39 protein-coding genes are annotated in these 43,566 nt (G+C 39.8%); 15 read left to right on the forward strand and 24 right to left on the reverse strand.

What is annotated here, in order from left to right; genetic code table 11:
- Positions 1 to 171: 171 nt before the first annotated feature.
- From ACE1CC_RS18010 to metH, 3 genes are all read left to right on the forward strand, one after another.
- Positions 172 to 384, forward strand: a complete 213-nt coding sequence (locus ACE1CC_RS18010; RefSeq protein WP_413271810.1) for a type II toxin-antitoxin system RelE family toxin — start codon at positions 172 to 174, stop codon at positions 382 to 384.
- 348 nt (positions 385 to 732) lie between these two features.
- Entirely contained in the window at positions 733 to 2,874 is a 2,142-nt protein-coding gene (locus ACE1CC_RS18015; RefSeq protein ID WP_413271811.1) for a methyltransferase domain-containing protein, read from the forward strand.
- A 173-nt stretch (positions 2,875 to 3,047) separates the two neighbouring features.
- On the forward strand, positions 3,048 to 6,632 hold the full coding sequence (metH, locus tag ACE1CC_RS18020) for a methionine synthase (RefSeq protein ID WP_413271812.1): 3,585 nt from the start codon (positions 3,048 to 3,050) through the stop codon (positions 6,630 to 6,632).
- Positions 6,633 to 6,718: 86 nt separating this feature from the next.
- Here metH and ACE1CC_RS18025 read toward each other — a convergent pair whose 3' ends face one another.
- Positions 6,719 to 7,096, reverse strand: a complete 378-nt coding sequence (locus tag ACE1CC_RS18025; RefSeq protein ID WP_413271813.1) for a hypothetical protein — start codon at positions 7,094 to 7,096, stop codon at positions 6,719 to 6,721.
- A 227-nt stretch (positions 7,097 to 7,323) separates the two neighbouring features.
- Between ACE1CC_RS18025 and ACE1CC_RS18030 the strand changes: the two genes are divergently transcribed.
- The gene (locus ACE1CC_RS18030) at positions 7,324 to 7,782 is read left to right on the forward strand and encodes a YbhB/YbcL family Raf kinase inhibitor-like protein (protein WP_413271814.1); all 459 of its coding nucleotides are present in this window, start codon (positions 7,324 to 7,326) and stop codon (positions 7,780 to 7,782) included.
- Between the two features lie 143 nt (positions 7,783 to 7,925).
- Complete coding sequence (locus ACE1CC_RS18035) at positions 7,926 to 8,222, forward strand: hypothetical protein (RefSeq protein ID WP_413271815.1); 297 nt, start codon at positions 7,926 to 7,928, stop codon at positions 8,220 to 8,222.
- A 191-nt stretch (positions 8,223 to 8,413) separates the two neighbouring features.
- On the opposite strand, the gene ACE1CC_RS18040 is transcribed toward ACE1CC_RS18035, so the two are convergent.
- From ACE1CC_RS18040 to ACE1CC_RS18050, 3 genes are all read right to left on the reverse strand, one after another.
- A complete protein-coding gene (locus ACE1CC_RS18040; protein WP_413271816.1) occupies positions 8,414 to 8,605 on the reverse strand; it encodes a hypothetical protein in 192 nt (63 codons plus the stop codon).
- Positions 8,606 to 8,699: 94 nt separating this feature from the next.
- Positions 8,700 to 8,891 (reverse strand): hypothetical protein, encoded by a 192-nt coding sequence (locus ACE1CC_RS18045; protein ID WP_413271817.1) that lies wholly within the window; start codon positions 8,889 to 8,891, stop codon positions 8,700 to 8,702.
- A gap of 14 nt (positions 8,892 to 8,905) precedes the next feature.
- Positions 8,906 to 9,439, reverse strand: coding sequence for a poly(ADP-ribose) polymerase family protein (locus tag ACE1CC_RS18050; RefSeq protein ID WP_413271818.1), 534 nt, complete (start codon positions 9,437 to 9,439; stop codon positions 8,906 to 8,908).
- Between the two features lie 301 nt (positions 9,440 to 9,740).
- Between ACE1CC_RS18050 and ACE1CC_RS18055 the strand changes: the two genes are divergently transcribed.
- Complete coding sequence (locus tag ACE1CC_RS18055) at positions 9,741 to 10,295, forward strand: hypothetical protein (protein ID WP_413271819.1); 555 nt, start codon at positions 9,741 to 9,743, stop codon at positions 10,293 to 10,295.
- A 281-nt stretch (positions 10,296 to 10,576) separates the two neighbouring features.
- Here ACE1CC_RS18055 and ACE1CC_RS18060 read toward each other — a convergent pair whose 3' ends face one another.
- From ACE1CC_RS18060 to ACE1CC_RS18075, 4 genes are all read right to left on the reverse strand, one after another.
- Positions 10,577 to 10,915 (reverse strand): XisI protein, encoded by a 339-nt coding sequence (locus ACE1CC_RS18060; RefSeq protein ID WP_413271820.1) that lies wholly within the window; start codon positions 10,913 to 10,915, stop codon positions 10,577 to 10,579.
- On the reverse strand, positions 10,903 to 11,319 hold the full coding sequence (locus ACE1CC_RS18065) for a XisH family protein (protein WP_413271821.1): 417 nt from the start codon (positions 11,317 to 11,319) through the stop codon (positions 10,903 to 10,905). The genes ACE1CC_RS18060 and ACE1CC_RS18065 overlap by 13 nt, the downstream gene beginning before the upstream one ends.
- A gap of 78 nt (positions 11,320 to 11,397) precedes the next feature.
- Positions 11,398 to 12,093, reverse strand: a complete 696-nt coding sequence (locus ACE1CC_RS18070) for a Uma2 family endonuclease (RefSeq protein WP_413271822.1) — start codon at positions 12,091 to 12,093, stop codon at positions 11,398 to 11,400.
- 32 nt (positions 12,094 to 12,125) lie between these two features.
- Positions 12,126 to 13,325 carry a CapA family protein gene (locus ACE1CC_RS18075; RefSeq protein ID WP_413271823.1) on the reverse strand — a complete coding sequence of 400 codons (1,200 nt, stop codon included), beginning with the start codon at positions 13,323 to 13,325 and terminating at the stop codon, positions 12,126 to 12,128.
- A 272-nt stretch (positions 13,326 to 13,597) separates the two neighbouring features.
- Here ACE1CC_RS18075 and ACE1CC_RS18080 point away from each other — a divergent pair, with 272 nt between their 5' ends.
- Positions 13,598 to 14,638, forward strand: coding sequence for an agmatinase family protein (locus ACE1CC_RS18080; RefSeq protein WP_413271824.1), 1,041 nt, complete (start codon positions 13,598 to 13,600; stop codon positions 14,636 to 14,638).
- 50 nt (positions 14,639 to 14,688) lie between these two features.
- Here the strand turns inward: ACE1CC_RS18080 and ACE1CC_RS18085 are convergent, their stop codons facing one another.
- The 3 genes from ACE1CC_RS18085 to ACE1CC_RS18095 form a co-directional block, all read right to left on the reverse strand.
- Complete coding sequence (locus ACE1CC_RS18085; RefSeq protein WP_413271825.1) at positions 14,689 to 18,711, reverse strand: multicopper oxidase domain-containing protein; 4,023 nt, start codon at positions 18,709 to 18,711, stop codon at positions 14,689 to 14,691.
- Between the two features lie 433 nt (positions 18,712 to 19,144).
- A complete protein-coding gene (locus ACE1CC_RS18090; RefSeq protein ID WP_413271826.1) occupies positions 19,145 to 20,359 on the reverse strand; it encodes an RNA-guided endonuclease InsQ/TnpB family protein in 1,215 nt (404 codons plus the stop codon).
- A 76-nt stretch (positions 20,360 to 20,435) separates the two neighbouring features.
- Complete coding sequence (locus ACE1CC_RS18095; RefSeq protein WP_413271827.1) at positions 20,436 to 21,044, reverse strand: DUF2808 domain-containing protein; 609 nt, start codon at positions 21,042 to 21,044, stop codon at positions 20,436 to 20,438.
- A 171-nt stretch (positions 21,045 to 21,215) separates the two neighbouring features.
- On the opposite strand from ACE1CC_RS18095, the gene ACE1CC_RS18100 reads away from it, so the two are divergent.
- Complete coding sequence (locus ACE1CC_RS18100; protein WP_413271828.1) at positions 21,216 to 21,713, forward strand: hypothetical protein; 498 nt, start codon at positions 21,216 to 21,218, stop codon at positions 21,711 to 21,713.
- 72 nt (positions 21,714 to 21,785) lie between these two features.
- Here the strand turns inward: ACE1CC_RS18100 and ACE1CC_RS18105 are convergent, their stop codons facing one another.
- The 4 genes from ACE1CC_RS18105 to ACE1CC_RS18120 form a co-directional block, all read right to left on the reverse strand.
- Positions 21,786 to 22,079 carry a TMEM165/GDT1 family protein gene (locus ACE1CC_RS18105; protein ID WP_413271848.1) on the reverse strand — a complete coding sequence of 98 codons (294 nt, stop codon included), beginning with the start codon at positions 22,077 to 22,079 and terminating at the stop codon, positions 21,786 to 21,788.
- A gap of 132 nt (positions 22,080 to 22,211) precedes the next feature.
- Positions 22,212 to 22,646, reverse strand: coding sequence for a TMEM165/GDT1 family protein (locus ACE1CC_RS18110; protein WP_413271829.1), 435 nt, complete (start codon positions 22,644 to 22,646; stop codon positions 22,212 to 22,214).
- Between the two features lie 74 nt (positions 22,647 to 22,720).
- On the reverse strand, positions 22,721 to 24,262 hold the full coding sequence (locus tag ACE1CC_RS18115) for a serine hydrolase (RefSeq protein ID WP_413271830.1): 1,542 nt from the start codon (positions 24,260 to 24,262) through the stop codon (positions 22,721 to 22,723).
- A gap of 70 nt (positions 24,263 to 24,332) precedes the next feature.
- The gene (locus ACE1CC_RS18120) at positions 24,333 to 24,683 is read right to left on the reverse strand and encodes a YkgJ family cysteine cluster protein (RefSeq protein WP_413271831.1); all 351 of its coding nucleotides are present in this window, start codon (positions 24,681 to 24,683) and stop codon (positions 24,333 to 24,335) included.
- 244 nt (positions 24,684 to 24,927) lie between these two features.
- Here ACE1CC_RS18120 and psb30 point away from each other — a divergent pair, with 244 nt between their 5' ends.
- Positions 24,928 to 25,071: a photosystem II reaction center protein Ycf12/Psb30 gene (gene psb30 / locus ACE1CC_RS18125; RefSeq protein ID WP_413271832.1), complete on the forward strand. Its 144-nt coding sequence runs from the start codon at positions 24,928 to 24,930 to the stop codon at positions 25,069 to 25,071.
- Between the two features lie 237 nt (positions 25,072 to 25,308).
- Here psb30 and recJ read toward each other — a convergent pair whose 3' ends face one another.
- The 4 genes from recJ to ACE1CC_RS18145 form a co-directional block, all read right to left on the reverse strand.
- Complete coding sequence (gene recJ / locus ACE1CC_RS18130; protein ID WP_413271833.1) at positions 25,309 to 27,315, reverse strand: single-stranded-DNA-specific exonuclease RecJ; 2,007 nt, start codon at positions 27,313 to 27,315, stop codon at positions 25,309 to 25,311.
- Positions 27,316 to 27,744, reverse strand: a complete 429-nt coding sequence (locus ACE1CC_RS18135; RefSeq protein ID WP_413271834.1) for a hypothetical protein — start codon at positions 27,742 to 27,744, stop codon at positions 27,316 to 27,318.
- Positions 27,745 to 27,838: 94 nt separating this feature from the next.
- Complete coding sequence (locus tag ACE1CC_RS18140; RefSeq protein ID WP_413271835.1) at positions 27,839 to 28,261, reverse strand: hypothetical protein; 423 nt, start codon at positions 28,259 to 28,261, stop codon at positions 27,839 to 27,841.
- A 45-nt stretch (positions 28,262 to 28,306) separates the two neighbouring features.
- The gene (locus ACE1CC_RS18145; RefSeq protein WP_413271836.1) at positions 28,307 to 28,783 is read right to left on the reverse strand and encodes a GNAT family N-acetyltransferase; all 477 of its coding nucleotides are present in this window, start codon (positions 28,781 to 28,783) and stop codon (positions 28,307 to 28,309) included.
- 220 nt (positions 28,784 to 29,003) lie between these two features.
- Between ACE1CC_RS18145 and ACE1CC_RS18150 the strand changes: the two genes are divergently transcribed.
- The 3 genes from ACE1CC_RS18150 (at position 29,004) to ACE1CC_RS18160 (ending at position 30,299) form a co-directional block, all read left to right on the forward strand.
- Positions 29,004 to 29,231: a photosystem II protein, Psb35-related gene (locus ACE1CC_RS18150; RefSeq protein WP_413271837.1), complete on the forward strand. Its 228-nt coding sequence runs from the start codon at positions 29,004 to 29,006 to the stop codon at positions 29,229 to 29,231.
- Positions 29,232 to 29,537: 306 nt separating this feature from the next.
- Positions 29,538 to 29,708 carry a hypothetical protein gene (locus tag ACE1CC_RS18155; protein ID WP_413271838.1) on the forward strand — a complete coding sequence of 57 codons (171 nt, stop codon included), beginning with the start codon at positions 29,538 to 29,540 and terminating at the stop codon, positions 29,706 to 29,708.
- Positions 29,709 to 29,969: 261 nt separating this feature from the next.
- The gene (locus ACE1CC_RS18160; RefSeq protein ID WP_413271839.1) at positions 29,970 to 30,299 is read left to right on the forward strand and encodes a hypothetical protein; all 330 of its coding nucleotides are present in this window, start codon (positions 29,970 to 29,972) and stop codon (positions 30,297 to 30,299) included.
- Positions 30,300 to 30,342: 43 nt separating this feature from the next.
- On the opposite strand, the gene ACE1CC_RS18165 is transcribed toward ACE1CC_RS18160, so the two are convergent.
- The 5 genes from ACE1CC_RS18165 to ACE1CC_RS18185 all read right to left on the reverse strand — a co-directional run bounded on the left by ACE1CC_RS18165 (position 30,343) and on the right by ACE1CC_RS18185 (position 39,889).
- Positions 30,343 to 30,516 (reverse strand): hypothetical protein, encoded by a 174-nt coding sequence (locus tag ACE1CC_RS18165; RefSeq protein ID WP_413271840.1) that lies wholly within the window; start codon positions 30,514 to 30,516, stop codon positions 30,343 to 30,345.
- Positions 30,517 to 30,838: 322 nt separating this feature from the next.
- The gene (gene glgX, locus ACE1CC_RS18170) at positions 30,839 to 32,980 is read right to left on the reverse strand and encodes a glycogen debranching protein GlgX (protein WP_413271841.1); all 2,142 of its coding nucleotides are present in this window, start codon (positions 32,978 to 32,980) and stop codon (positions 30,839 to 30,841) included.
- 476 nt (positions 32,981 to 33,456) lie between these two features.
- Entirely contained in the window at positions 33,457 to 35,439 is a 1,983-nt protein-coding gene (gene glgB / locus ACE1CC_RS18175) for a 1,4-alpha-glucan branching protein GlgB (protein ID WP_413271842.1), read from the reverse strand.
- A 104-nt stretch (positions 35,440 to 35,543) separates the two neighbouring features.
- The gene (gene treS, locus ACE1CC_RS18180; protein WP_413271843.1) at positions 35,544 to 38,885 is read right to left on the reverse strand and encodes a maltose alpha-D-glucosyltransferase; all 3,342 of its coding nucleotides are present in this window, start codon (positions 38,883 to 38,885) and stop codon (positions 35,544 to 35,546) included.
- Between the two features lie 176 nt (positions 38,886 to 39,061).
- On the reverse strand, positions 39,062 to 39,889 hold the full coding sequence (locus tag ACE1CC_RS18185; RefSeq protein WP_413271844.1) for a DUF928 domain-containing protein: 828 nt from the start codon (positions 39,887 to 39,889) through the stop codon (positions 39,062 to 39,064).
- A 552-nt stretch (positions 39,890 to 40,441) separates the two neighbouring features.
- Between ACE1CC_RS18185 and ACE1CC_RS18190 the strand changes: the two genes are divergently transcribed.
- The 3 genes from ACE1CC_RS18190 (at position 40,442) to trxA (ending at position 43,420) form a co-directional block, all read left to right on the forward strand.
- Positions 40,442 to 42,070, forward strand: a complete 1,629-nt coding sequence (locus ACE1CC_RS18190) for a transglutaminase domain-containing protein (RefSeq protein WP_413271845.1) — start codon at positions 40,442 to 40,444, stop codon at positions 42,068 to 42,070.
- 203 nt (positions 42,071 to 42,273) lie between these two features.
- Positions 42,274 to 43,047, forward strand: coding sequence for a 1-(5-phosphoribosyl)-5-[(5-phosphoribosylamino)methylideneamino]imidazole-4-carboxamide isomerase (hisA, locus tag ACE1CC_RS18195; protein WP_413271846.1), 774 nt, complete (start codon positions 42,274 to 42,276; stop codon positions 43,045 to 43,047).
- A gap of 46 nt (positions 43,048 to 43,093) precedes the next feature.
- On the forward strand, positions 43,094 to 43,420 hold the full coding sequence (trxA, locus tag ACE1CC_RS18200) for a thioredoxin (RefSeq protein ID WP_413271847.1): 327 nt from the start codon (positions 43,094 to 43,096) through the stop codon (positions 43,418 to 43,420).
- The last annotated feature ends 146 nt before the right edge of the window (positions 43,421 to 43,566 follow it).

Genomic DNA, 43,566 nt, shown 5'->3' on the forward strand with positions numbered 1-43,566 from the left:
AATCTTATTTAATCGTAGGGTGTGTTAGGCACGGGCGATAAATTCAGCATTCCAATCCATCAATAAATTCCCGTGCCTAACGCACCGTTCCCTGGTTTGTAACATTTATGAACATTTTTCCCCATTAACCCGAAAGAGCCTCTATTTATACTCAGAGTAGCTCAGAAAGAATTGGCAAAACTGCCTATTGATGCTTATGAGTTAGTACGGGATGCTATTCGAGCTTTAGCTGAAAATCCTAGAGCTCCAGGTTGTTTAAAATTAAAAAATTGTGCAGGTTGGCGCATCCGTATCGGTGATTATAGAGTGATTTATGAAATTGATGATAAACAAGAGATTGTCACAGTTCTTCATGTTGGCAATCGGCATGATGTTTATCGATAAAATTATGGATGAGATGGGAGTGCGATCGATCTTTTTTATACTGGGAGACGATCGTACCAACTAAACAGTATTTATTTTCTACTAATATCTTACACTTGTGTTGTCAGCCCGCCTGCGAATCAATTCGCAGGCTAATAGCGAAAGTCCGTTAAAACGGACTGAAGATTTTAGGGAAAGTTTAGTTGATATAGTTGATAGAAAGTGCGATTCTGTTTTAGTTTAAACTTGAGTTTCGTTCGGTAAGTCAGAAACTTTAAGCAACCTCGATCGATGAAATGTGATCGCCAAGCCAAGGGTGATTTTGCTAAAATTATGAGCGGCGGTAAAAGTGATGGGTGACACTTATTTATGAGCTTAAATGAACTGCAACAACAAGCAACTAATTGTTTAAGAGAAAATCAATATAGTGAAGCGATCGCAATTTACGAGCAATGTATTCAGCTACATCCTGGCGAATTATTTAATTATTGGTATTTAGGGCTAGCATTACTACTGCAAGGAAATGAAGAAGAAGCTCAACTTACTTGGTTATCTGTGATGTTAGAACCTGACTCCCCGGAAGTCAACCAGAAATTAGGGGAACTGATAAATATATTAGAAACTGAAGCTTTTTACTATGACGATTCGGGAAATTTAACAGCAGCAGAGAGGATATATTGGCAAATTTTACAACAGCAACCAGAGCATTTTTATGCTTACTGTAACTTGGGGAATATTCGGACAAGACAGGGGGATTTTGCGGAAGCGATCGCTTTTTACCAGCAAGCAATTGAAATTAACTCTCACTCGGCTGAAACCTTTTATAAAATAGCTAACTGTTATGAGAACAAAGGTGATTTTTTCTCCGCCCTTAACTATTATTATGCTTCCCTAATTAGAGAACCGGAAAATCTTACTTATCGCCAAGGATTCCTAGAGTGTTTCAAGTATATACCTTTTGATGCAATTAGTCCCGAACTTTTACAGGAAATAGAAAAAAGTTTTACTATTCCAGGGATTGATTACCAATCAATTTTACCAGTTACGATCAATGCTTTGCAACTAGATGCTGAATTTCAGCAGGTGTTGAATTGGGCGGTAAATCATCAGATAGATACTTTAACATTGGCATACCAACAACTAAGATTACAGCAGATTTTCCATAATAGTTTATTTCAAGCAATTCTCCAACATACAGTTATTGTTGGCAGCGAGTGGGAAATTTTTCTCACTCTGATTCGCCGAAATATTTTATTAGATTGGCAAAGCGAGATTCCTGCCAAAGCTGTAGAAATACCCTTTTTATTAGCGTTAGCTAGCCAGTGTTTTAACAACGAATATATTTATGCAGTCAGTACCGCAGAATCCCAGGAACTAATTAATTTAAAATCTGACTTAGATACCAGGTTGAAAAATAATCAAATTACCCTCTCCGATGAGTTTATAGCTAAACTAGCAACTTTCAGTATGTACCAGCCTTTACATACCCTAGATGGAGTTTGGGAATTACTAAAAATTCCCGAAAATAACTGGATCTTCCCCATAAAGACTTTAATTAAAAGCCAGTTAAAAGATTATCAAGAAGAGCAAGAAATCAAAACAACTATCAAGTGTATTACCAATCAGTTTGATGGGGTTTCCTTAGCAGTAAAAACGCAATATGAGGAAAACCCTTATCCCAGATGGTTAAGCGTCAACCTAAATTTTCCCCAAAACCTATCTTCTTATTTAGGCTATTTATTACCACAGGTTAAACTACCTGAATTCACCGAAAAACCAATTAAAATTCTGGAGGCTGGGTGCGGTACTGGTAGACAAGCAATTGGTTGGGCATCATTATTAAATGATCCGGAAATTTTAGCAATCGATCTTAGTGCCAGCAGTATTGCTTATGCAATTCGTAAAGCCAGGGAACTGGGGATTTTTAACATTAGTTTCCAGCAAGGAGATATTTTAGGTTTATCTAATTTAGATCGGAGATTTCCCATAATCATTTCTACAGGAGTTCTGCATCACTTAGAAAATCCGGTGTCAGGATGGAAAATTTTAGTTGATCTTCTGCAACCTTTGGGATTAATGAAAATTGGTCTTTACAGCCAAAAAGCTAGGATAGCAGTCAACGCAGCTAGAGAATTTATCCAGAGTCAAGGATTGCAGAACACAGCAGCAGACATGAGAAAAGGTAGGCAAGAACTTTTGCAACTTCCTCCAGATCATCCGGCGAAAGAAGTAACTGAATACAGAGATTTTTATAACTTAAGCGATTGTCGTGATTTGTTATTTCACGTCCAAGAACATCAATTTACTTTGCCGCGAGTCGCTGATATTTTAGCTGATCTTGGTTTAAAATTTGTTGGGTTTGAGTTCAGGAATCCTCAAATTAAAAACAACTATCAAGAAATGTTTCCTGAAGACAGCGCCATGACCAACTTATTATTTTGGGATAAATTTGAAGAGACTTACCCAAGTACCTTTGGGGGAATGTATAATTTCTGGTGTCAGAAAATTTGAGTTGGTAGGATGCAGTCTTTTTTCTTGAGCATCATAGTGAGTGCGTTATTTAGCGGATGATTTAGGTAAGAAACGTTTATTTTTTCATTTTTCCAATTGCTCCGGTACTCAGTAATTCTGCAAAAATAGATTAAGCGTTATATCTTAATCTGGCAAACCTCTTAGTTTATATTATGAGTAGTTCTTTCCTCCAACGTCTTCACAGTCCAGAACGCCCTGTCATCGTCTTCGATGGCGCAATGGGCACCAACTTACAAACGCAAAACCTCACCGCCGCCGACTTTGGAGGGCCAGAATATGAGGGATGTAATGAGTATTTAGTCCACACTAAACCGGAAGCAGTCGCTAAAGTACACCGTGACTTTCTCGCAGCTGGCGCAGATGTGATTGAAACTGATACTTTTGGCGGAACTTCTGTGGTATTGGCAGAATATGATTTAGCAGATAAAGCATACTATCTCAACAAAACCGCTGCTGAACTTGCCAAAAGTGTCGCTAACGAATTCTCTACTCCCGAAAAACCTCGTTTTGTTGCAGGTTCAATGGGTCCCGGAACTAAGTTACCCACTTTGGGACATATTGATTTTGACACATTGAAAAACGCTTTTACCGAACAGGCGGAAGGGCTTTTTGATGGTGGCGTTGACTTGTTTATTGTGGAAACTTGTCAAGATGTGCTGCAAATTAAGGCGGCGTTGAATGGAATTGAAGAAGTTTTTCGCAAAAAAGGCGATCGCCGTCCGCTGATGGTTTCGGTGACAATGGAAACTACCGGAACTATGCTGGTAGGTTCTGACATCAGCGCCGTTTTGACAATTTTAGAACCTTACCCCATTGATATTTTAGGTCTAAATTGTGCCACTGGGCCCGATCGCATGGCAGAACATATCAAATATCTTTGTCAAAGTTCGCCCTTCGTGGTTTCTTGCATTCCTAACGCCGGGTTGCCGGAAAATATCGGCGGTCATGCACATTATAAACTTACGCCGATCGAACTACGCATGGCGTTAATGAAATTCGTCGAAGATTGGGGTGTGCAAGTCATTGGCGGTTGTTGCGGTACTCGTCCCGAACACATTGCACAATTGGCAGAAATTGGTAAATCTCTGCAACCAAAGGAACGGCATTTTACTTACGAACATTCGGCAGCATCAATTTATACAGCACAGCCTTACGAGCAAGATAACTCTTTCCTGATTGTTGGCGAACGGCTAAATGCTAGCGGTTCTAAGAAATGCCGTGACTTGCTGAACGCTGAAGACTGGGATGGATTGGTCGCTTTGGCGAAATCCCAAGTCCGGGAAGGGGCGCACGTCCTCGATGTCAACGTCGATTATGTTGGTCGGGACGGTGTGCGGGATATGCGGGAGTTGGCATCAAGGCTGGTAACAAATGTCACTTTGCCTTTGATGTTGGACTCGACCGAGTGGGAAAAAATGGAGGCGGGGCTGAAAGTTGTCGGGGGTAAGTGTATACTTAATTCGACTAACTATGAAGATGGTGAAGAGCGTTTCTTTAAGGTTTTAGAGTTAGCGAAAAAGTATGGTGCGGGAGTTGTAATTGGAACAATTGATGAAGAAGGAATGGCGCGAACTGCTGATAAGAAATTCCAAATTGCTCAACGTGCTTATAATCAAGCTGTAGAATATGGTATCCCACCGGAAGAGATCTTTTTCGACACTTTAGCATTGCCAATTTCTACCGGGATTGAAGAAGATCGAGAAAACGGTAAAGCGACTATTGAATCTATTCGTCGCATTCGGGAAGAATTGCCCGGTTGTCATATTTTATTAGGTGTTTCTAACGTTTCTTTCGGGTTAAATCCGGCGGCGAGAATTGTCCTCAATTCCATGTTTTTGCATGAAGCAATGGCGGTAGGAATGGATGCGGCAATTGTTAGCGCCAGCAAGATTTTACCATTGGCAAAAATTGAACCGGAACATCAAGAAGTTTGCCGGAAATTGATTTATGATGAACGGGAATTTGATGGCGAGATTTGTGTTTACGATCCTTTGGCGGTGTTAACTAAGCTGTTTGAAGGGAAGACTACTAAGCGCGATCGATCTGAGGATGCAAATCTCCCCATTGAAGAACGTTTGAAACGTCACATTATCGACGGCGAAAGGATTGGTTTAGAAGATGCTTTAGCTAAAGCATTAGAACAATATAAACCTTTGGAAATCATCAACACTTTCTTATTAGATGGCATGAAAGTTGTCGGTGAGTTATTTGGTTCTGGACAAATGCAATTACCTTTCGTATTGCAATCTGCGGAAACTATGAAAGCAGCAGTTGCTTACTTAGAACCGATGATGGAAAAGCAAGAATCAGGCAATAATTCTAAGGGAACTGTGGTAATTGCTACTGTAAAAGGTGATGTTCACGATATTGGGAAAAACCTGGTTGATATCATCCTTTCTAATAATGGTTACAAAGTGGTAAATTTGGGAATTAAGCAACCAGTTGATAACATCATTGATGCTTACCAGGAACATAAAGCAGATTGCGTTGCTATGAGTGGTTTGTTGGTGAAATCAACTGCTTTTATGAAGGAGAATTTGGAGGTTTTCAACGAAAAGGGAATCACAGTTCCGGTAATTTTAGGTGGTGCGGCGTTAACTCCGAAGTTTGTCCATGAAGATTGTCAGAATACTTACAAAGGTAAGGTGATTTACGGCAAAGATGCGTTTGCAGATTTGCATTTTATGGATAAATTAATGCCTGCGAAAGTTGCGGGAAATTGGGATGATTTAAAGGGATTTTTGGATGAGGGAGATGGCAGGCAGGATGCCTACCCCACAAGAGAACACCCCACAAGAGAACACCCCACAAGGGAAGGGAAGTCTGCTAAGTCTAATGGTGCGGTTTTATCGGGGGAAGTAAAAGAGGTTGATACTAGGCGTTCTGAGGCGGTTGCTGTTGATATTGAACGTCCGACTCCGCCTTTTTGGGGTACGCAACTTTTGTTGTCGGAAGAGATACCAATAGAGGAGGTTTTTGGGTATTTGGATTTGCAAGCTTTGATTGCTGGACAATGGCAATTCCGCAAACCAAAGGAACAGTCACGGGAAGAATACGATCGCTTTTTGGAGGAGAAGGTTTACCCGATTTTGTCACATTGGAAGCAGCGAGTTGTTGAGGAGAATTTGTTGCATCCACAGGTGATTTATGGTTATTTTCCTTGTCAAAGTCAGGGGAATTCTTTGCATATTTATGATTGGGAGGAATTGAAAGGCGGGCAGGATGCCCACCCCACAAGAGAGGTGGCGAGGTTTGATTTTCCAAGGCAAAAATCTGGGCGGCGTTTGTGTATTGCTGATTTCTTTGCGCCTGTGGAAAGTGGGAAGGTTGATGTGTTTCCGATGCAGGCGGTAACTGTGGGGAATATTGCGACGGAGTTTGCCCAAAAGTTGTTTGCAGATAATCAATATACTGATTATTTGTATTTTCATGGTTTGGCGGTGCAAACTGCGGAAGCTTTGGCGGAATGGGTACACGCCAGAATTCGCCGCGAGTTAGGTTTTGCTGGGGAAGAACCGGATAATATTCGTGATATTTTGGCGCAAAGATATCGCGGTTCTCGTTACAGTTTTGGTTATCCTGCTTGTCCGAATATTCAGGATCAATATAAGCAGTTGGAGTTGTTAGGAACTGAAAGAATTAATCTGTTTATGGATGAAAGCGAACAGCTTTATCCTGAACAGTCTACGACGGCGATTATTACTTATCATCCGGTGGCGAAATACTTCACTGCTTAGTGATTCCAGAAACCCGGTTTCTTCTGCGAAACCGGGTTTCTTTTCTTATGATGTCCAGTCGTAGCATTATCTTTTGGGATTCGATATTAATTCTCGATTATAACTGTCCTAGTTTTTTCCACTTTAGTTCCATTTTGAGTTTCAGTATTGTTGATCATATTGTTTGCGATTAGTACATTTTTCAGTTTAAGCTTTAGGGGTTCTGTAATCAATAAACCTTCGATTTCTTTAGTCAGAGACTCCACAGATTCTTTTTTGCTACGTTCTATGTAGATGGCAATCAGTACTGCGTCGATGCCATATTCTGCGATCGCATCGCCTAAAAGCGTTACCAAACCGAACACACCTATGCCAAGAAGTATGACAAAAGATTCTCCCAAAGTTGCAATAGCAACAGCTACCGCCACGATCGCAGAACCTAAATACAACCCCGTCACTTTTTTGATAATTTTGTCCAGTTCCATTGCAATTCTCCTAAAATTTTCTATTGTTGTTAAAAATATTATCATAAATTTAGCACTTTATCCATATTGGAGATAATTTGTTAATATTTATGTCTAGTACGATCGCACGCCGAAACTTCCTACAGCAAAGTATTAATTTACTTGGATTAGTAGGACTTTCCCTAGTAAGTTGCAGACCTATCAATAATCCTTCTACTAATAGTCAATTACCAGCAAAGGTGAAAACTATGAAACTTGAAAGTGATGCTTTTTCCGCTAACAGTATGATTCCATCCAAATATACTTGCGATGGTCGAGATTTTTCACCCCCATTAAAATGGGATGCACCACCAACGGGAACGCAAAGTTTGGCTTTAATTGTTGACGATCCAGATGCACCAATGGGAACTTTTGTTCATTGGGTGCTTTACGATTTACCCCCGGAAATTACTAGTTTACCAGAAGCAGTTCCGGGTGATGCAACTTTGGCAGATGGCGGTACTCACGGGAAAACTGATTTCGGTAAATTGGGTTATGGTGGCCCTTGTCCGCCTAGCGGTACGCACCGTTATTTTTTCAAATTGTACGCGCTCGATCGCACTTTGGAATTAGCATCAGGTGCGACTAAAGAACAGTTGGAAGCAGCTATGAACGGTCATATTTTGGCAGCAGCAGAATTAATCGGACTTTATGCACGTCAAAGGTAATTTTTTCTGCGGTTGTTGAAGAGAATAATAAAAAAGAGTTGTAGGGTGCGTCAGAAGCTAAAACTCTGATTTTGTCCATTGGATTTATAGTCTGACGCACCCCACTAATTGTGCCAGTTGCGTAAGTCCTGGGAGAAAGTAAGATGGCAGAATTGAGAATTATCTGTAAGCATCCAGATTCGTTAAAGAGATTTATTGAAGAAGAGGTGGGGGAGAGATTGCGATCGCTAGAAGCTGGTATCCGTCGAACAGAAGAACGAATCCAAGAATTTGAAGCAAAATATCAGATGTCTACAGAAGAATTTCTGCGACGCTTTGAAAAAGATGAATTTCAACATCGATTAGATATGGAGTTTGATGAGTGGGTTGGAGAATCTCGAATGCTGAAAGGTTTACAGAAAGAAGCAGGTAATTTGAGAGGAATTGAGTTTGTTAATTGAGGATTATTTTTATGGAAATTTGGTACAAGTTGCATAACTCGCCTGGGAATCAATTCCCAGGCTAATAGCTTAAGTCCTCTGAAGAGGACTAATTAGCGCCACATATTATTTTAATGCGATCGCGTAGCGTGTGCGTAGCAGGTATAGCAACTCACATCACAAACATAAACATTTTTACCTAACTATAATTTCTATGCCCTTGCTGTCTTCTCTTGCAATTCATCTTTTGATTTATTTGTATTTAATTCAGATGTTTCTGAGTCAACAATATCATCCTCAAAAATTTCTGGACAGTGTTTTTTCAGATTTTCCAAAAACTGCTCAGGTGTAACTTCTGCAAAATGTTTGCGAATCAGTTCAGCCGCCCTTTTTGGATTTGCCATTATAAAATTTCTCCTTATGCGATCGCATAGCGTGTGCGTAGCAGGTATCGCACCTCACACCACAAACATAAACATTTCCACCCAACTCTAATTTCTATGCCGTTGCTGTCTTCTCTTGCAATTCATCTTTTGATTCATTTGCCTCTAATTCAGATGTTTCTGAGTCAACAATATCATCCTCAAAAAATTCTGGGCAGTATTTTTTCAGATTTTCTACAAATTGCTCAGGTGTAACTTCTGCAAAATGTTTGCTCAGAATTTCACCAAACTCTTTGGGATCTAACATGATTTAATTCCTCCTTATATTTCTATTAAACAAGATTCTTCAATTAGAGATCTATCTCTGACGGCTATTTGGATGTGAGCGCGATCGTACAGATAAGAACCTGGAAAAATTGGCGAACCTTCTAAAAATACTGCTCGAATAGCACGAACCATTTTTCTAGACTGTTCCTCAAAGTAACTAACAGCATAATTAATTACAGCGCAATCTAACCGATGAGCGCCAGCAGTTTGTCTAGGCAAAGGTTGGTTTGCTTCCTGGCATTTGCTTAGATATAAATTATACGCTGCTGCAATTTGTGAAGACCAACTAATGTCCACTAAATCAATACAATCTTCTAAGCGAATTGTAGAACGAATTACAGCCGGATTTGTCGGATGTTGCTGATTTGCCCATTCCCAAGCGCGTACAGGTGCATCTTGGAAAAAGTATACTCCCGTTCCTAGCCAGTCGTAGTCATTGGAACTGACATTAAAACCCTGCTGAATAATTCCCTCTGCTGCTTCTGCACTTGTGCCGTGATAGCCGTAGACTCGAATATTTTCAGGCACTCAAAACCTCCTGACTTGGTTGTGCGATCGTAGCTATATAGTTGAGTATTGACTGATACAGCCTTCCAACTGCCCTTTCAACATTAAGTTAGCATCAACGTACCAGACGTTGAAATAATGAGCTTGCTATACTTGTACTCAAGATACAACTTAAACCTCAAAGGTTAAGCTTAATATGATGCCCATGAGATTTAACGGCCTTGGTTACACGGAATGCTGTGAGTGCAAAAAAACCTTTTTCTCGAAGGATCTCACTATACTTTGCGATAGTTGCAAGAATAAGAAAAACTTTATTAGAACTGTGGGTTGGGGAGTGGTTTTTGCAGGCTCAATTTGGCAGCCAGTGCTAGGTAGCGCTTTAGCTGGCTTGATGAGTAGTTTAGAAAATGATTTGCTTGGCAATCCCTATGAAAAAAAAATCTATGATTTACACATGGAAGTAATTGAGCGAAAGAAAAAGCTGAGTTCCAAGGATTTTGAGAATTTAAATTTGAAGCAAAAAATTAATCGATTACAAAAATCAAATGATGAACTTTTGAAAAAAATTAAAAGTCAAAATTTGATGAGATCTGTTTATATAACCAATAGTAATGTTTGGAAACAAATACCAATTTATCCTGAAAAGTTTGGAGTAATTAGACTAGAAAGAGTAAACCATAGTACAAGGTTTGAATATCAAGACTACGAACAATTTATCGATATTTTTCTCCCAGATCCTGAAGGAAAAGGATTACTGCATGGTGGAATTCCAATTCCAGTTATAAATCCGATGATAGCCAGTTCTAATCTTAGGAAACCTATGCTCTACTCCTATAGTGCTGATAAACTTACTAACCCTAAAGATTGTATTTATTAATTAATTAGCGTTAAACAAATATAGCTCTCCTTAAAGCAAAAATTTAGCAATAGGAGTTGATGAATTAAAATTTTTTGCATGATACAAAATCCGCTTTATTTAGACTACTTACCTAAACATCAAAAGCTTTTTTAAAGCAGAATTAATGAAAATGGGAAAGTAGTTTGTAATAACCGGATTTGGTATGAGTTTTAACTGTTTTTAAGCGCGATCGCACTCCCCCCAACTACAAAAAATGCGATCGCAAATTCCCCTGCTTAGTAGTTTGAAAAATGGAGTCGCTACGCGATCGCAAATTCAGTATATTGTCTGACATGAGGTGGATGAAAAGCTAAAACAATCTCCTCTTTTCCAATCCCTTTCTGCAACAAATCTGTCGCCACCCCATCCTCTGTCCAATCTTCCTCAATCCAAATTTTGTTATTTTTTAAACGGATATGAATCATCACATTCTTAATCCGTTCATCTTTGTGCCAGCCCATTAACAGCAAAAGGTACTGATCGTGTACTTCATCAAAGGCTAAAACACTTTCAGTTGTAGAACCAGATTTTTCATTGAGTTGATGATATTCTGTTAAAACTTCTTGAGTTATTTGCCGATAATGCTTTAATTTATCCATTGCACAATTACCTCACTTTCTGGATCGACGATTAACAATTTCACTTTATTTCGATTGATAATCATTTGGGTTAACTGACGTTGAAAATAACTTTTATAGATTCCTTGTGTAATCGCCAAATACAGTTCAAAATCTAATGCCGTCTCTATTAAAATATCTCGATAAACAACATACTGACCCACAGCTTGCTCTAAGTCCTTAATAAACGATCGACCTAAAAAGCTTTTGACTTCTACAAGAATTTTTTGACCCTGTTTTTCTGCGGCGATCGATTTTTCTGCGGCAAGATCCACGTATAAGCGATCGCCACCATACTCCAAAGTATAATCTTCTCTTAGAATCTCCCAGCCATCCTTAACCAATGCAAATCTCACAGCATTATGGTAAATATCCTTAGCAGCCATTTATATTCTTGACTTAAATACATATCCAATTTTAACTGAGATTTTACACCAAAGCTAAGGCGATCGCACTCTCCCCCTTCACAACTCCTCTAAATTAATCCCCCTCTCTCTCAACAACTCCTGCAAAGCTTGATATTTCAATCTTTCCTCTTCCAACTGTCTCTCTGCTTCATCAGCACGCTGTTTTTCCTGTTCCCTTAATTGTCCCAATTCTACAAAATTTAAAAACCTCTCTCCAGAAGGTGCAAAAATTTCCAAGTTACCATTTGTAATTTGAAATCTCACTCCTAAACGAGGACTAATCCAACCATTCATTTCGTCAATTAATTCTAGTTCATTTCCAGAACGCACCCACCCAATTAACTCTACATCATCAGGTTCATAAACATAGTATTCCTCTACACCATATCGTTCGTAAAACTTCAATTTATGAGCCATTGCTTTGAGACGATTCCCAGGAGATAAAATTTCAAAAACCACCTGTGGCGCAATATTATTTTCTTCCCATTGTTTGTAAGAACCTCTGTCTCCTTTTGGTCTACCAAACACAACCATTGTATCAGGAGCTTGGCGAGTTTTGTTATCTCCTTCAACCGGATACCAAAGCAAATCTCCGGCAACAAAGACGTTAGGATCTTCGGCAAATAACAGTTCTAAATTTTCCTTAATTGTGACAATCCAGCGAAATTGTTTGGTATTATCTGCCATTGGTTGTCCATCACTTTCGGGGTAGATAATGGCGGGTGTCGTGTCGGATGGTAGTTCTTTTACCATAATTGCTGATTGGCGAATTTGGCGGGTTGGTTCTATTTTACTGTAATTGTTTTGTACTCTCCCATTGATTTTACATGACTCTTCATTTCAAACAATTGATCTTTTAAAACTAAGCGTTCTTGAGGTGATAAAAAGGGAACTTCTTTACGAGATAAGGTTGCACTGAGGGGTAAAACGCGAAAGTTGAGTTTGTTGTTTAGGGTGTATTTGTCGATCGCAGTAGGTAAAGCTTCCACTTCAGCAATTTCTACAGTTTTCTGCGGAAAAGTCTTGCGAACTTTCACAGAAAATATTACTCCCAAATTTCGGTATTTCCCATTTTGATTCCCCACAAAATTCCCCAGCGAATAAATTGCTGTTCTGGTTTTTAATTTCCCATCTTTACCCTTAACTCGAAAAACTTGGTAAGGTTGAACAACGTGGGGATGATTACCGAGAATGATATCTGCACCCGCTTTAATTAACCTTTCTACTAATTGCTTTTGTGCTGCATCAGGTTGGCGTTGATATTCATTGCCAAAATGTAAGGCAACTGTCACTACCTCGGCTCCCTGTTTTCTGGCTCTAGCGATATCGCTAATAATTTTACCTTCGTCGATTAGTGATACTAAATAAGTTTTACCTTGAGGAATAGGAATACCATTTGTTCCATAAGTATAGGCTAAAATCGCCATGTTAATATCATTTTTCTTCACCATTAAAATTTGCGTTGCTTCTTTAGCCGATCTAGCTGTACCTGTTGACACAACTCCACGCGATCGGATATTATTAATAGTGTTAATTACTCCTTTTTCGCCTTTATCTAACGAGTGATTATTGGCAGTTGTTAAAACATTAAATCCGGCTTTTTTGGCAGCATCTACTAATTGCGGTGGAGCATTAAATAACGGATAGCCTGAGTAACCCATTTCTGCGCCTGCTAATGTGGTTTCTACATTTGCGATCGCCCAATCTGCACTAGAAATAATCGGCTTAACTTCAGTAAAAAACCCATCAAAATTATAGGTTTTCTGTTGGGGAATGTAACCCGATCGAGTTAAACTCATGTGCATTAACAAATCGCCAACAGCAACAAGCTTCGCTTCCTTAGTATAAGATTTGACTTGCTTTAACTCAGGTGAAGATTCCGATGAAGTTAGTTTGATAATTTCTGCCGTTGTCCTCTGATTTTGATTACAACCTGAAATCAATAACAGCAGGAAAAATATCAACAAGGAAGGAGTAAATTTCATAGTTTTTCTCGCTATCATAAATGCGGCGCAGTTGTTTGCTAAATAACTCAAGTTGTTAGTTACAAAGATCTCGGTTAGATCCCCCCTAACCCCCCTTACCAAGGGGGGAACTGGATCTGGATTCAAAGTCCCCCTTACTAAGGGGGATTTAGGGGGATCAAAAACGCTGAAGCTGACAACTAACACTTTGCGTTAAATAAACAGGTGTCGCTAGATTAACATTAATTGAGACACTTTTTGCTAACCTACCAGAAAATTTTAGGAATTACCCAATGGCTACTAGAGAAGAAATTCTGCAAAACTTTGATCCTAACGGAATTGGCATTGATAACGGCAATTTATTAGGGCTTCCTTTTGATTATGAATCTGCTAATATTATTGTGTTTGGTGTTCCTTGGGAAGTTACAGTTTCTTATGGTTTTGGAACAGCCGCAGGGCCAAAAAGAATTTTAGAAGCTTCTCGTCAATTGGATCTTTTTGATTTTGATAATCCCGAAGGCTGGAAACAAGGGATTTTTATGGCAGAAATCTCTTCTGAGATTCAGCAAAAAAGCGATCGCTTAAGGCAGAAAGCTACCAGAATTATTGAGCATTTAGAACAAGGTAAATTTGTAGAAGATGATCCAGAAATTGGAGAACTTCTGGACGAGATTAACCGCGAGTCACAAGCACTTAATCAATGGCTGTTTGAGCAAGCAAAAACTGCGATGAATCAGGGTAAAAAAGTTGCGGTGATTGGCGGCGATCATAGTGTACCTTTAGGATATATGCAAGCATTGGCAGAGTGTTATCCAAACTTGGGAATTTTGCATATTGATGCTCATTCTGATTTGCGGGAAGCTTATGAAGGATTTGAGTTTTCCCATGCTTCGATTATGTTTAATGCTTTGCAAATACCGCAAATTTCTAAGTTAGTTCAGGTGGGAATTCGGGATATTTCTGAAGGGGAAATTAATTTAATTAAGCAGTCGGAAGGGCGAATTTCTGCCTACTACGATCCGATGTTGAAGCAAAAGCTTTATGCTGGGGTGACTTGGTTGGATTTATGTAAACAAATTGTGGCTGAATTACCCCAACAAGTTTACATTAGTTTTGATGTTGATGGTTTAGATCCGAAACTTTGTCCAAATACGGGAACTCCGGTTCCTGGAGGTTTAGAATTAGAACAAACTTTTTGTTTATTTCGGGAAGTTGTGCATAGTGGTAGGGAAATTATTGGTTTTGATGTTGTGGAAGTTGGTGATGATGAATGGGATGCAAATGTTGGTGCAAGAACAGTTTATAAGTTGTGTAATTTGATGAGTTTAACTTAAGTACGTTGTTGCGCTTTAGCGCTAAAAGCGCTGAAGCGCAACAACGTACTTTATAAGGCAATAAAATCCTCAACTCCAATTTGACTGAGTGGGATACCACTGAGAGTTGCTAATAGTTCATTGGTGCTGGTAATCCTAATTAAAGTTGAACCGCTACTTTCAGCGATCGTTAGTTGAGCGAATGTTAAACCACCAGTTAAGATGATGGAATCGGTGCCATTTTGGAAATCAACAATGGTGTCACTTCCTTTGTTGGCGGCGAGGATAAAGCGATCGCTTCCCTCCCCACCTTGCAACACATCATTACCCAAATCACCTCTTAACCAATCATCCCCAGTTCCTCCATTCAAAGTATCATTTTCTTGACCACCATAAACAGTGTCATTTCCAGCATCACCGAACAAAGAATCTTGACCTAAATTACCATAAATTAAGTCATCATCTTGACCACCATAAACAGTGTCATTTCCTGTATCACCGAACAGAACATCTTTGCCTTGATTGCCAGAAATTAAGTCATTATCTTTGCTGCCGAAAATTGTATCATTTCCTAAGTTTCCGTTCAGCACATCTTGACCTTGATTGCCATAAATTACGTCGTTACCTTTGCCTCCATAAATTGTATCATTGTCCAAATCTCCAAATATTAAATCTTGACCTTGGTTGCCATAAATTACGTCGTTACCTTTACCACCGCGCAAGGTATCGTTATCATCACCACCGAAAATTGTGTCATTATCGGCGTTGCCATTGATTTGATCGTTGCCACTCAAACCATAAATTTCATCATTACCAGAACTGCCAAATAAGCTGTTATTTCCAGTATCTCCGTAATAGGAATCATTGCCGGAAGTAAACAAATTTCCGCCAGCCGCAAGAGACATTACGCGATTTCCTTCTTGCAAGCGAATTAATCCTGCTTTGCCAGAAGCATCGACAGAAAATATTACTGGTTCACCTCTTGATAAACCATTAATATCTGCAAAACTTCCTAACATTCCGGTTAAATTACCTTGGGGAGTAAATTCCTTATCTAAACGAATTTCTGGTTCGTTCATTTCCGCTGCGGCGGCGGAACTGTGAGAATGATCTTCTGCTGCATGATCGTGATGTGCGCCACCCAAATAAGTGTGGATTTTCACTGCTTCATGACCTGGAGGTAAGTTACCAACCGCCATTGTAGTGAGGTTAGCGTGGTAAGTTTGAATGGCTTGACCATTGGGAACATCTGGTCTTTGCAAAACATAACCAGATGTTACTTTAATTTCGCCATTAAATTCACCATAAGGTTGGAAAGTATTGGTTAACAATGCAGTGTCATGTGCTGTATCTTTGCCATTCAAACTGCCTTTTAATTCAATGGAACGTCCACTGTAAACTTCTACTAATCCTCGTCCTCCACTACCTTGGGAAACCACAACATCATCAAAGTTATCTCCGTCAATATCACCAGAAGTTAGGTTAATTGTGCCTGTGAATCCGGTTTCATGATGGAATGGACTAATTCTGGCGATTAAGTGATAGTCCAAACCGCTATAAACTTCAATTAAAGGATTGGCGTTTCCACCTACACCAACGATGATGTCAGAAAAACCATCGCCGTTAATATCTCCAGCTGCTACTGATGCTTTGGCATTAGGTGTAAATGTTTGGTTGACGAAGGGAGAAAATTCAGTAATTACTAATTCTTGGTTCAGTCCGTCAAATTGGGTAATGCCTTGTTTTTGCCCTTCGCTCAATGTCTGACCATCAAATACTTTGATAGTGAATCTAGTTTCTGTACTACTCAAATTAGATTGAATAGTAATAATATCGGTGACGTTATCGGTAACATTTTTGTTCAGATTATCTTTGCGTTTGTAATTAACATCACCAATTGCTAGATTCACCGCACCTGTAAATGCTGCACCATAAGGCGATAAATTAATCCTTTGGTTTAAATTACTCGCCCGATATAAATCCAATTTTCCATTACTTTGTTCACCAGCTAAACCTAACCAAGTACTGTCCGTATTCAAAACCACGCGCACAGGTGCCATCATTCCGGCATCTTCGTGGAACAAAATGTGACAGTGATTCACATAACTACCGGGAAAATCTTCAAATTCCATCACCACTTTTACTTCGGAAGTTTCCCCATCTCTCATCGGTTCGCCGTAAGGGTTTTCAGGGGTAGGTGTGTTGGGTTTGTAGGTTGGTGGTAGACCGATCGTATCGCTCAACACACCATCTAGATAAGCACTTTTGAGTTGACTAACTGGAATCCCGTTAATTTCTAGAACCGTAAAATCATTTTGGTGAATGTGGAAAGGATGCCATTCCAGCAAAGGAAGATTTATTTGAGGAGGAAGGTTAGGATCGCTCTGACCAGAGGTATTCTTCATACTCCAAACTTCGGTTGTGCCTAACATTGGCATTGCCAAAGGAACTTGACTCTTCCCAAATTCGGTAGCAAAATATTCTCCGTTAATTCGATATGTTCCCTCGAAACTAACAACGTCCAAATCGTCAGGAGTGTTACCTATTGCCAGCGCATTTCCTAAGTTAGCTGACCAAGTGAATGTACGTTGGCGATCGAAATCTCCGCTTCTTGCAGCTGCAACTTTTTCATCAATTTCTTGGGCTTGTTCAATTAAAGTATCATAAGCTTCTGGAGGCGCACCTTCTGGTACTTCATTTCCCGTCACTTCCACAGTTGCTAATACTTGCGAACCCCAAATCAAGTGACCATCAGCAAATCCATCTTTTCCTTTAATTAAAGCCGAAGTATTATTGCCGATAATTTCTTCAGTTCCATTAGATAGGAAATAATATTTCCCTGGTTTCTCAAACCATTCTTGAACAGTTAATCTTTGTCCAGGAGAAAGAACAGGCAGTTCGCTAATCTTTCTACTATTAGAAGCTACTGCTCCCGCAGCATCTCCATCAATAGCCACCAATGTTACTTCTTGAGGAATTAAATTGTCCCCTTCTTCTTTGAACAGTTGAATAATGTGAAAAGCATTACTGTTCATATTAGTGAATGCGAACAAATTCCATTCACCAGTTTTCACTTCAATTGTCGGATTATACTGACCATTAACTGTGTGAATTACATTTTCTACAGGTTCAGCTAATGGCCCACCGCCGTATGAGAAAATCCCTGGCGCACCACCTGTGGGTCTTGTCGGATCGTAAGCTTCAGATATGGGTTTGGCATTGTAACCCATGAAAACTGCATCGGACAATTCATAAACTGGTTGCCCATTTTCTGTCCCCAAAACTTGCAATGGTGTCCCAGCAGGAAGGGCTATTGTTGGGTTTTGATTTAACGGATCGGTTGGGCTTCCTTGCCTGTTTACTTGTTGCACCCCAAAAGTATTAAGTGCCATAAAATGAAATGGCCTTTCTTTGGGATTGAATTTGTCTAAATCCGGCAAATTATAGGGAGCCGTTAGTAATAATTGACCTGCTAAACCTGAAGAAACCTGTTCATTTGTTAAGCCGTGTAAATGAGGGTGATACCAATCAGGGCCAATAAAATGATTATCAGGAATCTGAATAATTTGATTCCAACTTTCTCCGGGATTGACTGCTTGCAGCACGTTATCACCACGTCCCATTGGTGAAACATGAAGTCCATGAGTGTGAAGATTAGTTACTTGGTCTAAGTTATTTTCCAACCATAAATTTAATGTGTCTCCTGGTTCTGTAATTAAAAATGGCCCCGGTATTGTGCCGTTATAACCTCTTAATTGTTCGTAGGGAGTATTGCTAGGCTGATTGTTAGCATTAGCATTAGGGAGCCAAGGAATTTTTCCATCTCCTGATTTGAGAATACCAAACCCATCAATTTGAACTTGATTAATATTTTCCATTCTGAGGGTAGCGTTTAGTTCTTCCTGCGGCCCCCAACTGGAAATATAATTACCGGGACGGTCTAATTGCCAATCTCGAAATGGGTCTTTGTAGACAACTTTTTGATCGGGGTGAGGTAACACCCGTAAATAGTTACTTTGGTCGAATCCTTGGCTCCAGCTTTGAAAGTTTTCTTGTCCAATAATATAAGCGTTTCTGAGTTGAGTTGTTGTCATGATTGTTCTATGCCTTACAAAATTCTAAGTTGTACTTTTTACTGTTAGGTCGAAAAATACTTGTGTTTAGCAACCATGTTTTTCTTTGTCAATATTGGCATGGGTTTTATAGCGATCGTCAAGTGGCAACAATACTTAAATCGAATTGCAAAGATGCCCTATTATTAATTAAATAAAATATATTAACTTTGATAAACTTTAATCCTTTTTTATAACAATTAATTTCGACTTTATAAGTTGCTTACTTTAAATTTAAAATGCCTAAAAATTTCTGTTGAATTTATACTTTATTACAGCTTATGCAAATTAAAAACCCGATATCCAAACCGGGTTTCACATATTTATACTGCGTTTTACTAGGGTAATACTGTATACTTACTAGCAGAATTACCAAAAGAAGTTTCTGCGCTCTTGACACTCTCACCGCACTGCGCTACGCTATGGCGGGAGATTCTTGTTTCTTAGAAGGCTGCTTTCTAGTAGAAGTATTTCTACCTTTACTAGTGAGTCTTACGCTTTCTCCACAAGCTTGAAATTCCGTTTGCCCAACGGTATTTGTTAACAGAATTTTGATACCCTCTTCCCGCAAATTCCGTGCGGCATTCTCGTCCCTATCGTGATGGGTTTGACATACCGGACAAACCCATTGTCTATCTTTTAAGGTAAGAGAATCATTCTTGTGTTTGCAACAATTGCAAATTTTAGTACTAGGGAAGAACCTGTCAACTTCTACAAGAATTCCGCCAACTCTTTTCAGTTTGTAGTCCAAGAAATTAACTAGCATGGACAATCCAGCATCTAATACAGATTTAGCCAAATTGGTACGCGCTAGTCCTTTTACACAAAGGTTTTCAACTACAAGAGTTTGGTTGTCACTCACTAACTGATGAGAGAGTTTATGGAGGAAGTCAAGTCTAGTATTCGCTATTTTATGATGCACTTCAGCTACTTTCTTAACCTGTTTCTTTCGGTTATTAGAGCCAAGCTTTTTCCGGGATAGAGATTTCTGTCTACGTCTTAATCTCTTGGCATATTTCCTAGTAAGTTTGATGGGGTCAACCTTGTAGGTTGTCTCTCCATCAAACACTGTGACTAAAGAGCTAAGACCTAAATCAATACCCGAAATCTTACCCTCTTTGTTGATTAGGTTATCTTCAACCTCCAACAAAATAGCGGCAAAATATTTATCCGTGCTGTCCTTTGAGACAGTTACGGATTTTATTTTGCCGCAAATCTTTTTAGAAATTATTGCTTTTACAACTCCCAGCTTAGGGAGTTGGATACCATTACCTTTGACTGAACAGCCTGCTGGATATCTCAGCGATTGCTTTTTGTGTCGGCTTTTAAACTTCGGAAATTTAGCCCGATGTTTAAAGAAGTTCTTAAATGCTGCTTCCAGGTTTTTAAGTGATTGCTGTAATGCAGAAGATGACGCATCCTTTAACCACAAGAATTCTTCCTGTTTCTTTAACTGCGTCAAGTCTTTAGCCATGTCGCAATAGCTTAATCCTTTTCCCGTTTCCTGATATTGAGTGTTGCTTTTATTCAGGTAATGGTTCCAAACAAAGCGGCAACAGCCAAAGTTTTGTACTAGGGCTATTTGCTGTTCTTTGCTGGGATACAATCTTACCTTTAAAGCTGTTAACATCTCTCTATTAATTCAGGAATTAGTAATAGTATAGCCTGGGAAAATGTTAGCGTCAAACTATATTGATTCGCTGCGCTCAATCTGAGTTAGCTGGTCGCAATTCATCTCCCGGTACAGCGAAGCTTACCGGGAGATGAATTGCTCCATTAAGATAAAAGTGGAACCGTCCAAAACCCAGAAACTGACCATGTACTTTTTCTCCCGGAGGAAAAGCCGTCACCCCAAACAAATATACTCCACCGAAACAAGGATTACGCACAGGTTCAAGAGCAATAGTTACAGTTTTTCCCGGAGCAATCGGGGGATCAAAAGCGATCGCAATAGAACGAGTTTTTTCATCTGTTGTCACTTCTTGAATTGGCAAATCTTCCCCTTTTTTACGCCGAACTCCTACAAAAGCACGACTTTCTTCCCAGCGAAAATCTACGTCCTCCACTCCTTCATGTTGATTAATCACCACTCGTTGCAAGGGTTCTCCGGCATTTTCCGGCAGGTTAACAGTAAAATAATATGTTGCTGACCATGCACAAGCATCGTTAAAAGTGGTAGTTGCGGCTAATAAACTGGGAGGCTGAACAAAGTAAACTGTACCATCTGCTAGTTGTACTGCCTCTGCCTGTTGCCAGCCAGCTAAAATACCTACTGTGGCTGCTAATGTGGCCCTGAGAATTCCAGAAGTTTCCATGAGACTTTATTAAGATTTGAAAAGAAGTTTTGCTATCACGTAATTTAAAAATCTTCTGCCATTATTAACTAATTTTAATCACAAAAACTGCAACAAACCGCAAAGATATTTCATATTTTTAACAAGAAAAATTAGCTAAACTGAAAGTAATGCAAAAGCAGGTGGAATTATATGTCTACAATCTCTAGTCTTCAGTTAAAGCGACCAGGATGGCAAACTGTAGTTATTTTTACCTTGACCTTTTGGCTCAGTACTAGCCTGGTTTTGGACTTGGTAATTATGCCTGGTTTGTATGCTTCGGGAATGATGTCGCAAAGTGGTTTTGCCACAGCTGGTTATTTAATTTTTTGGATTTTTAACCGCATTGAATTGTTGTGTGCCGCTTTAGTATTGACGGGTGTGTTAGTTGTCAAACGCACGCAAAATACTTTAGTGAGTCAGAGCCGCAATGCAATAGGTTTAGCAATGATACTTCTAACTATTGCTCTGATTTTCACTTATGTATTGACACCAAACATGAGTGCTTTGGGGTTAAATATAGAGGTTCTCGATCCAGTGAATGCTGTTCCTGCTGGTATGGGTTTGCTGCATCAAGCTTACTGGATTTTGGAAGTAGTTAAGTTAATTGTTGGTGGCGCAATTCTCAGTTTGTTTTACCGACAAAACTAATTGTTGAGAAACTTAGGTACAGAGAAACCCGGTTTCTTCAAGAAACCGGGTTTCTGGTGTTTAAGGTATAGTTTATTCTGATTCTTCGGGTAAAGCAGTATTTGAGCAAAGTAAGCGTACAGCCATGATAGCAAAACCGATCGCAGCGATCGCTTTTACCCAATGCACAGGTAACAATTGTGCTGCACCTTCGCCAGCAATTACGCCAAGAAAACTGGTGAGTAGTAACGCGCCAGCTGTACCTAAAAACACTGCACGGGGAAATTTTGTACTTCCACTCAGAGCGATCGCAGCGAGTTGGCTTTTGTCTCCTAATTCTGACAAAAACACAGTAATAAAACTTAGTCCTAAAAGATGCCAGTCAATCATAGCGATTTTAGATTTTAGATTTTGGATTTTTGATTTTTAAATTTGGGATTTGGGAGTTGAGATTTGAGACGATCGCCAATCCCCAATACTAGGGGCAATTCATGAATTGCCCGTACCCCAGTCCCTATTTCAAGAATGAAAAATTTCCCAAACTAACTGCATGGTAATTACTAGCATACTGATGCCAGCGGCTTTATTTAAAATTTGCGGAGATACCTTAGTTGCTAACCACCTACCGAGTAAAACTCCCAACAAACTTGTTGCTATTAGCGCTGAAGATGCGCCAGCAAAAACTAACCAAGGAGACTGAGATTCTGCACTCATCAGCAAAGTAGCTACTTGAGTTTTATCTCCCATTTCTGACAAGAAGATAGTCACAAAAGTAGAAGCAAAAACTGCTAATGCTCCTTTGCTGACATTCTGGCTTGGCTGTTGTGTTGGTTTCGCCAGTTTCACGGAATCAGTGGTTTCTAGCGTTGACTCCATGACAGTTAACTGTGCATCCCTAGTCTGATTAAGTGACTCAGGCGCAGACAAAGTTGGCGGTGCAGAAGATAGTTTCACAGGCAATTGTCAAGTACTAGGTGGTTTTCATATTTCTTTCATTTTATCCCCAAGAGCGCATTTTGATGTAATTTTTACTGCTGTTGTTCGGGAGTTTTTCCACTCATGCGATCGAACACCAGCCGCGATAGCGTCGGAAATAGCTGCCAGTCGTTAAAATAACCTTCATCTGCACCCAAAATCGCCACAATATAAATTGGGCCATCTTCCTCCCGACTTCTGACAAAAGCTACCTCATGACGACCTGTTTCCGTCGAACCTGCTTTAGAAGCAAAATCCAACTCGGCGGGTAATCCTTGCCCCAAAAAGCCCCGAACTGGGTTAAATCCAGCAAATCTGGCGGTATTTTCCCGCCAAGCTGACAATCGTAAATCTCTTGCCAAGAACTGCACCATTTTGGTACTTGCTTCTGGGGAAACTGCTTTTCCTGTGACAATTTCATACATTAATCTAGCGGCGTGTTCGCTGGAAATTTGATTTCTTAACTCTCTAGGATCGCTCCACATTTGCATATCTCTACCCTCTGGTGTTTCATGGCGCAAATAACTAATTGGGTAGGTTTTTTGATGGATCGCAATCCCTTCGTATCCAGCTTTGCTGAAAAATTCACTAAGTTGGCGGCGCTTACTCGCCCATTTATCATACTTTTCGCCCCGCAAAATGTAACCAGAGTCAGTACTAGTGACAGCATCAACTAAGCGACTAGCAGCATCGTTAGAAGACTGTTGAATCATCCGATTCAAATCGGCACCATAAACAGGTTCATTGGGCAAAATTCCTCGGCGCATTTCTGCAAAAACATTGACCATCCAAAACATTTTGACCACACTTGCGGGATAGATAAGGGTGTTTTGTTGAAATCCAGCTGTTTCTCCGGTTTTCACATTAATCAATGTGATAGATAGCGGTTGTGTGGGTAATCTTTTGGATTGAATTAACTGCACCATTTCATCAACAATTCCTTGTAATTGTTGACTTGGTTTTAAATCAGGAGGAGTAGTGACGTTATAAACTAATTGAGTTTCTTGTAAACTAGGATTTATGGGGGTTGGTAGTGCGATCGCATTAGTTCTCGGAGGAATATCTGGTGGTAGCAAAGGTGTAGTAGGTAGCTGCTTCAACAGTTCTTTATTTTGTTGAGTAACTCTGGCTGTACTCGGATTAAATAACTGCACGACAGAAGAAACAGCCCAGATAATAATCCACACTACTGTCACTGCTGCTAAGAAGAGCGCCGCTATTCGTAGCTGATAAGATTTCCTCCAACCTTTGCGAGTTCTCCGCTTTCTCAGATAACTTGTGTTTTCTAAGTCTCGATATCTAGAGGAACGTCTTCTTCTTCTAGGTGTGGCTTTTTCTAACCGCACAAGTGAAAAATCATCAGCTTTCATGCGAGACTGCGTTTTATTTCCGGGCTCAAACAAGCTGACTTGTCTTTGAGGTTTGCTGTTCTCCGGCTTGAGCCCGGTAATCGCAGGTTTTGGGCTAAATGAAACGACATTTTGTTGGAGTTTGCTGTTCTCCTGTTTGAGCCGTTGAATGTGTTCATTCGCCCGCCTGAGTTTATCTTCCAGATCTGCTAGCTGTTGATAAGGGCTTTGCGATCTTTCTTGCACGAGCCACTCCTATAAAACACCTAAGTTTACCTCATCGAAAGAATACATCAAATGAGTATAAAATGATAAGCTAAAATTCGACTTTTTGATTAAACTGTTGCATTTCCGGGCTATCAGTGCCGTAAATGTCGGATATATGCTCTTGACAACATTCAATGGCAAACTCGTTGAGTTCTTCTGCTGCTATGCCGAACATATCCTGAAATGTTGCTGACTCGACGCGGCAAAATCGCGGACGATTTGAGTAGATACGACATTCGCGGGTAGTGCGATCGAAATTTATACACCATCCCTCTTCCCCCACCATGCTAAAATACTGCTCTAACTCTTCTGGGGTAAGATACTCTTCTAAGTCGGGACGCTCCGAAGGTTCTAGATAACAGCAAGCACCACATCCTTTGACGCAACACCAAGTCGCCATGATTTTTCCGAATTCCTTTGTGTCAATGCTTTTAGAGTCTAGCAACTATTGAATCTAGATCCCCCTAGATCCCGGACTTCTTCAAGAAGTCCGGGATCTAGGGGGATCTGAGCGCTTCATGTTTGTTTATACTTTTTTATAGTTTTGTTAAGTTGCTTAAAAGAAGTGGACTGTAGGCAGGTAATATAAGAGACGGATTTTAATGTAGCGATTCAAGCCTATCTGGGTTAGTTCGGGAGGAGAAATGGGATCGGTTATTAATTCTGTTACCAGTGTTATTACCAGCATTAACTGGGAAGTGATTGCCCAGCTGACTCTAGTAGGTTTAATCATGCTTGCAGGGCCAGCTGTGATTGTAGTACTAGCTTCTCGCAACGGCAACTTGTAAAAGCTTCTGCGAGTTCAGTCCTTAACAATTAACAAGGGGGAGTTGATCCCCCTTTAATTTTTTGGGCTACCAACCAGGTTTGTTGTGAGGACTTCAGTCCTGTAATTTAAAAATATACGACTAAAGTCGCCTTTTTGAGGGAAATTGTAGGGACACGGCATTCAGGAGATAACAGATTGGATTGCAAATGTTAATGATGGCGTGTCCCTACCCTCACACAGACTTTTTCAGTAAGCCCTATTTAGCTTTTTCTAGGGCTATTTGTGCAGCTTCTACTAAAGTAGAGAAAGGTGGTTGTAAAATATTGATTTCCCTAGCGTCTTCGCGAGTTTTACCTAACAAACCTGTGGTTTTTCCTAAAGGAATTGCTAAAACTTTGCCTTCAGCATTTCTAATTCTTAATTCAGTTAAGGAATCATTTGGATATAAACCGCAAGTATAACGTTTTTGATTGTGATAAAACTCTGCTTTAACTAAAGCAATAGGTGATTGGCTAGGCGATTCTGTTGAATTTCGTACACCTAATAATTCTATTTCAATCGTTGTATTGCCATTCCAAATATTCTCTTGCAGTCTGTAGGCAATATCGATTTTTGCTGGTAGGGGATAGTATTGACTCCAACGCCATGCGATCGCTTTAATTGTAGTTCGTTGGCTACCAATATTCTGTGCTAGTGTCAGCTTGAGATGTTCATTCTTAACAATTCTTTGGTCAATAACTTGCACATTCGGTGTCCAAAATACCGGAAGCGGATTTTCGATTTTGTCGCAAGGGTGAAAGACATCAATCTGACGATAAAGGTCGAGATTTATCTGATGAAAATCAGCTTGAGCATCTATTTTAAGTAGCGGTTTTAGGTGTTCTGGTTTTAGACATTTGTGGGCAAATTCACGTAAGCGCGATCGCAATTCTGGCAAATTCTTAGCTGGTAAAGAAAATCCTCCCGCCGCTTTGTGTCCGCCAAATTTGCCTAATAAATCTTTGCAGAACTCCAAAGCTTGAAACACATGAAATTCTGGAATCCCTCGCGCTGATCCTCTAATATTTTCCCCATCTTCTTCGTAAGTACCAATAAACACTGGCACACCATAACGTTCCACTAAGCGTGAAGCAACTATTCCAATTACACCATGATGCCAATTTGGTTGTACAATTACTAAAACACGCTCTTGCTGTAAATCTATTTGGTTTTTTTCACACCAATCTATTGCTTCTTGTTGAATTTCCTCACAAAGTTGCTGACGGCGTTTATTAATTTCGTCGCATCGTTTCCCTTGTATTTTCCCAACTTCAATATCATCTGTTGTTAGCAAATTAATTACTATTTGTGGTTCGTCTATTCGACCTAGTGCATTAATTCTAGGGCCTAGTTTAAAGCCAATATCATCCGGTTTTAAAGTTGCTTTTCCCTGATTAATTCCTGTGACTTCAATTAAAGCTTTTACCCCTTCGATATCGGAGTTTGGTAAAAACTGTAAACCACGTTTTACCCAACGTCGATTCACACCTTTCAGGGGCACCATATCAGCAATAGTTCCTAATGTGCAAAGTTCCAGCAGTTGCTTCACTAATCCCTGAGATTTACCCAATTTTTTCGCTAAAGATACTGCCAAAATATATGCAACACCTACACCAGCAACACTGCTATATGGTGAGGATTCTGGCAACAGTTTGGGGTTAAGAATGGCGTTGGCTGGGGGTAAATTTTCTGGGATATCGTGGTGATCGGTAACAATAACTTTCAAACCCAATTCTTGCGCTTTTTTAATTGGGTCATAAGCTGAGATACCATTGTCTACTGTTAAAATTAGTTGTACACCTTCTCTGTGAAATTTTTCCACAAGGCGCTGATTAATTCCGTATCCGTCTTTCTGACGATCGGGAATATCACAATATACTTCTTTGGCACCTAACCATTTTAATGCTCGTAATAATAGAGCAGTACTAGTCATTCCATCTGCATCGTAGTCGCCGCAAATGACAATTTTTTCTCTTGAAGCGATCGCATTTTCCAACAATTCCAAACTGATTCCCAATTGAGAGAATTCCTCCAGGGGATCGGGTAAATCCATAGATTCTGGATCTAAAAATTCTTTTACCTGTTTCTCTGTCTCAATCCCCCGATTTAGGATAACCTGAGTCAACAATGGTGACAGGTTATTTTTAATAGCTAACTCTTGAGCCTTTGCTGGAAATTCCGGGTAAATTTCCCACCTTTGGTTTGGTAATTGCCTGTTTTGCATTTAAAAAACCATTACTTGACCGGGAATTTCTGTGTCGTAAATTGCGCGATCGTCTTCTTGAGCAAAACTACCAGGTTGTAAGTCTAAAAGCACTGTTTGGGAATTCGGTTTATTCACCTTTCCTAATAATGCTTGCTCTCCTGTGGGACTCCAATATAAAACCGAAAGACCATGATCTTGGTTCCGCAGTTTGAAGCGGATTTTCCGCCTTTCTTTCGGTTTCATAGTGATTTGATCTGTATAAGATGGGATTTCTACACTAATCGGATTTGCAGTTTGATTGCTTACCTGCAAGGTAATAAAATCATCTTGTTTTAGCGTTTTCCCAGTCTTGACAAATTTTGGCCCTGCTATAGTTTCGGTGGTGATGATAATACCAGCTATGACTAAGCAAGTTGTTCCTAAAATTCTCAGTAAATTCTTATACATAACTTCACCTACTTAGGCGGTTTTCTTTTTGACAAAAGGTGATTCTTGAAGCGAAAGTATTATCTCATTATCACTGGGAAAAATGCAAATTTTCCTAAAAAATAATCACTTGACCATCATCGCGGATGTAGAGGGCGCGATCGCCTGGAAGTCCCCCTGGCAATATCTCCACTCGTAGCGTATTCGCACTAGGTTTAGAAAGTCTTGCTCTTAATAAATAAGGTACAGCATTCCAAGACAATGAAGAAAGATTTGGTTCTGTTGCTGCTTGTCTGGGAAACCTAACTTGTTCTCCCGGACGTAAAAAAATAACGCTAGTTCTTGGTACATTTTGTAACTCAACAATTACACCTGTACGATTAACTACTTCAAAATTAATCGATTGTCCGGGTGTGAAACCAAGGGGCGGTGGTGGACAACTTCGACCTGCACAAGTTCCCGCTAATCCTGTGGTTGAAGGCAAAAGGCAAAAGGTAAGAAGGGCTATGGTTTTAGTAATTAAGAATTTCATTTTCATATTTATTGATCCTTAACATAAACCTAAAATTGGCGATCGCCTTTTTCACTCTAACTCTATCAACATTTCCACAACACTAGGACGAAAACCACATTCTGAGAATAGCTTTCTCGCAGCTTCATTAATTGCCGCAGTATCCAGGCGAATTTGTTCTACTCCCATCTTTTGAAACTGCTCAATTGTTTCCATTACTAATTGTCGGGCTACACCAGTGCGGCGATATTCTGGTTCTACCCAAAGGTCATGAATAAAGGCAAATTCTTTGAGTCGATAAATGGGTATTTCACGCTCAATTGTTGCTACTAAAAATCCGGCTAATAGCGCTTTGGTTTCGTCTTCTGCTACTAAAAAGACTGTGCGATCGCTCTTTACCAATTTACTCAACCACCCTTCATAACGTTGAGCCGGGTTAGGTAAAAACCCGTACTTCGCCGCATCCCAAGTTTCATGCAGAGCGCAAATTTTGCCCACCATCGGCAAAATCGCTGGAATATCCGATTGTTTCGCCCTGCGAATCAGCATGGAAAGCCCGTCAGTTACCTACTAAGCCAGTTTAGCTGATTCAAGACTACCGTCTATACCCCCAGCAGCGGGTAGGGTGCGTTACTAACGCACCCTACAGATAGATATTTAATGCGCTTATATACCTAATCAACCTTTTTTAGTCAAGAATTGCTTTACATTTTGTAATAATCTGTTATATTAGTTTACATAAGGAAACAAACGAGAGGGACTATAAATCATGACTATCCTGATTGCTTTATTTATCGTTGGTTGGTTAGCTGCTTCTGTAATTGGTACTCAAGCTTATTTTCGTGGCGAACAGTCTAAACCAATTCACGATCGCAACTGGCGTTCTGAGTCTTTTGAAAAGTTAGCGGAGTCCGTCACTGGAACTAAAATTGATTACAACGAGCGCGTTCCCGCTTATCCTATGGATGCTTTTGCCAGCAACAATTTACCTGGTTAATAAGTATGTTGTTGCGCTTTAGCGCTCTTATCCCAAAGGTAATAAGAGCGCTGAAGCGCAACAACGTACATAATCTTAATTTTCACCCCAGGAAACCTACTGGGGTTTTTTATTGGCGAGTATTTACCATTACAAATGTATTTTACATAAAGCCAATACTTGTGATAGAAAATATGCCCTTACTCCAGTTAGAAGTTGAATAATTTTATCTTAGTTATTTTGTTAGATAAGAACAGTAGTTATTAGTAAAGGTGGCAATTTATGAGGCTTCATCTATCAAGTTTACCCAGATATACCAAGAATCAAATGGTATCTTTCATTGGTGGTATGGGAAAGATAATTAATTATCATCCTGAAGTTAATAGCTGGCAATATGCTGTACAAATGGAGTTAGGGCCAGAACCAGATTTTGGCAGAATTGGTTATGAAACAACAATTTTGCTAAATGAATCAGAAATTAATGCTGTGTTGAATTAATGGGGACTGAGTGAGCGAGCCCAATCATCAAAGTAAAACTACTAACTAAAGAAATAACGTATTTTTTTTGCTCTCTCACTTAAGAAAGAGCTAAATCAAACAATCAAATAAACAACCAGTCCAGACAATAGGCAGATTTTTTCTCCAGCTTAAATACCACTTGTAGCTGCCGAAACTACTTCCTTTGAAAGAGTATATGGCAATTTCAGTTTTCTAGACTGAGTTTAGTAAAGAATAAATTGTTTAAATGGGAAAAACATCATGGATAACCAACAAGAGAAGCAGATAGAACAACCTGTAAGTGTAGACTGGCATTCTAAAGAAGAACCGAGAGCAAAGGAAAAGAATTTAACAGCTAATCCGGGCGATCGCATCTCTGACGAACCTCAATCTATAGAAGAAAAAGCGAAACAAGTAGCGGTAGATTCCCCTGATATTACCGGAGATCGCATCACAGTTCCGACTTACTTTATTGTCGAAGACTCCGATGGTAATAAAGAAGCACTCCACCATGTAAAAGATGCAGAAGAAATCTCGGATGTAATTAGACAAGCGAGAGTTGACGAAAACGGAAATCGTGTTTGGTGGTAATAGTTTTCGAGTCCTCACTATTTAACTAAGTGAGGACTTTTTATTATTGACCTAATGAAATTTGAAAAGGGCCAAGTCCGAGCAATGCCCGACTAGCTGCTTGTTCGACTATTTCTGCAATTGTCGGTAAATTAATAAAGGAAACTGCTTCTGGAGAAGTAATAGAAATTTCTCCAGGAACTTGACTATCTTGAGAAACTTTAATTAATAACCGCAATTACCTAAAATTATTTTCAAAAACTGTTGAATATCCAAAATTTCCTCCTAAATAAACAATAAATCCGTTTCTAAGTCCGTTGTGAACACTTCAGTGTTAGTCGTGATGACTGGTGTCAAGATCGAAATTCCCAGCCATATCAACAAGGGATTTTGGTGGTGCGTTGAAGAATTAAACTCAACACTCTTTGTATCCTTAAATACCCAGAAACAGGAGACTGGGGATTGAAGTAGGGGCGAAGCATTCGGGCGACAATTTATGAAACTCAACTAAGATATAACTATCCGAATGCTTCGCCCTCCCCCACTTGTCCTCTTGTCCCTTATTCCAGGCGGCGCAGCAATACTAGCGATCGCCCAACCACAGGCACAGCTTGATTGCCAGTGTAAATTTTTTCTTCCCGAATAAAGCGTGGTTCCTTAGTATCAATTATCAACGACCAATCACACTTATCTAGCCTAAAAACAGTAGGTAAATTAAACTCAATTGTTTCAGAGTGAGCATTAAAAAACATTAGGAAACTATCATCGCTAATGTGCTCACCTCTAGATCCAGGACTGGCAAGTTGATTGCCATCTAAGAAAACTGCGATCGCCTTAGCATAACCAATATTCCACTGTTCATCTGTCATTTCCGTACCATCAGGATTGAACCAAGCAATATCACTAACACCCTTGCCGTGAATCGGACGACCTTGGAACCATTTGCGCCGCCGAAATACCGGATGTTGACGACGGAAATAAATTAATTCACGGGTAAAATTGACCAAATCTTCATTGTCTTGATTTAAATTCCAATCAAACCAAGAAAGCTGATTATCTTGGCAATAAGTATTATTATTACCCTTTTGCGTCCGTCCCATTTCATCCCCACCTAGCAACATTGGGATACCTTGAGATAGCATCAAAGTTGCTAAGAAATTTCGCCTTTGTCGTTCCCGTAAAAGCAAAATTTCTGGGTCATCAGTTTCCCCTTCAACTCCACAATTCCAAGAACGATTGTGTTCATCACCATCCCAATTGTTTTCCCCGTTTGCTTCGTTATGTTTCTCCTCATAACTAACTAAATCATTTAGGGTAAAACCATCATGAGCAGTGACAAAGTTGATACTAGCATTTGGTCGTCTTCCATTCAACGAATATAAATCTGGACTACCAGTAAAACAGTAAGCAAATTCCCCTAAAGTTTCCTTTTCACCCCGCCAAAAATCTCGCACAGTATCGCGATATCTGCCATTCCATTCTGACCAAAGAACAGGGAATTGACCTACTTGATATCCACCTTCTCCTAAATCCCAAGGTTCAGCAATTAATTTCACATCTGCTAACACCGGATCTTGGTGAATAATATCAAAGAAAGCTGATAAACTATTAACTTCAAATAACTCCCTTGCCAAAGCCGCTGCTAAGTCAAATCGGAAGCCATCAACGTGCATTTCTGTCACCCAATAACGTAGGCTATCCATGATTAACTTTAAGACTTGCGGATGACCAACATAAAGAGAATTTCCGCAGCCTGTAAAGTCCATGTACAAACGCTTATCATCGTCTATCAACCGATAGTAAACTGTATTATCAATGCCTCGCAAAGACAAACTTGGGCCTAAATGGTTTCCTTCTCCAGTATGGTTATAAACTACATCCAAAATAACCTCAATTCCTGCCCGATGTAGCGCTTTCACCATCTTCTTAAATTCGGTTACTTGCTGCCCCAAAGTACCACTAGCACTGTAACCAGAGAAGGGAGCAAAGTAATTAATTGAATCATAGCCCCAATAGTTAGTTAACCCTTTATCTAGGAGATATCCTGGTAGGGCTAAAAAGTGATGTACTGGCATTAATTCTAGGGCGGTAATTCCCAGTCTTTGCAAATGTTCAATTGCTGCTGGATGGGCAATTCCGGCATAAGTTCCCCGCAATTCTTCGGGAATATCTGGATGTGATTTTGTCAAGCCTTTAACGTGAGTTTCATAGATAATAGTTTCGTGCCAAGGAGTTCTTAATAATTGATCTCCTTCCCAATCAAAAGATTGATCAACTACCACCGATTTTGGCACTAAATGGGCATCATCTAATTCAGAAAAAACTAAATCTTTGCCTGCTTCTTCCCCTTCCCAAGAATAACCAAATATCTCAGCCCCACTACCCCGGAGTACGCCATCAATTGCTTTGGCATAAGGGTCAATTAACAATTTGTTAGCATTAAAACGAAGACCTTCTTGAGGTTTCCAGGGGCCATGTACGCGAAATCCGTAACGTTGTCCGGGGCCAATTCCTGGTAAATAACCATGCCAAACAAAGTTGTTAAGTTCTGTTAGTTCAATGCGTGTTTCTTTGTCGTTGCGATCGAACAAACAAAGCTCAACAGCTGTAGCATTTTCACTAAACAACGCAAAGTTTGTTCCTTTGCCATCCCAATATGAACCTAAAGGATAAACGTTTCCAGGCCAAAGTGCTACGTACATAGATTTATCCCAATCAATGCTAAAGGTTTTTTCTGAACTTTTTGAAAATAATCGCGCAGCGAAAATAGTTTTGTAACTAATTGAAAAACAAAGCTGTTCTTAAAATTTTCTTACGTTTCTGTTGAGTGCATAACTTTTGATAAATCCTCAGTAGATGCGCCATATTCCCTGCTGATTGACTTGCCCTATTGCTTCATTTATGAATGTAAAGGGATATATTTTTTCTTACCATCTGTCACAAGAGGTAAATATTTGTAAAGTAACTTGGTTCAAATTAAGAATAGTTACCTGGAAAAGCCAGAAAAATGCTTTCCAGGTAATCTATATTGAGTTGGTTAAATCATGGGATAGACATTAGTGAATATAATGTTTTTAGATTAAAAAAAAATCTCCCAAAAGATAGGTTCTTTCGGAAAATTACTTGGTGATTACTAATACAATTCAGTAATTTAACATGGATAAAAGAACTGCTTTTTTTAAACAAAAGCATTTTCTGATACAGATTTTTCTGGGAGATCAGTTTTTAATTTAAAAAACAGGATTCCCAAAGGTGGTAAGTGAAGATTTAGTGAGAAAGCGCGATCGTGACAAGAAATTTCTTCCGCTGTAACACCGCCAAAATTACCCACACCGCTACCACCATAATCCCCCGAATCGCTGTTCAGTAACTCTTGCCAAAAACCATTATTCGGCACACCTAAACGGTAATTGTAGCGAGGTACAGGAGTAAAGTTTGCCACTACTAAGATACTTTCATCGGTTGATTTTGATTTACGGATCAAACTGATTACGCTTTGTTGTGAATCATTACAATCAATCCACTCAAAACCTTCCCAACTAAAATCTAATTCATGCAAAGCTTTTTCCTGGCGATAAATGTGATTTAAATCTGTTACCCATCTTTGCAAACCTGAGTGCATTGGGTAATCTAAAAGATGCCAATCTAAACTTCGATCGTGACTCCACTCTTGCCACTGTCCAAACTCTCCACCCATGAACAAAAGTTTTTTGGCAGCTTGGGCATACATATAACCAAATAACACCCGTAAATTAGCAAATTTCTGCCAATAATCTCCCGGCATTTTGCCAATTAAAGAACCTTTGCCATGTACAACTTCATCATGAGAAAGTGGTAAAACAAAGTTCTCATTAAAAGCATAAATCATGCGGAAAGTTAGCAGATTATGATGATGTTTTCGGGCAATGGGATCGAGGGACATATACTTTAAAGTATCGTGCATCCAACCCATATCCCACTTTAAACCAAAACCTAAACCACCATCATAAATTGGTCGAGAAACTTTTGCCCAAGCGGTAGATTCTTCGGCAATAGTTTGGACATCGGGAAAGTGTTGATAAACTGCTTGGTTGAAACGGTGCAAAAAGGCGATCGCTTCTAAATTATCTCTCCCACCATATTTATTAGCAACCCATTCTCCATGTTTGCGGGAATAATCCAAATAAAGCATTGATGCAACTGCATCCACCCGCAGTCCATCAATATGACATTTATCCAACCAAAAGAAGGCACTACTAATTAAAAAACTGCTGATTTCATGCCGACCATAATTAAAAATGCTACTCTGCCAATCAGGATGAAAACCTTGTCGAGGATCGGCGTGTTCGTAAAGATGAGTACCATCAAAATAATTCAATCCATGTTGATCTGTAGGGAAATGAGAAGGCACCCAATCTAATATTACGCCAATACCTTCTTGATGCAAATGATCGATCAAATACATGAAATCTTGGGGAGTTCCGTAGCGACTTGTGGGGGCAAAATATCCGGTAGTTTGATAACCCCAAGAAGCATAAAAAGGATGTTCTGTTATTGGCATTAACTCCACATGAGTAAAGCCCAAATGCTTCACATATTCCGCCAACTTAGTTGCAATTTCCCGATAATTTAAAAAGCGATTTCCCTCTTCCGGTATCCGCATCCACGAACCTAAATGTACTTCGTAAATGGAAATTGGCGCATCAAAAGAATTAGCTTTGACGCGGTTTTCCATCCATTCGCGATCGTGCCAAGGATACTCAGTATCCCAAACAATTGATGCAGTTCTTGGCGGAATTTCTTGATGGGAATTAAAGGGATCGGCTTTATCTACTGCATAGCCATTGTAACGGTGAATAATGCGATATTTGTAGAGGCTACCTTTAGTCATTCCGGGAATAAAACCTTCCCAAATTCCTGATTGTCCTCTTAAGGTAAGAGGAAAACCTTCGTTACTCCAATCATTGAAATCACCTTTGACAAATACCTGTCCGGCGTTAGGTGCCCAAACTGCGAAATAAGTGCCTTCTACACCATTAACAACTAATGGATGAGAACCCAGTTTTTCATATAAATGATAGTGGGTTCCTTCATTGAATAAATAAATATCATGGTCAGTAATTAAACTGACATGATCCGAGGAAGTTTCCAGTTGATTGTGGTTGAGTGTTAGTTGAATCATGGCTACTTAATAGTGAATTAGCATTAGGTCTGTTGTGACGACTTTAGTCGTACATTCCTAAAGAAAACGACTAAAGTCGTTACAACAAACTTGCACTGATCTCACTAAAATTGCAGCAATCTTTGTAAAGGAATTCCTACCCAATTAGGTCGATTTTTCAGTTCATAACCTAAGTCGTAGATCAATTTTTCCAACAAGTAAGCATCTAAAAGTACTTGCAATTCGTCTTGACTTTTTGGTAAGAAAGAATCCTGACTAGCAGTTTTCAAATAACTATTCAAGAAAGTTGCACTTACCCAGTAATACCAAAAGTTAGCCCATTGTTGCATTAAGGGAAGATTTTCGGAACTAATTGTGCCATTCTCTACTTCACAGCGGAGTGCTTGAATAGCGGCATAATTGAAAGATTGCAACATTCCAGCTACGTCTCGTAAAGGCGATCGCTTCATCCGCCTTTCACTTAAACTCCGCCCAGGTTCTCCTTCAAAATCAATAATAACGAAGTCTTTACCAGTGTAAAGCAATTGTCCCAAGTGATAATCGCCATGATAACGAGTTCTCTTGGCGGTGATTTTTTGATTGAGAACTAATTGATAACGTCCAAAAAACTCTTCTTGGCGGTTTAAAACAGCTTGGGCTAATTTTTGGGTGTCGGGTGGTAAGGTTTTTAGCTGCTTTTTCAAGTCCAGTAAAACCTGTCCTGTGAGGTTACGCGCATACTGGTAAATTGAACGTTGGTAGAACGAAGAAAAAGGTTCTGGTGCAAAATTTTGGTCTTCAGAATTAGCAGATAAAGCAATGTGTAATTCTGCGGTAACTTCACCGATTAAACTGGCGCTTGCTAGATAAGAACCGATCGTTTGCTGTGCTAATTCTGGCAGATCTTCCGGTTGTAAATCTAACAGCGATCTTGATGGTATTGTCGCCAATGAAAGTTCATTTTGTTGAACTGTAATCCGTTCAAAATAGTCGCGCAAACTATCAAGTGTATAATCCCAAGTATTCCTCGCATCGGGGATAAAGTCTTGCAATAATCCCACAGTTTGAATACCTTTGCCATTGCGGTATTCTAATGCACCTGCAATGCGGGCAAAGTGTTGCAACGTTTTTTGTTCGCTGAGGAAACGTCGGATTTCTAAATCTGGATTAACGCCTTCTTCAATTTGATGGTAAATCTTTAACATCAAGCGATTTTGGAGGACAGATCCGCTTCTTGCCGGATCGCTGTAAATAGCACAAGTATTTTTCTGTTCTCCCTTCATTAAAACGGGATTTAAAGCCGGAATTTCTGCGGGGAAGATATCAGTGGTACTAGCGATTAATTCCCCTGCCATTCCTTTATAGGAACGATTATTGGCGATCGCATCTAACATCGTATTCAGGAAATTACTATCTGCGATCGCATCAAACAAAATCCCCGTTTCCTCTTTCCCTTCTTCTTGCAAACGGGCTACTATATTTTGGGGCATTTCTGACTCAATTTCTTTAGCTTCTTCCCCTTCCGTGTAAGCTAAAGGCAACAGATAAGTCTCTGGTTCTCCTTGAATAAAATCCACTTTTAACCAAACAATCTGTGCTGATAAATCTTTGTAAATTACGGGAATAGCCTCTGTAATTTGTGTAGACTGAATCGTGCGATCCTTGCCATTAAACCAGCGACAACTATACAAATAATCCGAGAGAATTAACTCCAAAGTATTTTTCAAATCCCGTTGAGAAAAGATGTTTTGCCACTTGCCACTAACTGCCAAAGTTGTTAAATTTGTCTGCCGTTTTGGTAGGGGAATTAAGCTTGGTTCCAGTTTCAGGCTAAACCAGTAAAAAGCGTAAGGGGCAATACTCAGAAAATAGGGCGAATTGCCTATTTGGGGAAACTGAGTTCTCCCAAAAATTTCTACAGGAACCATGCCTTCAAATGGCGATAAATCCAATTCCACAGTTTGCACAAACCGAGACAAATTCGCCACTATTAAAATATGCTCATCCTGATAAGTGCGGGTAAATGCCAACACTTTGCGATTTTCAGGATGGAGTAATTCAAAGCTACCTTTACCTAATGCTTGCAGATGTTTCCTTGTAGAAATTAGGCGTTTCATTGCATACCACAAAGAATTCGGATTTGCTCTTTGTGCTTCTACATTCACTGTGGCATAGTGATATTCTGAATCAACATTTACTGGTAAATAAAGTTTATGAGCACTTGCCCGACTAAACCCAGCATTTCTGTCAGCGTTCCATTGCATTGGTGTGCGGACACCGTTGCGATCGCCCACAAAAACATTATCTCCCATGCCAATTTCATCACCGTAATAAAGCACAGGAGTTCCCGGAAGAGATAGTAACAAACTATTCAATAATTCAATCTGACGACGGTCATTTCCTAATAGCGGCGCTAACCTCCGACGAATTCCCAAATTCACTCTCATTTCCGGGTCTTGGGCATAAACCCGATACATATAATCCCGGTCTTCATCTGATACCATTTCCAAGGTTAATTCGTCATGATTTCGCAGGAATAATGCCCATTGACAATTAGTTGGAATTGTCGGAGTTTGTTGTAAAATATCTGAAATTGGAAAGCTATCTTCCATCCTTAATGCCATAAACAAACGCGGCATTAATGGGAAGTGAAAATTCATGTGGCACTCATCGCCATATCCATAATATTGTGCTGCATCTTCAGGCCATTGATTAGCTTCAGCAAGCAGCATTCGATTCGGGAATTTCTCATCTACATGGCGACGGAGTTGTTTTAAAAATTCATGAGTTTCGGGAAGGTTTTCGCAATTTGTTCCTTCGCGTTCGTAAAGGTAAGGAACCGCATCCATCCGCAGTCCATCCACACCCATTGACAACCAAAAATCTAAAACTTGAAACACTGCTTTTTGGACTTCGGGATGATCGTAATTTAAGTCTGGTTGATGGGAGTAAAACCGATGCCAATAGTAAGCTTGGGCAACTGAATCCCAAGTCCAATTAGAAGTTTCAAAGTCTTGGAAAATAATCCGGGCTTCTTTATACTTTTCCGGGGTGTCACTCCAAACGTAAAAATCTCTTTCTTTACTACCTTTGGGCGATCGGCGTGCTCTTTGAAACCAGGGATGTTGGTCGGAAGTGTGATTAATGATTAACTCGATGATTACCCGAATTCCTCTTTGATGGGCTGCTGCTAAAAACTCCTGAAAATCTGCTAAATTGCCATAGATAGGATTGACATTTGTATAATCAGCAATGTCGTAACCATCATCCCTTAATGGTGAAGGGAAAAATGGCAAGATCCATAGTGCTGTAACTCCTAAATCTTGCAGATAATCTAGTTTTTCTGTCAACCCCCGAAAGTCACCAATTCCATCACCGTTGCTATCGGCAAAAGCACGCACTGGTACTTCATAGATGATGGCATTTTTGAACCAAAGGGGGTCATTATTCAACATTGAGTTTTGCATTGCCAGATTTCTAAGTAAAAGTTTGCGCCAATAATAAAGTATGTATTATTGCTAACATCTTCTGTTAACTTAGTTAACCAAAACTGGTAGCTTTAGGCATCTGACTAGAGTTAGAAACGTTGCTGGTTGCTGTTTAAAGATAAATACTTAGACAAGCATCAATCTTGAGGTAGAAATTAATAATCGCGAGACATCGCTGAACTCAATTGATTTCTACCTACTACAGGTTGCATTATTGGTTCTTGGGCCAGTTTTTCCATACCCACTGACTTTAACAACTGCTGCCAATCGCTGACAACTATTGGATCGTTGGGATTGCGCCGCCGCATTTCTGCTAGATTACTTAAAGCATCGTACCAAATCCCGGCTTTTGCATAGATAATAACGCGATCGCGCCATGATTCTGCTCTCTCCAACTCTTGCAGCACATTCGCATTTGGGGTAACGCGCCGAATCACTCCTGATACCACTTTATTACCAGATAAATCACCTAAATTTACATCTTCTGGATTACAAATTAAAGTCACTGACCAGAAATAATTTTTATTCAATTCTAAAGCTGGTAAATTGCTGGTATTAGGAAGACTAAAACTCATAATTCCCACCCCGCGATCGATCTTAAACTTAGTTTTGTAAATCTCTGTTTGCTGAGGTGTTTTCAGCACAAATTCTATCTCAGGCTCGGTTTCTAGCGATAGGGGAGGCAGATAAACTGAAACGGTGGGATACTCAGCTGTAGTAGTACCAAAGCCATTAACTGGCACTAAAGCCATGACTTTATCATTTACACTATGCCGAATACAAGGGCCTCTTGTGCCGCCACCTTCTCGTCTACCCGGACTACCAATATTACCATCTGGTTCGTAAGCGCCCCAATTTGTTGGTAAACTTTGGTTATTTGGTCTTGGTGATTGTGCAGCAACTCGGAAGGGGACGGGAGAAGCGATCGCCAAAGCCAAAAATAATAAGATCCAAGGATTAGTAAACTGTAAAATCCGAATCATAGTTAAAATAACAGTACCCCTAAAGTACTGAGCAAAGGTTTAATAGTAACAGACGAGAGAATCTAACTTAGAGTTTCTAGTTTTTAGTAGCGACTTACTCCCAGGAAATTCATTCGTGTTAACCCAAATGAAACACACTCTGGAAATTAAGCTACTGGACGGATTTATCTTTTAATATCTATTCTCTACAATAATGCTATGGAGCAATCTCCGCATCAGGAATATCCCCTAACTGGAGTTTGAATCAGATGTTAGCAAAATTAACGAGAACGATATCACTTCCCTTTGGTGTTCCATCTGAGCAGTTCAAAAGCCACAAACTTGTATAAAATCTTAACTGGCTTTGTTCTCCTCACAGACCTAATTTAGCTTAATTTGTTAAGGTAGCTACTGGTCAATAGTTTATTGTAACAAATTTAACTGTTAACCATGAACAAGCTATGCTCAAACTTGGACAAGGATGCCACCTTTCCTTGGTTAAGAGTTTAACAAAGGGGCGCGTACTAACCAACTTTACCTGATCTGGCTATGGTTTCTTCAACCCAAGACGTTATGTTTAGAACAATTAGACCATTTGCAGCTTATGCAATTCAAGATATTAGCTGTTTGGGCGATCGCTTAATTGCCCTAGATCATACAACCGGATATCTCTTACAAGTTAATCTAAAAAATGACGACACCACTATTTTAAATCCCGATCGGGTTGGGGAATTCTTAGATGTTACCGGGTTTGCTGTTTGGGAAGACAAGCTGTGGTTTACTAGAGATGAAGATGTTTACTTTTGTAATTTGACAGACTTTACGCCCCAACATTTTGTAAGTTTGCCTTACACCGCCAATGGCATAACAGTTTGGGAATCAACAGTTTATGTAAGTTGCCAAAAAACGGGTTACATTTACATCTATGATGCCAACAAAGGAAACTTAATTACCAGATTCTATACACCGGGAATCGGTCGAGAACATTTGACAATTAAAGGCGAAGAAATTTGGGTCGCTGATGATGAAGAACAAACAGTATTTTGTTTAGAACGGGCAACAGGGGAAATTAAATTTAGCTTATTAACACCTTTTGAAAATCCCACAGGGTTAGCTTTTTATCACGCTCCCGAAACTGACAAAGAAGTGCTTTATGTTGCTTATGCCTATAAAGAATGTTACGTCAGAGATGACCCAAACTCTGACCCACCACAAGAATTAGATTATCGCGATCGCACCTTCATTCATCCCCTCTATTTCCAGTATTATCCCGAAGGAAATTACGCCTTATCTAATGGTTATTTAATGGAAGTCAGCTACGTTGAAGAACTCTCACAACTAGAAGACGTGCATTTAGAAAACTTAGAATGGCGGATCGCCCTGCCATCAGAAACATTGCGCCAAAAAATTAGGGAAATTTACCCCATCGGTCGTCCCTTTACCGAAGAAATTATTAACGGACAAAGGGTAGCAGTGTTTAAATTTGACAAACTTACCTCAAAAGAAAGGCACATTTTTGGGTGGAAAGCACTGCTAGAAGTTTACAGCATTAAATATCGGTTGACCCCAAGAGATGTAGAAAAATTGCCAGAATTAGCACCAGAACTTCAAGAGAAATATTTGGTAGATAATGACGATTTGGCAATGGATACACAGATTATCCGTAATGCTGCCAAAGAAGCGATCGGCACAGAAACAAATCTGATGCGGAAAATCTATAAAATTCGCAACTTCGTTTATGATAAACTTTCCTACGGCATCAAACCTCACATCGATCCCCCAGATGTCGCCTTACAAAGAGGCGTTGGTTCTTGCGGCGAATATTTAGGCATTTTATTAGCCCTTTCCCGCTTAAATGGAATTGCCTGTCGCACAGTCGGACGTTACAAATGTCCGAAAAATCCCGAATATCAAAATGTACCTTTGTCCCCCGATTTTAATCATGTTTGGATGGAATTTTATGTCCCTGGTTTTGGTTGGTTGCCAATGGAATCTAACCCCGATGATGTCGTAGAAGGAGGCCCATATCCCACTAGATTTTTTATGGGCTTATCTTGGTATCATGTAGAAATTGGTAAAGGTATTTCTTTTGAAAATATCAGTTCTAACAGTGTACTTTTGAATAAAGAAGTTGTTTCGATCGGAGATTTAGCCCTAAATCACATCCGGTTTACAATTCTCTCAGAACTACCACCTTCTTAGGGGCAGAGGGGCAGAGGGGCAGAGGGGCAGAGGGGCAGGGGAGCAGGTTCGCTAGAGGGAGCAGGGGAGAATTTAAAACTTAAAACTCTGCAACTGTTCCTAACTCAAAACTCAAAACTCAAAACTTACCCAGTCCCCAGTCCCCAGTCCCCAGTCCCCAGTCCCAACTCAAAACGCAAAACTCAAAATTCAAAACTCTTAAAATGGAAGTTATCCCAGCAATTGACTTATTAGATGGTAAATGTGTGCGACTGTATCAAGGAGATTATTCGCAGTCGCAAGTTTTTGATGAAAATCCCGTTGCTGTTGCTAAACAGTGGGTAGAACAAGGGGCAACGCGATTACATTTAGTAGATTTAGATGGAGCAAAAACCGGAGAATCGGTTAATTTAAAAAGTATTGAAGCGATCGTTCAAGCAGTACCCATCGCCGTAGAAGTTGGTGGGGGATTGCGCGATCGCACCAGCGTTGCCACACTATTAAATATCGGAGTTCGCTGGGCAATTTTGGGAACTGTCGCCGTAGAAAAACCCGAACTAGTCGAAGAACTTTGTCAAGAATTTCCCAGTAAAATTCTCGTCGGAATTGATGCCCGGAATGGTAAAGTTGCCACTAGAGGTTGGTTAGAAACTTCCGAAGTTTCCGCCCAAAATTTAGCCCAACAAATGGCAGAATTAGGTGTTGCAGAAATCATTTACACTGACATTCACCGTGATGGCACTCTTCAAGGGCCAAATTTAGAAGCATTGCGAGAATTAGCAAGTAATCTTTCAATTCCTGCAATTGCTTCTGGTGGCGTAAGTTCTTTAACTGACCTTTTCAGTTTACTAGCTTTGGAACCTTTGGGAGTGCGAGGTGCGATCGTCGGACGCGCCATATATACTGGAGATGTTTCACTTAAAGAAGCAATTCAAGCCGTAGGTTCTGGGCGTTACCAAGATGTACCTCCAGATTTAGGAAACACTACTTTTGCTTAAGATATGTAATTCAAAATTTACCAATAGTAACACTGGAGATACAGACATGGGTACTGCTACATTCATTCAAGATCAAACTGAATTTGATTCCCTCCTGGCAACAGAGTCCTTTTTGGTTGTAGATTGCACTGCAACCTGGTGTGGGCCTTGCAGACTCGTTGCGCCTTTGATCGATCAATTGGCAGCGGAATATAGCGATCGGGCTAAGGTTTTGAAGCTCGATCTGGATGCTAATCAGCCCATTGCCAAGCGATTTGGGATCAGAAGCATCCCAGCTGTCTTGTTCTTTAAACAAGGCGAATTAATCGAAACCCTGGTTGGAGTTAAACCCTACGAGGAATTTAGCAACGCTGTTAAACGCCTCCTGTCCTAAGTCTTAAAGTATTATAAAACTTCTCTCATTATATAAACAAATATAATCAGGCATAGTATCATATAACAATGAAGCTATCAGACTATGCTAAGCACTTAGGGATCTCATACCAAACAGCTTGGCGATGGTGGAAGTCTAACAAACTT

The organism is Floridaenema aerugineum BLCC-F46 (assembly GCF_041929345.1).
In the GTDB taxonomy this organism is placed as follows: Bacteria; Cyanobacteriota; Cyanobacteriia; order Cyanobacteriales; family Aerosakkonemataceae; genus Floridanema; species Floridanema aerugineum.

Excerpts from the sequence above, each read along its gene's own strand:
- ACE1CC_RS18015 (WP_413271811.1), top strand. The coding sequence starts at position 733 with ATGAGCTTAAATGAACTGCAACAACAAGCAACTAATTGTTTAAGAGAA.
- metH (WP_413271812.1), top strand. The coding sequence starts at position 3,048 with ATGAGTAGTTCTTTCCTCCAACGTCTTCACAGTCCAGAACGCCCTGTC.
- ACE1CC_RS18025 (WP_413271813.1), bottom strand. The coding sequence starts at position 7,096 with ATGGAACTGGACAAAATTATCAAAAAAGTGACGGGGTTGTATTTAGGT.
- ACE1CC_RS18030 (WP_413271814.1), top strand. The coding sequence starts at position 7,324 with ATGAAACTTGAAAGTGATGCTTTTTCCGCTAACAGTATGATTCCATCC.
- ACE1CC_RS18035 (WP_413271815.1), top strand. The coding sequence starts at position 7,926 with ATGGCAGAATTGAGAATTATCTGTAAGCATCCAGATTCGTTAAAGAGA.
- ACE1CC_RS18040 (WP_413271816.1), bottom strand. The coding sequence starts at position 8,605 with ATGGCAAATCCAAAAAGGGCGGCTGAACTGATTCGCAAACATTTTGCA.
- ACE1CC_RS18045 (WP_413271817.1), bottom strand. The coding sequence starts at position 8,891 with ATGTTAGATCCCAAAGAGTTTGGTGAAATTCTGAGCAAACATTTTGCA.
- ACE1CC_RS18060 (WP_413271820.1), bottom strand. The coding sequence starts at position 10,915 with ATGGATAAATTAAAGCATTATCGGCAAATAACTCAAGAAGTTTTAACA.
- ACE1CC_RS18065 (WP_413271821.1), bottom strand. The coding sequence starts at position 11,319 with ATGGCTGCTAAGGATATTTACCATAATGCTGTGAGATTTGCATTGGTT.
- ACE1CC_RS18070 (WP_413271822.1), bottom strand. The coding sequence starts at position 12,093 with ATGGTAAAAGAACTACCATCCGACACGACACCCGCCATTATCTACCCC.
- ACE1CC_RS18075 (WP_413271823.1), bottom strand. The coding sequence starts at position 13,325 with ATGAAATTTACTCCTTCCTTGTTGATATTTTTCCTGCTGTTATTGATT.
- ACE1CC_RS18080 (WP_413271824.1), top strand. The coding sequence starts at position 13,598 with ATGGCTACTAGAGAAGAAATTCTGCAAAACTTTGATCCTAACGGAATT.
- ACE1CC_RS18085 (WP_413271825.1), bottom strand. The coding sequence starts at position 18,711 with ATGACAACAACTCAACTCAGAAACGCTTATATTATTGGACAAGAAAAC.
- ACE1CC_RS18090 (WP_413271826.1), bottom strand. The coding sequence starts at position 20,359 with ATGTTAACAGCTTTAAAGGTAAGATTGTATCCCAGCAAAGAACAGCAA.
- ACE1CC_RS18095 (WP_413271827.1), bottom strand. The coding sequence starts at position 21,044 with ATGGAAACTTCTGGAATTCTCAGGGCCACATTAGCAGCCACAGTAGGT.
- ACE1CC_RS18100 (WP_413271828.1), top strand. The coding sequence starts at position 21,216 with ATGTCTACAATCTCTAGTCTTCAGTTAAAGCGACCAGGATGGCAAACT.
- ACE1CC_RS18120 (WP_413271831.1), bottom strand. The coding sequence starts at position 24,683 with ATGGCGACTTGGTGTTGCGTCAAAGGATGTGGTGCTTGCTGTTATCTA.
- psb30 (WP_413271832.1), top strand. The coding sequence starts at position 24,928 with ATGGGATCGGTTATTAATTCTGTTACCAGTGTTATTACCAGCATTAAC.
- recJ (WP_413271833.1), bottom strand. The coding sequence starts at position 27,315 with ATGCAAAACAGGCAATTACCAAACCAAAGGTGGGAAATTTACCCGGAA.
- ACE1CC_RS18135 (WP_413271834.1), bottom strand. The coding sequence starts at position 27,744 with ATGTATAAGAATTTACTGAGAATTTTAGGAACAACTTGCTTAGTCATA.
- ACE1CC_RS18140 (WP_413271835.1), bottom strand. The coding sequence starts at position 28,261 with ATGAAAATGAAATTCTTAATTACTAAAACCATAGCCCTTCTTACCTTT.
- ACE1CC_RS18145 (WP_413271836.1), bottom strand. The coding sequence starts at position 28,783 with ATGCTGATTCGCAGGGCGAAACAATCGGATATTCCAGCGATTTTGCCG.
- ACE1CC_RS18150 (WP_413271837.1), top strand. The coding sequence starts at position 29,004 with ATGACTATCCTGATTGCTTTATTTATCGTTGGTTGGTTAGCTGCTTCT.
- ACE1CC_RS18155 (WP_413271838.1), top strand. The coding sequence starts at position 29,538 with ATGGTATCTTTCATTGGTGGTATGGGAAAGATAATTAATTATCATCCT.
- ACE1CC_RS18160 (WP_413271839.1), top strand. The coding sequence starts at position 29,970 with ATGGATAACCAACAAGAGAAGCAGATAGAACAACCTGTAAGTGTAGAC.
- glgX (WP_413271841.1), bottom strand. The coding sequence starts at position 32,980 with ATGTACGTAGCACTTTGGCCTGGAAACGTTTATCCTTTAGGTTCATAT.
- glgB (WP_413271842.1), bottom strand. The coding sequence starts at position 35,439 with ATGATTCAACTAACACTCAACCACAATCAACTGGAAACTTCCTCGGAT.
- treS (WP_413271843.1), bottom strand. The coding sequence starts at position 38,885 with ATGCAAAACTCAATGTTGAATAATGACCCCCTTTGGTTCAAAAATGCC.
- ACE1CC_RS18185 (WP_413271844.1), bottom strand. The coding sequence starts at position 39,889 with ATGATTCGGATTTTACAGTTTACTAATCCTTGGATCTTATTATTTTTG.
- ACE1CC_RS18190 (WP_413271845.1), top strand. The coding sequence starts at position 40,442 with ATGTTTAGAACAATTAGACCATTTGCAGCTTATGCAATTCAAGATATT.
- hisA (WP_413271846.1), top strand. The coding sequence starts at position 42,274 with ATGGAAGTTATCCCAGCAATTGACTTATTAGATGGTAAATGTGTGCGA.
- trxA (WP_413271847.1), top strand. The coding sequence starts at position 43,094 with ATGGGTACTGCTACATTCATTCAAGATCAAACTGAATTTGATTCCCTC.